The sequence below is a fragment of the Oryzicola mucosus genome (assembly GCF_014534685.1).
Classification (GTDB): domain Bacteria; phylum Pseudomonadota; class Alphaproteobacteria; order Rhizobiales; family Rhizobiaceae; genus Oryzicola; species Oryzicola mucosus.
Window position 1 is genome coordinate 1 of record NZ_JACVVX010000012.1, and the last position, 57,455, is coordinate 57,455.

Sequence of the window (57,455 nt, forward strand, 5' to 3'; positions counted from 1 at the left end):
CGAGCTTGAAAAGGCGCTGTAGGAGCTCCCTATGGATGATCCTGCCCGCCTGATTGCCGACCTCGACGCGCAGGCAAGCCACGCGACGACGAGGACGCTCAATGGAAGTCTCGTCTGGCGGGTCTGGGGCGATGGCGAACCCGTCGTGCTGCTGCATGGTGGCCATGGCTCGTGGAAACACTGGATCGGCAATATTCCGCAGCTTGCCAACAGATACCGGGTCTACGTGCCCAACCTGCCCGGCATGGGAGGATCGGCGCCTGCCGGCGACACGATGGAAGACCTCGCCGCCGCGATTGCCGCTGGCGTGGACGAGCTGGGCATTTCCGGCCGCTATTTTCTTGCGGGATTCTCTCTTGGATCGATGATCGCTGCCTATGTGCTCGACGCTCATCCGGATCGCGTGCGGCATCTATTCCTCATCGGAACGTCTGGTTTTGGACGGGTCAATATGCTGACCCACTCCCTGAAACGCTGGCAGGAAGTACCCGATCCACTCGCGCGCCGCGCCATACACGCCAACAATCTATCAGTTCTCATGCTTCACAACCCGGAAGCGATAGATCCTTTGTCCATCGCCATCCAAGCCGACAACGTCGAAAACACCATCGTCAACAATCGAAATGCAGCACTCGCAGCGGACATGAAATGCTGCCTCGATCGGCATGCCGGAGCGATCACGGCAATCTGGGGCCGTGAGGACGCGCTCGTGCGCAGGTATCTGGACGAAAGAATAGACTATCTTTCCCGCCGCCGGCCGCCGGGCCGCTCTGTTGTCATCCCGGACGCGGGACACTGGGTGCAGTACGAGGCAGCTGCCGCCGTCAACGCCGTGCTTCTGGAAACCCTCGACGCGAGCGTCGCGACATCGCCGTCTCCCCTCCCCGTTGCGGAAGGAGAGACAAATGCCTGAAAGCTGCTCATCCAGCGCGACGGCTCGATTGTGGTGCTGACCTTCAACGGTCCGGACGGCGGAACCTATTTCCATTGCGCTTATGCGGCTGGCCGACAAACTGGCCGCGCCCGCTTGGTCAGGTACTGGTGGAGGCACGCGAGATCGCAGCCCTTTTCTCGGAGTTTCCGTCGTTCGCCTTGGCGCTGCTCAAGTCGGCATAGTCATAAGGGCTCGATAACGTGCTGAGGCTGGAACTCGACGTAAAGCCCATTCTCATCGCCGCCGAAGACCATCCTGAAGCCAAGGCCGCATTTTTAGAAACGCAAGCCGGCCTTCACCGGCGTTCAGCCGCGTTCGGTTCAAGACATGGTAAAACCGCTGTCGACAGGGAGTGTGTGGCCGGTGATCCGCGCGGCCTCGTCCGAGGCGAGAAAAAGCGCGGCGTTAGCGATATCCTCAGGCCGGGCATCGCCTAGACGATTGCGGTCGCCGGCTCCGCCTGTCGGTCGGGCGGCGTCCACCTTCATGGCCCTTTCGGTAAGAGTGCGCGTCGGTGCAACCGCATTGACCCGGATTTTATCCTCGGCCAGTTGGAGGGCCAGCGCACGCGTCAGCGCGATGATCCCGCCTTTGGCGGAGCTGTAAGCATCGATATTGCTTAAGCCGACAAGACCCGCGATAGACGTCGTGTTAACGATCGCGCCACCGCCGGCCGCCCGGAGTTGAGGGATGGCAGCGCGGCACATCAGCCAGGTGCCGAAGAGATTGAGCTGTAGAGTCTTCCAGAAGACGTCTATGTCGCCGCGCTCGGTTGGGCTGTCGCCGGCAAGGGAAGCGCCAGCATTGTTGTAGAGGATATCGATCCGGCCGTAGGTCGAGACGGCAGCTCTAACGGCAGCCTCAACGCTGTCGGGATCCGTGATGTCCGTATGGACGAAGGTCGCATCCCGTCCGGCTTTCGCCTGCTGCTCAGTTGCGTCACGACCAAAATCGCCGTTCACTTCGGCGATTACGACCTGTGCGCCCTCGCGAGCAAAAATGTCGACGGCGGAACGGCCAATCCCTGCCCCGCCCCCCGTGATGATCGCGACTTTCCCCTCCAGTCTTGCCATGGCTTCCTCCCAATGCGTTGGCGTCAGCGCCCCTTGAACACAGGCCGCCGCTTTTCCTGGAAGGCATTAACGGCCTCCGTATGGTCTTCGCTGACTGCAAGGCGGATCTGGTGGAACGCCTCAAGGTCCAGAACGTCTTGTAGCGTGCCCGTCTCTGCCGCCCGGAAATTCCGCTTGATGTATCCGTGGGCAAGCACCGCGCCATCCGCAAAGGTCCTTGCGAATGCACGAGTCTCCGCAACCAGCGCATCGTCCTCAACAACCTTCGAGACAATTCCCAGCGAAAGCGCGCGCTCCGCATCCAGCTTCTCGGAGGTCAGGAAAAGCTCCTTCGCTTTGCTGGGACCGAGCAGGCGCGTCAGGAAATAGGTGCCGCCGAAATCGCCAGCAAAACCGACGGTAACGAAACTGGTGACGAATTTCGCGGAACGCGCCGCGAGGCGAAAATCGCAGGCGAGCGAAAGCGCGAAACCGGCCCCCGCCGCTACCCCGTTGACCATGGCGATCGTCACCTTCGGAAATTCGTAGAGAACGCGTGAAAGTTCGTGGCGCCGACGAAGCAAACCGACACGGTCTTCGTAAGACATCGGATTGGCGTTGCCCTTCATCGCCTTGACATCGCCGCCGGCACTGAAGGCGCGCCCCGCGCCGGTAAGGATAACGACGCGGATCGCAGGGTCCTGGGCGATTTTTTCGAGGTCTTCGATCAACGGAAAGATGATGCTGTCGTTGATGGCGTTAAGGACCTCCGGGCGGTTCAACGTCACGGTCGCGATGCCGTCCTCCACCGCAATATTGTAGCTCTGGGTCATGGTACCTCCCTATTCGAACCTTCATTTTGCGGAATCCGGAACTGGAACCGAAGGCTTTTTCGATAGCAAACATATATGCGTCGTTGCCGCAGAATGGATGGACAACAGATCATCGCTCCGGCCATGAACGAGGATAATTTTGGCCGCCCCACGCGGCCTTCATGATCTGTTGTTCGAGGAGACGCTGCTGATGACGATACGCTTTGACGGCCGGGTGGCCATCGTGACAGGTGCCGGCGCGGGTCTTGGCCGGGCCCATGCGCATCTTCTAGCCGCTCACGGGGCGAAGGTGGTGGTCAACGATCCCGGCGGCAGCGTCGATGGGAAGGGTGGCGACGGAGCCGCCGCCGACAAAGTTGTGGCCGAGATCACGGCTGCCGGTGGCGAAGCCGTCGCCAATTATGCAAGCGTATCGGATCGCGAGGGCGCTGCTTCCATCGTCCAGACCGCGATCGACGCCTTTGGAAAGATCGACATCGTCGTCAACAATGCCGGCATCCTGCGTGACAAGAGCTTCGTCAAGATGACGCTCGAGGAATTCGAGATCGTCCTGAACGTTCACCTTCTTGGAACCGTTTACGTCACCAAGGCGGCTTGGCCGCATCTCTTGGAGCAGAAATACGGCCGCGTTGTCTTCACGAGTTCCGGTTCCGGCCTCGTCGGCTCCTACGGACAATCAAACTATGGCGCCGCCAAAACCGGCATGATGGGGCTGATGAACAACTTGAAGTTCGAAGGGGCCAAGTCGAACATCAAGGTCAACATGATTTCGCCGGTCGCCGGCACCCGTATGACCGAAGGCATCATCGAGCAGAAGCTCTTTGATCTGTCCAAGCCTGAACAGGTGTCGCCGGCGGTCGCCTGGCTCTCCAGCGAGGAATGCGACGTCAACGGCGAGATCGTAGCAGCCGGCGCGGGCTATTTCACGGTGCTGAAATTGATGAAGGGAAAGGGGCACGTGGTCGATCCCTCGCATGTTGCGACGCTCGAAGACTTCGTCAACAACAAGGACAAGATCTTCGACCTTTCGGAGGCGAAGCCCTACAACAGCACGCTCGACGACGAGACCAAGAAGTTTCTCGGATTGATGTGAGGACAGGATGACCGAGGAAGGAAAAGGCCGAGCTATCATCACAGGCGGGGCGACGGGCATCGGACTGGGGATCGCCAAGCGTCTCAAGGCTGATGGCTTCGACATTACGATCGTCTCGCGGGACAAAGCGAAGCTGGAGGCCGCCTGCGCCGAAATCGGCGCCGGTGTAGATTACATCGTTGCCGACGTCAGCGAGCGGGCGGGCGTCAAGGTGCTGGCCGCTGACATTGGCCGCCGCTACGGACAGATCGTGGCTCTCATCAACAATGCCGGCATCATGAAAACGACATCGCTGGAAACACCGTCGGAGGACATGGACCGGATATGGGACGAGACCTTCGCCGTGAATCTGAAGGGGACAATGATGGTTTCCCAGGAGCTGGCGCCGATTATCCGCTCGCCTGGCGGCCGTATCATCAACCTGTCTTCGACCGTTTCCTACAATGGCGGCAGTGTTCCCGGACTGCTCGCTTACAGCGCATCCAAGGCAGGCCTTAACGGGCTGACCATGGCGCTCGCCCGCGAACTTGCCGCGCGCGATATCACCGTCAACGCGGTCGCGCCCGGCATGATCGAGGATACCGGTCTAACGGGCACCTTCGATGAGGCGCGGAAGGCTCGCATCAAGCAGATCCTGCCGCTCGGACGGCCCGGTCTCCCCTTCGAGGTTGCAGCGGCGGTGTCGTACCTCGCCTCCCCCGAGGCAGGCTACGTTACCGGGTCGGTCATGTCGGTCAATGGCGGCTGGATATTTCGGTAGGCCGTAGCCCCCTCACCGTCCAGGTTACAAGGATCCCTCGGTTCATCATTGCATGCGTCTTCCATCGTAGGCTTCCCGGATCACTCCTTAACGAGCCAGGAGATCAAGCTCGGCGGTAAGCGTAAGTTCCGTAAACACATTTCTGAGCGCCGTGTCTGCCGTTCACTCCCCGCTTCTTTCGGGGAAGATTCCGTTCAATCGGGCCAATGCATCTTCTGCCTCCGTAATAATGCGTCGGATGATTTCCGCCACTTCCAACGTGTCGTGGATGAGGCCGATACTCTGCCCAGCGTGGACGGTTCCTTGTCCGACATCTCCCTCGAAGCTCAGCTTGTTGTAGCGCTGCATAGACGCCATGCTGATCATCTCAAATACGCGTTTGGGACCTTGGCGGACAGCGTCGAGCGCAACTCGGGTAAGCGGAATGTCCATCTCCCTCGCGATTTGAAACGAATAGAGAAGAGCGTGAAATGGATTAACTTGTGATCTCAATATCTTTTCGGCCTGTTCGGTACGCATCAGCCGGTTGGGCGAGCCACCGAATTTTTCCGAAATCAGCGTGTCATGTACGTCTCTTTCGATCGCTGCCTTCTTGAAGTTCTCGTGCCATGTGCTCTCGGTGGCCGTTGCGAAGCGGGTACCGAGCGAAACGCCGCTAGCGCCGAGCGCAAGCGCTCCAAGAAGGCCCGCGCCGCTGGTGACCCCTCCAGCGGCGATGACCGGGATATCGAGCAGTTCGGCGAGGCGCGGCACGAGAACGAAAGTCCCGATCTCGCCTGCATGACCGGCGGCCTCATAGCCGGTGGCAATGATGGCATCCGCACCGCGTTCCTGTGCGCTGCGTGCGAGTTTGACCGAATTCACCGACGCAATCGTTTTTCCCCCATAGCGCGTTGCGCCCTCAGCGATCCAGTCGCCGCGACCCATTGAGTAGTTGATCACAGGCACCTGCTCCTTCAGGGCCAATTTCGCGTTGTCTACTGCGTTCGGCATGGCGAGCGGGCAATTTATGCCGAACGGCTTCTCCGTCAATTCCCGGATTTCGCGAATCTGGTCCGCCACCACCGATGGAGGCTGAACACCAGCGCCAAGTATGCCGAGGCCGCCTGCGTTCGAGACTGCGGCCACCATTTTTGGCAGCGACACCCATCCCATTCCTGCGTTGATGATAGGGAAGCGGATACCCATGAGATCGGTAAAATCCGTTCGAATTGTTTTAGCTGGGGCCTGCTGCATGGATTTTGCCTCAAGGAACGGAAGCACGCGCAATTCCGTCCACTGGACTTGCCGATAAATTGTCTCGCGTACCCGGTGAGCACCTAACACGAGGCTTTCGTTCCAAGAAGGAAGTGCCCGCGGTGGAACGGCCATTCCAGCTTTTTAGCACGTACATGACATTTCAGCGGCAGGCTGCCAAACATATTGAGCCCGTCAAACCGACCTTGTTACCATGCAGGCGGTATAAACACGGAAAAGAACACATGGCCATCGAGAGAGCCGGAACGCTCAGCGGCCTTCGCGTCATCGACTTCGGGCAGTATATCGCCGGTCCGCTTGCGGCTATGCAACTTGCCGATCATGGGGCAGACGTAATCCGCATCGAGCCCCCGGGTGGGCCGCGCTGGAAAACACCTGCCAATGCCATGTGGAATCGAGGCAAACGATCAATCGTCCTCGATCTGAAAAATACCGACGACATCGAAACCGCGCTCCGCCTGATTGCTAGGGCTGACGTCGTGATCGAGAATTTCCGCCCCGGCGTGATGACACGTCTCGGCCTCGCTCCGGAAACCTTGCTCGCCGAGCATCCGAGCCTCGTGTGGTGCAGTCTACCCGGATTTGGTAGCGACGATGCACGCGCTCAGATACCTGCCTGGGAAGGCCTGCTCGGTGCCGCGACCGGAAATTTCATGCTGAAGGCGCAAAGACTGCGCACGGATGCGGGCCGGCGGGAGCTAGCGCCAGATGATGGGCGGCCGATCTACACGATGACGCCGGTATCCTCTGTCTTCGCAGGCTGCATGGGTGCTCTTAGCGTCGCCATGGCGCTCGTGGCTCGGCAGAGGGACGGACGGGGGCAGCATATAGAAGTGCCGCTCTTCGACGCGACTTTCGCCGCTATCGGCAGTCCGCGCTGGAAGGGCTTGCCGGGTACGCCATGGGTGAGGAGCTATGAGTGCGCCGATGGCCGCTGGCTCGACATGCTCTGCTATCATGCAAAGCACGTCAGAGCCTTTGCCAACGGGGCGGGAGTTGAGGACTGGCTCGACCAGCCTTTCGTCAACAACATTAACAAGGTGTTTCGCACCGATGCTGCCAAGGTCCGAGTTTTGCTGGCGCGGATGGAGGCGCTGTTCAGGACGCGGCCGGCTGAGCAGTGGGAAAAGATTCTAACGTGCGCCGGCGTTCCGATCGCCATGGTTCGCACAAGTGCGGAGTGGATGGAACTGCCGCAGGCTCGTGAATCCGGTTGCATCGTCGCGCTTGAGGACAAGCAGCTTGGGCCAATGCTGCAGCCCGGGATCCAAGCCGGTCTCAGCCTGTCGCCGGGCCTCATTGCTGGGCCGGCACCTGCGCCGGACCAGCATCGCAGTGAGATTTTGAAAGAACTGGACACCCCACCCGCACGTGCGCTCCCCCTGACTGCGGAACCGGATACCAGGCCGCCGCTCGCCGGCTTGCGTCTGGTCGATCTCGGCTCAGTTCTCGTCGGTCCCGCTTGTGGCCGGACGCTCGCCGAGTTCGGCGCGGAAGTCATAAAAATCGACGATCCGAATGGCGTTGGCGCTGGACCGGATGTCAATCGCGGCAAGCGCAGCATGTTCCTGGATCTGACGAAGTCCGGTTCCAAGGAGGTGCTTGAGCGACTCAGCTTAGACTGCGATCTCTTTCTGCAGAATTTCCGCCCCGGCGTCGCTGAGAAGATGGGCATTGGTTACGACCAGATCCGCAAGCGAAATCCTGATGCGATCTATATTTCCTATACGCTCTACGGTGCCTCCGGCGATTGGGCGTGGCGACCGGGCTATGAAAATCAGGCGCAGGCCGCGACGGGAATGATGGATCGCTTTGGCGATGGCATTCCGGCAATGGAGCCCTTTCCGATCAACGACTATGGCACGGCCTTGACAGGCTCGTTCGGCGTCGCCCTCGCTGTCTATCACCGCAACCGGATGCGGAGCGAGCGCCGGCAGGGCTGCGGGCAGCATGTCTCGACGGGGCTGGTCTTCACGGCCTCGCTTCTTCAGTCCATTGTGATGAACACATATGCTGGCAAGCGGTGGGACGAGCCGCGCGGGCAAGAGAAACTCGGCAGTGGGCCACTCGACAGATCTTACCGGACTGCCGACGGATGGATGTTTCTTGCCGCGCGCGAAAACCAGATCGACGCCCTGGCCCGGGTCCCGGGGCTGGAGGAATTGGCGGAGATCGCTCCGGGAGAGCGGGAGCCGTTTTTGGAATCACGCCTCGCGCTCGATAACACGGCCAACTGGACGGCACGGCTTCTGGCTCTCGATATCGGTGCATATGCGCTGAGCACGGTTGCCGAGGTGATGGCCGACCCCCGCGCGGCCAGGAGGGGCATATACCTGGACCGTGCCCATCCCGATGGCGGACGAAGTGTAACCATCGGACCCATTCCGAAACTGTCCCATACACCGACGGTGGCCGGCCAACCGCTACGCCCTTCGATGGAAGGACCGTCTATCCTTGAGGAGATCGGATTCGATCCGGCGCCTCTTCTAGAGTCCGGGGGCGTGCTGGTGACGCCTCCGGCGCTCGCCGTTGGCGGCGATTGAACCCTGAACCATTAGATTTCGATCATTTGATCATACTGCAGAAGGAACGAGAATGAGCGGCGCACCGCATTCCAAGACCGACCTCGTCAGCCTCGACTGGCGCGGACCTGTGGCCGTCGTCACGCTGACAGGTTCGACCAGCCGCAACTCACTCGACAGGGTGACGAAAAACGCGCTGCTCGAAACGCTCAAGCAGGCGAGCGAAACCGTTGCATGTCGAGCGATCGTGCTCATGGGCGGGGGCGACACCTTCTCGGTCGGCGGTGACGAGGCAGACGTCCTCTCGCTTGAAATCTTTCAGATTTTGACCGTCGGAAGGCGGCCGGTTGTTGCGGTCGTCAGTGGCCTGGCAGCGGCGGCCGGCATGTCGCTTGCCGTCGCTTGCGACTATGTTGTCGCGACGGAAGCAACCGTGTTCGACTGCGCCTTGGGGCCTGGTGGTCAACTGCCGCAGGGCGCAGTCTATTGGACATTGGGGCGCCGCATCGGCGCCGGTCGGGCGCGGCACGCCCTGCTGACCGGGCGCCACTTTACCGGAGGAGAGGCGCTTGCCATTGGGCTGGCGAACGAGCTCGCCGATCCGAGCGAGTTGCTCGACAAGGCTGTCGCAGCTGCGATGCGTTACGCGCAAATGCCCCCCTTGGCACTGGCGTGGCTGAAGGCCGCGATGGCCACCGGCAGCGATACCCTTGACCAGGCGATTGAGACGGAAACCAATGTCCAGCCGCTGCTGCGCTTCAGCGAGGACCATAACGAAGCCGTGGCCGCATTCCTGCAGAAGCGCGCACCCAACTTCGTCGGACGATAGGAGGACATGATGACGGACACCACCTCTCCGGGAATCCGCGCTGAGAAGCGAGGCCGCACGGCAATTCTCACTATCGACAATCCAAGCCGCAGGAACGCAATCGCCCGCAAGCTGAGGCAGGAACTCAACGGGCTCGTCAAGGAGATGCTTGCGGACGAATCCGTTGCGGCGATCGTCCTTACCGGAGCTGGCGAACATTTCAGCGCTGGCGCCGACATTTCAGAAATGCGCGAGCGCAGCATCGCCGAGTATCGCGAACTGCATGTCGAATCCACAACCGTTGTGCGCCTGATGATGGCGGGCCGCAAACCCGTTATCGCAGCGGTGGAAGGGATCGCCTTCGGCGGCGGGCTCTCGTTGGCCTGCGCGGCGGATTTTGTGGTTGCCTCCAAGACAGCGCGTTTCTGCGCCGCCTTCATCAAGGTCGGGCTGCTGCCGGACATTGGCATACTCTGGACGCTGCCGCAAAAGATCGGGCGGGCGAAAGCGGCGGAATTTCTTGCACTAGCGACCGAGTTCGACGCCGATGAGGGACATCGCCTCGGGCTTGTGTCGCAGATTTCCAATCCGGGCCATGCACTTACCGACGCGCTCGCGCTGGCCGAAACGCTCTCGAAGAACCCGCCTGTTTCGATGGCTCTGATCAAATCGGCGCTGACCAACTCCAATCACTCGCTCAACGAGTCCTTAAATGTCGAGATCGATTATCAGTCGATCTTGCGCGCGACCGCAGACCACAAGGAGGCCGTAAAAGCCTTCCTGGAAAAGCGCCCGCCCGAATTTTCGGCCCAGTAGACCAGGAACCTGCCTATGTACAAGCATCCAACAGACCTGGTGACGATCGAAACCGACGGAGACGTCGCCATCCTCACCATGAACGAACCCAACCGGCGGAACCCCTTTTCGGTTCATATGCGCTACGCGCTGACCGAAGCGTTCCACCATTTGTTCGAGGAGGACAAGCGGAGCCGGGCGATCGTGCTCACCGGAGCGGGCGGACATTTCTGCGCCGGAGGCGATATTTCAGGCATGTCCGCAACGCCCACCTTCCTTCAACAGAGAACCCAGATCGCGGTGGCTAGCGATCTGGTGCGGCTAATGTGCTCCGGACCCAAGCCGATCGTCGCGGCCGTCGAGGGTTCCTGCATCGGGGCCGGCCTGTCGCTCGCTTGCGCCGCCGACGTTGCGGTCGTGGGGAGAAGTGCCAAGCTGGGCTGCACATTCGTTAAGATGGGGCTGATCCCCGATACTGGCGTCATGTGGACCCTGACCCAGCGGGCCGGGCACGGTAAGGCGCGCGCATTGATGCTCTCAGGCGCCATGTTCACGCCCAAGCAAGCCGTGAAGGACGGGATTCTGGATGAAGAAGTGCCCGATGGCGAAGCTCTGGCGGAGGCAGTCGCAAAGGCGCGCGAATTTGCCAAGATGCCACCCTCGACCCTCGCGCTGCTCCGCGGCGCCCTGGTCACCGGCATGAACAGCTATCAGGAAGCTATGCGCGTCGAAGCCAGCCTGGCGGCCTTTAAAGGCATCGCGGCCGGCGCATGAGCGGCAATAGCTAGGATGGCGAATTCGGAATCCGTGGCGCCCGGAACATCCGCGCTTTTTACCCCACTCCGCATTCGCGGCGTCGAAGCCCGCAACCGGGTAATGATTTCGCCGATGCAGCAATATGCCGGGGGAAGCGATGGCTTGGCGGGCGACTACCATCTCGCCCATGTCGGTCGTTTCGCCCTCGGCGGCGCCGGAATGGTGATCATGGAAGCGACCGCCATAGAGCCTATCGGTCGCAACAGCTGGGGTGATCTCGGTCTATGGTCTGACATGCATGTCGAGCCGCTTGCGCGATGCGCGGCGCTGATAAAGTCCTGCGGCTCCGTTTCAGGCATCCAAATGGTCCATGCAGGAAGAAAGGCGTCGATCAATCCTCCCTGGCTGGGCGGCATGCCGCTCGGAGCCGCTGATGCGGAACGGGGAAGCCCTCCTTGGGCTGTGATCGGGCCGAGCGCTGTTGCCGCCGGTCCTGAGTGGCCCTTGCCCATGGAAATGTCGGCTGCGGATATCCAGGCAAGCGTGGTGCTGTGGGCGAATGCAGCGCGGCGGGCGGCAGACGCGGGTTTCCAGATTATCGACCTCCATGGCGCCCACGGCTACCTGCTGCATTCCTTTTTGTCGCCGCTAGCCAACCATCGCACGGACCTCTATGGCGGTCCGATTGAGAATCGGATGCGCTATTGTTACGAGGTCGTTGACGCAATCCGTGCGGCAATCCCGGATGAGATTGCGATCTTCTACCGCCTTTCGGCGCTCGACGGCATCGAAGGTGGCTGGACGCTGGACGATTCTGTGGTCTTTTGTCGTGGCCTTCTCGCGCGAGGCGTCGATGTCATCGACTGTTCTTCCGGCGGCGCGACCGGGGATCGCAAAAGTGACACGCGCATCCGGCGTGGTTATGCCTTTCACGCCCCGTACTCCCGCGTCTTGCGCGCCGAAACGGGCGGGCTTGTCGCGACGGTTGGCCTGATCGTCGATCCTTTTCAGGCGGAGGCGATTCTTGAGGCCGGCGACGCGGATATTGTCGCGATTGGCCGCGAGGCACTCTTCAATCCGAACTGGCCGCACCATGCGCGCAATGCCCTGTCGGGAGAGAATTTTTCGGCATGGAACAAGGAAGCAGGGTGGTGGTTGAAACGGCGCGGCTTCCTCCTGCGTGAACTGGAGAACCAGGGCGAGACACCGATGAGCAGATATTCAGGTCAGGGAGACGGTCAATGAACAAGCTCGGCGGCGCGGCGCACGAGGACCGCACTGGCGTCCTTATCGGCGAGCGGTTCGTCTCGTCTACAGATCTCGGCGAGCGCGCTGCGCGCGTCGCGGCCGGGCTCCATAGCATGGGTGTCGGAACAGGCGACGTCATCGCGATTTATGTGCGCAACACTCCCGCCGTAGTCGAGATGTCGATGGGCGCGGCCCGTGTCGGGGCGACAGTGGTCCCGCTCAACACGGCCTGGCTGGGATCGGAGGTGCGGTATGTGCTGGAGGATAGCCGTGCCAAAGTGCTCTTCGCGCAGACAGATCTTCTGAGCGGCATTGTCAACGATCTTCCCGATAGGCTGAAAATCGTGGTGCAGAAGCCGCTTGCGGAGGTAGTCAACGCCTTCCAGATTCCGGACAAGGCACTTGTCGTCCCGGAAAATTACGACGTGTATGAGGATTGGCTATCGCGGTTCACACCCCTGCAGAGCGTCAAGCCATCGATTCAGGCGCCAACGATCTTCTACACTTCTGGAACGACGGGAAAGCCGAAGGGTGTTCTTCGACAGCTGCCCACACGGGAACAGTCTGTTGACAGGCTCAAGAACCTCCAGACAGTTTATGGCATCGAGGACGGTGCGCGAAGCCTCATCACCACCCCGCTCTACCACGTTTTCGCGTCAGCTTACGCTCAAACCACCCTTGCCAAGCATGGACTAGTCGTCCTTCTTCCGCGCTTCGATGCCGAGACGCTCCTGTCAATCGTCGAAGAACATCGAATCACGAATCTGCAACTCGTGCCCACCATGTTCGTCCGTCTGCTCCGGCTGCCGCAGGAGGTCCGGGAACGCTACGATGTGAGTTCGCTCCGCCATGTTCTCCACACGGGCGCACCCTGCGCCCCCGACGTAAAGCGCGCCATGATCGCCTGGTGGGGACCGGTGATCTGGGAAATGTTCGGAACAAGCGAGACCGGCGTGTGCGTGCTTTGCAACAGCGAGGAGTGGCTTTCTCATCCGGGAACCGTTGGCAGGCCATTCTTAGGCAGTCGGGTCGGAATCTACGGGCCGAACGGAGATGTGATGAAGCCTGGCGCAATCGGTGACGTCTATATGCGCATGCCGAGCATGCCGGATTTCACCTATATCGGCAGGCAGGCAGACCGGGACGCCGCCGAGCGCGACGGCCTGATTACAGCCGGCGATGTCGGCTATCTCGATGAAGACGGCTATCTCTACCTGTCCGATCGTCGCGCCGACATCGTCATTTCCGGGGGCACGAACATCTACCCCGCTGAGATCGAGCATGTGATCGCCGACAAGGCAGGCGTCGCAGATGTCGCCGTGGTGGGGCTGCCTGACCCAGAATACGGCGAACGCCTCGCAGCTTTCGTCAAGTGCGAAACCGGTGTCGTTCTGTCGAAGGAAGACGTGCGAGCCCACGTCCGAGGCCGTTTAGCGGGCTACAAGGTGCCCAAGGACGTGTTTTTCGTCAAAAATCTTCCGCGAGACGACGCTGGCAAGATAATCCGCAGAAAGGTACGGGATTTCTCTGGCCCTTCGCAAGAGATCATATCATGAGCGCCGAACATCACCTTTTCCACGTCACGAGAGAGAAGCTGAAACGCTTCATCGCGACGCAAGTCTATCCGGCAGAGAAGCAGCTCCCAGCTCCGGGAGACGATGAAGGCTATGGCAGGACGCAGGCAATGCGACACCTTCGAGCGGAAGCCGAGCGCGAAGGGCTGTTCAACCTTTTCTCGTCGCTTCGGGAAGACGAGTTCGGCTTCTCGACAGTTCAGATCGCCGAACTCGCAGAATTGACAGGACACAGCCCTTTGCTCGCACAGGACGCAATTGGCAGCCTCAATCCTGATGCGGAGGTCATAAATCTTATCCGGAGATTCGGTACCCCGGCGCAGCGCGATCGCTGGGTGGCGGCGCTTGCCGCTGGAGAGGCGGCTTCGGCGCTTTGCATCACCGAACCTGACGTCGCCTCGTCAGATCCAACCGAAATCCGAGCCGCCTGGCGGGCGCATGCCGGGAAATTTCTGCTCAGCGGCGAAAAACATTGGGCGCTGGGCGCGTTGAACCCGAATCTCCGCCTCCTCATCGTACTTGCCATCACCGAGCCGGAGGAGAAGAGGCGCAGAAGACTCTCGCTCATTCTTCTGCCGTCCGAGCGATCGGGCATCATTATCGGCGAAAGTGCGACGGTCTTCGGTTACGGGAACGACGCGCGGGGAGGAATGCCGCACATCCGTTTTTCTGATGTCGAAGTCGATGAGAACGACATTCTCGGCCCTCGAGGACAAGGTCTTGCCACCGTCCAATCGTCGCTCGGTCCGGCCCGTCTCTTCCACTGCATGCGGCTTGTCGGGAGTGGAGAGCGGGCGCTGCAACTGATGTGCCAACGGCTAATTAGCAGAACGATCCGGGGCAAACCGCTCTCCGAAGACGCGCTCTGGATGAGCCGCATTGCCGATTCCCGCATTGCCATCGACCAGTCCAGAGCCTTCGCCCTTTCAGTGGCCGCCAAGGTTGACGCGAGCGGGCTGGAAGCCGCCGCCGTCGACATTTCCGCGGTGAAAGCCATTTTACCGGAGGCGATGGCGAGGGTTATCGACATGGCGATCCAGTCCTTTGGAGCGGAAGGCATGTCCCATGCGCTGCCGCTCGCGGGCATGTGGGCACTGGCGCGGAGCCTGCGCTTTTCCGACGGGCCTGACGAGGTTCACAAGGCCGTGGTTGCGCGGGCGGAACTGAAGCGGGAGCTTTCATGACAACCGACCCGACGCTGGCCGAGATGCTGGAGGTCAGGCAAGTCGGGAACAACCGCTTCGAGGGCCTTTGCGGCCCCGGCAGTCCGGGCCGTGGCTTCGGTGGCCACACGATGGCGCTTGGACTTCGAGCGGGCCAACAGACTGTATCCGAGGACCGTTCCATCCACGCGCTTCACGCCCGGTTCGTGCGGCCTGTGGTGCCTGCCGAGCCAATGGAGTTCATCGTTTCGCCCGAGGGCGACTCCCGCAGCTTCTCGCGCCGAAGCGTTGTTGGATTGCAAGCCGGTAAGGAGCGAATTGCGCTTTTCCTCACCTTCATCGAGCCTGACAGCAAGGCACCGGATTTTTCCGCGTCGATGCCGCAGGTCCCGCCCCCCGAAAACCTCACCGGATGGTTCATAGGGCCGATTGAAATACGATCCGTGGAAGGTCAATCTGTAAAGACCGGCACGCTTCCAGACCCCTCGCGGCAACGCATCTGGCATCGCGCCGCGAACATGGCCGGCGAGAGCCAATCCTTGCACGATTGCGCGCTCGCTTATCTTTCCGACGTGACCCAACTCTGGCTCACCGTCAGCGTCAACCGCCTGAGTTTTGCCCACAAGAGTCAGATGCTCGCTTCGATCGAGCACTCGATGTGGTTCCATCGTCCGACACGCACCTGCGAGTGGCAGCTCTATGACCAGTTCTGCCCGTCAACATCGGCAGGGACAGGTCTGGTCCAAGGACAGATCTATGACGCTGCGGGCCGCGCTGTCGCGACGGTTGTCCAGAATGGAATGCTGCGAAATGTTGTGCCGCTTGCCCCCGGAGAATGAGACCAGCGCTTGACTGTTCTATAACCAGGCGAAGGGATGGAATGTGGTCTGGAAGATACTGTCTGATTTTAGACGTAGCGGAGCGATGCGGAAACATCCGCAACTCAAAACTATCCATTAGGGTCAGGTTTTTAAACCCGGTGTTCCCGGCAGAGTATCCGATCGTTGCACATCTGACCGCAGACAGTATCAGCCCTTGATATCGGCCAGCAGATCGTTTTTGAACAACACGCTCCTGGACAAAGGTTGGAAAGGCATGGCGTCTGCGGGACGCCATGCCTTCTGGATCAGTCGAGCTTGATTCCAGTCGCTGTAACTACAGGTTCCCATTTCGTGATTTCGCTCGCGGCGAACTCACGAAATTCCGTCGTCGGAAGGAAAGCAGGCTCGGCGCCCAGCCGACGATAGGTTTCCATCACAGCCGGATCGGCCATCACCTTTTTCAGTTCGTTCGCGAACTTGTCGGCAATCTCCTTCGGCATGTCCTTCGGCCCAGCAAGTCCGTACCATGTTGCAAAGGCGAATCCTGCGAGCCCGCTTTCAGCAACGGACGGAACATCCGGCAGGCGAGCGATCCGATCCTTAGTGGTTACAGCGAGAGCGCGGATTTCGCCGGAGCTAATCTGGCCGATCGAGCCGGCAAGCTGGTCGAAGCCGAAATCGATCTCGCCGCTGAGCATGCCGGTCAGCATCGGGGCGCCGCCCTTGTAACCGACATGCAGGACATCGATACCCGCAGTCTTGGCAAAGGCCACTCCAGTAAGGTGTGTCGTCGTTCCCGGTCCCAGCGAGCCGAAGCTGAGCTTGCCGGGATTGGCCTTAGCGTCCGCGAGCAGGTCGGCAATCGTCTTGTACTTGGAATTTTTCGCGACGATAACGACGTTGGGAATGCTCACGAAGCGCGCGACATAGGTGAAGTCGGCGATCGGGTCATACTGCATGTTCTTGTACAGCGAGGGCGCGATGCCATGCGTCGCGGCCGTGATCATGCCGATTGTGTAGCCGTCCGGCCTCGCGTTGACGACTTTGATATTGGCGATGTGGCCGCCTCCTCCCGGGACCGATTCCACGTTGAATTGCTGTTTCAGATCTCTCCCCATCGGCTCCGCGAAGGCGCGCACGGTCATGTCTGACGATCCGCCCGGAGGGGATGGGATCACGATTGTGACAGGCTTGCTGGGCCAATTGTCCGCGGCGTGCAGATTGGTGGCGATCAACATCGCCAAACCGATAGTGGCCAGAGATTTCCTCATTTCACTCCTCCTTGGAAAAGCCCATGAACGGGCGGTATTTCAGTCAAATTCGCCCTACTTCGAGACAACAATTGCGGCCGGTTCTGCCGTTCTGGAGTCATCCGTCAGTCGCAATCAATGCATCCAGCGCCATGACGCCTTGTCCGGCGGGGAAAACGAGGAGCGGGTTAATTTCGACGGTGGCGATATGGTCGGCATTGCGTGCCGCGAGTTGCGACACTGCTGCGATCGCAACGGCGAGCGCCTCCAGATCGGCGGCGGGGGCACCGCGATGACCCGCTAGAAGCGGATATCCGCGGATGTCGCGGATCATCTCCATTGCGCCTGCCCGGCTGACCGGCGCCAGCCGATAGGTCACATCCTTGAACACCTCCACCGCAACGCCGCCAAGCCCGAACATGATCATCGGACCGAACTTAGGATCGGCGGTAACGCCGACGATGCATTCGATGCCCTTCGGCACCATTTCAGACAGGAGATAACCGTCGATCCTGGCTTCCGGCAGGGCGCGTCTCACCGAGGCGGAAATGCGGTCGATCGCGTCCGCCGTAGCTTCGGCGGACGCAACACCGAGGACGACACCGCCGACATCTGTCTTGTGCTGGATATCTGGGGAAATCACCTTGACCACCAGCGGAAAAGCGATTGATTCAGTGGCGAAACGGGCGACGTCGGCGCTTTCGACGACCTTCTCTCGCGGCGTTTGGATGCCGATGCCGTTCAGCACCGCCTTAGCATCGACCTCATTAAGCTGAACGCCAACGGGAAGCTTTAAAAAGCCAAGGTCCGCCGCGTGATGCTCCAGGGTACGCGAGAAGCCCGCCGAAATGTCGGCGAGTGCAGCGAGGGCGTTGACGGCGCGCGCCATTTCCTCGAAGACGAGGCAGCCGGAATTCTCGTATTCCCGCACGATCTCCGGCGGCGCGACACCGCAGATCAAAAGTACGCTGCGAGGATTTCGCGTCCTAACGCGCCGCACGGCATCGAGAAGAGGCTGCGCCAACCCTTGCGCCTGGATCGCCACGGTGACAAAGGCCATCACCATCTCGCAGTCGCTGCTCATCAGTTCGAGGCAAGCCTCAAACATTTCTGGCCTGTTGACGACGTTGGCCGTCAGGTCGGTTGGGTTGTTTGTCGACGCAGAGGGGCTGATCTCGACAAGCTTGCGTTGAACTTCCTGAGGAAAGGCAGGCAGGTCAAGACCTTTTTCGACCGCGAGATCGGCGATCTGGACGGCCGCGCCCCCCGACAAAGACATCACAGCTGCACGCTTCGTCGACGGGAATACTCCGCGGCTGCACACATAGGCTACGTCCAGCATCTCATCGATGGTGCGGGCGCGATAGACACCGTATTTTTGGAAGATCGCCTCGTAGCCGGCGTCGAAACCGGCCAAAGAGGCTGTGTGCGATGAGGCGATCTTTGCGCCCTCCTCGCTTTGTCCAACTTTGAGCACGATAACGGGCTTTCGGTTGCTATGCGCCAGTTCAAGCGCCGCGACAAAGTTCTTTGCCGATCTGACGCCCTCGATATAGGCGACGATCACCTTGACGGAAGGATCGGCGGCGAACCTTCCAATGACTTCGCCGATCTCGACGTCGCACTCGTTTCCTGTCGTAACAAAATTTCCAAAGATCAGGCCGCGGTTCTGAGCGATTGTGGCGAGGTGGCTGCCGATGCCGCCGCTCTGGCTGACGAGGGCGACATTGCGGGTTTCGTCATAGCCCGAGATAAACGTGTTTGCGAATGTGACGTAGGCGCCGGTTCCTGCATTGTAGGCACCCATGCAATTGGGGCCAAGAATACGCATTCCCGACGTGCGGGCAATGTCGGAAAGCTCGTCCTGAGCTGCCTTGCCACTCGGCCCTAGTTCTGCGAAACCCGCGCTGAACAGCACCACGGAGCGCACGCCGCTCGCGGCGCATTCGCGAACAACTGCGACCGCATCCGTCGCAGGCACGGCCACGACGGCGCAATCCACCGGCCCGGTGACATCTCCGATATGAGGATAGGCCTTGAAGCCCTGCACCTCGCTTCGGGATGGATTGATCGCATAGACAGGGCCATCGAACCGCGACTGACGCAAATGACGCAGCGTCCGCCCGCCGACCCGATTTTCGTCCGACGAGGCGCCTATGATGGCTATCGACCGTGGGGACAGAATATAGTCGAGACCGCCTAACGTCCCGTCGGTGTGTCGTGTCAAAGGTAATGTCATGACCCGATCGATCCCGAACTAGCCTGCCATGCGCAAGACATGCTTCGTTTAGGGCCGATTTTGTCGGATACATGTTGCTTTTCCGGAGTTGCGAAAAACAGGCCCTCCAGCGGCGGGAGGAGCGTTAGTCTTGCCGCAGAAGTGCAGCAGATCACGGTGGGGACATATGTTTCAGAAGGACTTACTCAAGGGAAAGAGGTTTCTCATCACGGGTGGCGGCACCGGTCTGGGGCGTAGCTATGCCTTGCGCATGGCCGAACTCGGCGCCGACCTCGTGCTCTGCGGACGTCGAGGCGAAGTGGTGGTAAATACGGCGCAGGAAATCACCGAACTGCATGATGTCCACGCCACGGGTATCGCCTGCGACATACGCGATAGCGGGGCGGTCGAGGAGATGTTCGAGCAGGTATGGCAGGAAGGGCCATTGAACGGTCTCGTCAACAACGCGGCAGGAAATTTCATCGCGAGGACCGAGACGCTTTCCCCGCGCGCGATCGACTCCGTTCTCAACATTGTACTGCACGGTACTTTCTACTGCAGCGTCGCCGCCGGCAGACGCTGGATCGCCGAAGGCAAGCCAGGCGTCATTCTCAGCATCGGGTCGGCTGCAGGTGACCACGGGCGGGCGTTCACGGTCCCCTCGGCGGCCGCGAAGGCCGGCGTTGAGGCGATGATGAAAAGCCTCGCCGTGGAGTGGGGGCCGCACGGCATCCGCACCGTCACCCTTTCACCTGGCCTCTTCCCGACCAAGGGTGCTTGGGAAAACCTGTATCCCGAGGGCGCCAAGAGCTATGCGCAGGAAATGGAGATCCCCCTGCGTCGCACGGGAGATCATGCGGAGATCGCCAATCTTGTCTGCTATTTGCTCTCCGATCAGGCCGGCTATATCAACGGCGAAACCGTGGTGATGGATGGCGGGCGGCACCTGCAGAACGGAGGCGGCGCCGGGGTTATGGATCTGATGAATTGGTCCGAGGAGCGGTGGGCGCAATTCAAGAAGACGGGGCGGTAGCCTGGACTTTATCAGCACGTCCGTGCGGATTGGGTCCGTCACCCTTCGCTACCACCGGGTTTTGTGAAAACCATCTCGATGGCCGTGACGTGTTCTCTTGATTTGCGGTGAAACGCCGACGACCATGTGATGGGAGGAATCGCATGAGGTCTTTGGAAGACTTCGAATCTGCCGGCGACGGGGCCGATGTCGTCAAGTCGGTCGCGCGGACGCTTGAAGTTCTGGAACTATTCGACGAGGTCCGCCGTCCCATGAAAGTCATGACAGTGGCCGCTGCCCTCGGCTATCCGCGAACCAGCACACTTGCCATTCTTCAAAGCCTCGTTTCGCTGGGCTACGTGAAGGTCGACAGCCTGCGTCGAACCTATATTCCCACCGACCGCGTCTCTTTGCTCGGCTGCTGGATGAGCCCAACCCTGTTTGCAGAAGCACGCCTTCCACGGCTTCTGCAGGCGATCACCAAGCGCAGCGGCCAGATGGTGGTTCTCGGCGCGAGAAACGGGGATTATGCGCAATATATTCAGGTACTTGATCCCCGCAATTCGGCAGGTTGCCGCATCCGCCTGGGAGCCAAGCAGCCACTGGCAAGCTCGGGCGTAGGCACGGCGCTGCTCAGCGCGTATGACGACAATGACGTGCGGCGATTATTCCACCGCATCAACGCTTATCGAACGGTCGATGCCGAGCCGATACAGGTCGGCGATCTGCTCCTTTCTCTGGCCGATATCAGGCGCAAGCGCTACTTCGTCTCCATCGATCAAGTGGTGACAGGTGCAAGTCTCATTGCGATGTTGATGCCCACCGCTTGCACCGACAGGCCGCTCGTCGTCGGGATCGGCGTGCCAACGGGCACCATTCGGGAGCGGGAAGACGAACTGGTCCGCGTGATGAACGAGGAGATCGACCGCTTTTTCGGCAAAGGTGATGGCGAAAGCCGGATGGCCTGTTAGCAATCTCCTAAACAGCAGTGTTCAGATGCCTCGGCTCGTACGGAAGGAATTCTCTGATGCCGCCTGGCTGAACGTCGTCGTCGAAACCGCGCGCGTCTGGTTAAGGAGCTGCGGCGTCTCCCTCCCTCCGCAGGTTGCCGATCCAATCCGCATATATGAGTCTTCTTTGCTCTCTCGATGTACATCGTTCCCAAATGGCGGCCATGATTGTCGAATGCTGGCCGGCTCGACGCCGGCTGGGAATTCAGAGAGGACGAATTGCAATGAAGACGCGGATCACGGAACTGCTGGGGATCAGGTACCCTATCGTGCAGGGCGGCATGCACATGGTGGGCCGCGCGGAACTCGCTTCGGCCGTTTCCAACGCCGGCGGTCTAGGCATCTTGACTGCTCTGACGCAGCCTTCGCCCGAAGATCTGGCCAAGGAAATCGCCCGTTGCCGGGAAATGACGGACAAGCCGTTTGGCGTCAATATCACGATCATGCCCTCCCTGCGTCCAATCGCCCATGACGAATATGCGCGCGCTGCGGTCGAGAACGGTGTCCGAATCATCGAGACGGCAGGTCGGAGCCCCGAAGCTCTGATGCCTATCTTCAACGATGCCGGCGCCAAGGTTATCCACAAATGCACCTCGGTTCGTCATTCCTTGAAGGCTGAAAAGATCGGTTGTGCCGCGGTCAGCGTCGATGGCTTCGAATGCGCCGGTCATCCGGGCGAGGACGACATTCCCAACCTGATCCTGCTGCCGAGGGCGGCGGATGCGCTGAAAATTCCGTTCATCGCATCTGGCGGCATTGGCGATGGTCGTGGTCTCGCTGCTGCATTGATGCTCGGAGCCGACGGTATCAATATGGGGACGCGTTTCATGGCGACGAAGGAAGCACCGATCCACGAAAACGTAAAACAACGTCTTGTTGAGGCGAACGAGATGGATACGATCCATCTCTACCGCCCGCTGAAGAATACCTCACGATATTTCCGCAATTCCGTTGCCGAGGAAGCACATCGCATCGAGCAGGAAAAAGGCGCGGCGCTAACGATCGCTGACATTGCGCCGCTCGTGAACGGCCAGCGGGGTCGCTCCGTCTACCTTGATGGCGACATGGAAGGCGGGGTCTGGACCGCGGGGCTCGCCGCTGCTCTGATTCACGATATCCCAAGTTGCGGTGAACTCATCGACCGAATGATGGCCGAGGCTCGAGAAATTCTGAAGACAAGGTTGGCAGAGATGCTTGAGGACGCCGCATGACCCATATCGCCGATTCCCTCTTCGACCTGTCCGGTCTGAATGCCCTCGTCACCGGCTCGAGCAGGGGTATCGGCCGGGCGATTGCCGATCGTTTCGTCCAGCATGGCGCGCGGGTGATCATTTCCAGCCGCAAGGAGGATGCCTGCGCGGCAACCGCAGCGGAGATCAACGCCAGACGCCGTGTCGAGGCCGCAATCCCCATCGCCGCCAACGTCTCGCGGCGCGAGGATCTCGAGCATCTCTATGCCAAAAGCGTCGAGGGGCTGGGGCAGATCGACATCGTCGTCTGCAACGCCGCGATCCACCCTTATGTCGGCCCTGCGATGGGCACCAGCGACGAGGCGATGCGCAAGGTCATCGATGCCAATGTCATGGGCAACCACTGGCTGATCCAGCAGGCCCTGCCAGGCATGATCGAGCGCGGCTTTGGACGTATCGTGCTGATCGCGTCGATCGCCGGCCATTTCGGCTCCGACAAGTTCTATTCCTATTCGATTACCAAGGCAGCCGACATGCAGATGGGACGCGCGCTCGCCGCAGAGCACGGCCGAAACGGGATACGCGTCAACACGGTGGCGCCAGGAACGATTCTGACGGACATGGCTCGCGGCATGACCGAGAATAAGGAGTTCATGGATGCGGAGATGCGCCGCAATACGGTGCAGCGTCTCGGAGACCCCGACGAGATTGCCGGTGTAGTGGTGATGCTTGCGTCGCCGGCTGGCGCCTACATCAACGGACAGGTAATCAACGTGGACGGCGGCTACACGATCTCCTTCTGACGAGCCGCCAGGCGGTCGAGGAACCGCATGTAGATCAGCCCAGCTGCAACAACCGCGACTGCGCTCGGGCCGAGCCATTCAAGACCGAAAGTATCGACGATACCGCCAGATGCGAGCGAGCCGATCGCGCTACCGACATAAATGAACGACGCATTGATCGAGAAGATCATTCCCGACCCGGCCGGCATGAGTCTGATGAGCCGCATCTGCAATGGCGCGATGTGTGTGAAAAGCGAGCCACCGGCAATCACGGCTATCACGCAGGCGGCACTGAAGCTGTAGTGCAGCGAAGTCATCGGCACACAGATGATGGCAATCATCACCGCCTGCCCCGTCAACGTCTTGGATGCTCCGACAAGATCGATGGCTCGGCCAGCAACCCAGGTGCCGGCGAGCGTACCGACGCCAAGACAGAGAAGCACTACCCCCAGCGTCGACGCTGTAAGACCGGCATTGGCGATGAAAATTTCCGCCTGGAAGGCGTAGATCATGTTGCATGCACCGCTGAAAAGGGCCGTTAGGCTGGCATTGGCCATGAGCCGTCGGTTGAGCAGGGCCGCGCGGAAGACATTCAGCGAAAGCTTTGGGGGACGCGTATGACCAGGCGCGACCAAACGAAGAAGCAGCGCCACCATGACGAGGAAACCTCCGGCGATGGTGAAGGCCGAGCGCCAACCTAGGACGTTGTTGACCAAGGAAGCTGCCGGTAGCGCGATGACCTGCGACAGCGAAACGCCGAGCGCAACGGTAGAAAGTGCCTTGCCGCGATGTTCCGGCGAATTGATCGAAACCGCGAACGCTGCAGCGGTCGGCGTGAAAAGCGCGGCTCCGAACGCAGCGACCACGCGGCTCGCCATGAAGAAGCCAGGCCCATCCGCGTGCGCCGCCATCAGGCAGCCGGCGGCCGCTATAAGGGTCGCCGTGATAAGGACCAACCTGTAGGGAAGCCGAGTGCCAGCCCAGCCAAGAAGCGGCGAGGAAATCGCGTAGGTAATGGCGTAGATCGAAATCAGCAGACCGGCCTCGGTTGCTGACAGATGCAACTCCCGCCTGATGTCAGGAAGAAGCGCAACGATCAAGAAGCCGCCTCCCACGACTCCGAGATTACCGAGGATCATCGCACTCGAAGATGCGAAAAGCGAACGGTTCATCGAAGTTCCTCGCGGACGCTAGGCCCGCGCAATAAATACTCCTCGTCCCGCCGGCTCGCTGTAGAGCGACTGCAGGACACCGAGCCGGCGTTGGAGAACCGCCTTCTGGCTGATCGTGCGCTTGTCTGTCAATTCGCCGGTGTCGAGCGTCGCCGGCTCACTCGTCACCGAGAGGCGGAGGATGCGGCTGGCCGCCCCCGTTGCCGATCTTGCGAGGAGATCCAGGCCGTTTTGCAATTGCTCTACGACGGCCGGAGCGGTAAGCACTTCGTCGTCGGATGCTTCCTCGTGCAGCCCGGCCAGGTTTCGACAAGCGTCCATGTTCGGGAAGACAATGACACCGAGAAAATCCCTGTCCGGGGCGGTGATGACGGCGTCCAGAACCAGAGGTGCGAGGGCCGCGATGGCGCGCTCGCGCAGCTCAGCCACATGCACCCAGGTGCCGCTGGCGATCTTGAAATTTTCGGCGAGGCGACCGTCGAAGCGCAAGCCCTTTTCAGGGCGGCCCGGCTCGATGAACCGCACCGAATCGCCTGTTCTATAGAAGCCATCCTCGTCGAAAGCTGCCTTCGTGAGCTCCGGATTTTTCCAGTAGCCTGGCGTGACGCATGGGCCTTTCAGCCGGAACTCAAATTTTCCTTGAACCGGTGCGACCTTGATCTCCACGCCCGGAACCGGCAGTCCCACCAGTGGGACTCGCTCCGGATCCCAGTTGGCACTTGCCGGTACCGGGCCAGCTTCCGTGCAACCGAGCCCGGACGTAATCATGATGCGCGCGCCAATCGTCTCGATCGCCATGCGGTCAAGTTCGTCCCAGAGATGATATGGCAGGCTGGCACCACCATAATAGATCAGCTTGAGACGGCTGAAGAAATTGCGCCGCAGTTCCGGTTCGCGCCGGAAATAGGGAAGCAGCGTCGCGAAGCCCTGCGGTGTATTCAGGTAGAGGGTCGGCGCCACTTCGCGCAGGTTTTGGACCGTCGGCCCAACTAACTCTTGCGTTGGTCGCCCGGTATCTATTCGGAGGCTGCCGCCTGAATAGAGCGCGGTTCCGAAGTTTTGCGTTCCACCAAACGTATGATGCCAGGGTAACCAGTCAACCATCACGGCAGGTTCGTCGATCGTAAAGGCGAACGTCTGCGCCACTTGCTCACGCTGGCTCGACATCATGAGATGCGGATAGATGACGCCCTTCGGAGATCCGGTCGTACCGGAAGTGAAGAGAATTTTCGCAACCGTCTCCGGACGGATGGCCGCATGGGCGCGCTCCACCGCCTGCTTGTCAGTGCTATTCAGAAGCGTTTCGAATGGTGTTGAGGCGGGATCGGACAGATGATTGAAAACCGTCACGACCTCGACACCCGGACGGGCAACAGCCCGTATTGCACGTCCGTAACGGGCTCCGTCTGCGGCGAAAATCAACGGCGGATCGAGAAGGTCAAACACGCCCTTCAATTTAAGATAATCAGTCGAGAGGAGCGAGTACGCCGGCGAAACCGGCGCGTAGGGTACGCCGGCATGCAAAGCTCCGAGTACAAACAGTGCCGTCTCGATGTCATTTTCGGACAGCATGACGATCGGCCGGTCGGCGGGAAGATCGCGGGAGATCAGCGCGGTGGCGATAGCTTCGACACGCTTCAGCGTATCCGCATAGGTGAGCTCCGTCAGGCTCCCATCGTCCTGCCGCATCGACAGAAACACCTGATTGGGTTTTTCGATCGCCCATTTGACGAGCCTATCGGTCAGTGTCGCGGGATAGGAATTGAGTGGCTCGTCCAGCGTCAAGATCGTACTCCCGTCCCTGCCAGGACGGGCGGTCGCAGCCTTCGTGCCAAGCCGGACGGAACGCAAGGGTGTGGTCATGCATTTCTCTCTTAGTGGAATGTCCGTCCGCCATCGACGGCGAGACTGATACCGGTGACAAAGGAAGCTTGGTCGGAAATCAGGAACATCACAGCCTGCGCGATCTCCTCAGCCTTCCCCATCCTCTGCAGCGCATAGGTCTTTTTTATCCGATCGTAGAAGGCGTCGTCCCTGTCGAACAGCCCGTTCAGCATGTTGGTGTCAACTGTGCCAGGGCAGACGGCGTTGATTCGGATGTCCGGCCCCCACTCCGCAGCCATGCTCTTCGTCATCATCAGCACGCCGGCCTTCGACGTGGCGTAAGCCGTACCGGCTCCAGATGGCAAGATACCGCTGGCGGACGCGATGTTGACGATAGCCGCGGATTTCGACTGCTTCAAATAAGGATAAGCCGCCTGGCTAAGAAGAAACGGGCCAGTCAGATTGATGGCGAGCACTTGGTTCCAGCGTTCGAGCGTCACGTCTTCCATTGCTGACACATCGGCAATTCCCGCCGCATTGACGAGCCCGTCGAGCCCGCCCAAATCCGAGACGGCCAACGATATTGCCCTGCGAACGGCGGTCTGGTCGGTCTGATCCATGACGAAGCGGAGACCACGCCCGCCGTCGATTTCGAGTCCCTTCGCGTCACGATCAAAACGCGCAACCTGGGCGCCGTTCGCCTCAAACAATGAAGCGGTCGCCAATCCAATGCCCGACGCCGCCCCGGTGACGATAATGCGTCGTCCTGATAGCACTCCGGTTTCCATTCGTTTCCTCCTTGCCGTTGTTGTCGAGACTCGGCCCTCGTGACCCTTGAAACGCCCAAGGCCCTTACGCGCTTTGAGAAAACGCAAAATAGCGGGACTACCACCTCTCGTTCGCTGGCTGTTCGACATCCGCATGGTTGGGGAAGCAAGGAAAGAGAATGACCATCAACACTACGGATGTGATGTCTGGGCTCCAAGCCGCCTCGCCCCGTTGATCATCAGCGAAGCTTACGTTGTGTTCGCGGCACATTCTTGGTCAGCTTAAGGAGGAGAACATGGCTAGATCATATAATAGGGCTAATATATTCAATTGGAGCCGTCGCGCTTTGTTGGGTGCTGTCGCCATAGGCGCATTAGGCATCAGCGGCCCGCTGCTGGCCCAATCAAATGAGCCTATCAAGCTCGGTCTGCTTATTTCACACACCGGGGGTGATGCCATCAGCGGCCTTAACGGGAAGGCCGGGGTTACGCTAGCGGTCGACGAAATCAACAAGGCTGGCGGCATACTGGGCCGCCAGGTCGAAATAGTCGCTGCCGATGATCAGAGCGACCCGACCGCCGCCGTCAATGAGGCCCGGCGCCTGTCTTCACAAGAGAAAGTCGACTTAGTGTTCGGTCCGCAGTCCAGCCAACGTACACTGGCCGTCCTGCCGGTCTTCACCGATGCCAAGATACCGCAGATCTCGACCAGCGGCTCGCTTGAAATTACACCTCAGAAGGGCCCATACAACTTCAGCGTGCAGGCGAACGCCGACGCGCAAGGCTACCACATGGCCCATTACGTCACCGACGTGCTGAAGGCAAAAACGGCCGCCATTCTGACCGACAACGGCGCACAGGCCCTCTCCGGTGTGCCTTATATCAAGAAGTACTTAGAAGAAGGCGGCGCCACTGTCACTGGCGTCCAGGAATTCCCGTTCCGCTCAGAAGATAAGACCGCGCAACTGCTGTCCCTGAAATCCGGTAATCCCGATTCGCTTGTTATCTGGGCCAACACGCCCGAAGATCTCGGTGTCCTGATGAACAATCTGGCCGACATCGGGTGGGACGATGTTCCCCTTTCCGGACCGAACGCAACGGTTATGCAAGCGGCCAGCGCAGCTAAGATTGCCGATCCGAACCAGTTCGACAAAGTCGCAGGTGTCGCCTATGTCGGCTGGACCTATTGCCCCGGCGACGACATGACGAAAAACCCGTTCGTCGAGTTCAAGGAACGCCTCAAGGCTGCCAACCCCAGCAACTACGACAGCCTTTTGCCAACCATCTCCGGCTACGCCTATGACGGCATCATGGTCATGAAGGCGGCCATGGAAGCGACTGGCGGGACTGATCCCGAAGAAATCAAGACTTGGATCGAAAACAATGCCGATAAGGTAGCGACAGTTTCCGGGCCGATGAAGGCGTCTGCCGAAAGCCACTTCCTGGCAGGCCGCGAGGTTCTCACTCCCATCCTGAATCCTCTGGATGTCAACGAGCAGGGCCTGTTCAAACGCGCCGACTGCAAGTGACATGTAGGTAAAGTTCAACAAGGCGGGCCGGCGAGGAGCCGGTTCGCTCTTACCTTTTCGGAGATAACGATGTGGCAGGAATACGCTATCATCCTCATTCGCGGCATCGGCCTCGGATCGGTGTACGCGCTCATCGCGATGAGCTTTAATATCGTCAAGGTTTCCAGTGGTATCTTGAACTTCGCCCAGGGCAATATGTTCGTCTTGGGAGGAATGCTAGCCTACGCCGCCGTAGCCTTGTTCGGCCAGCCATCCTTTATCGTGTGGCTCCTACTTATTCCCGTCGCTGCGATAATCATTGCCGTTGTGCTATTGATCCAGGGTTATTTGACGCTTCTACCGCTCAGCTACTCTGACGATCAGCAGTCCTGGTTGATCACCACCATGGCCGTCTCGATCATCATCGGCGCAGTACTTCTCTTGGTGCAGGGCCCCAACGCCCTCATGGTCCGCTCGATTTTCCCCAACGTGCCGTTGTTTGGCATGCGCGTCCCGGCACCCTTCTTGCTTGCCATTGGCCTCGCGGTTTTCTGGTATGTGGTGTTGCAGTGGTTCCTGTCGAAGACCCTTACTGGACTGGCCATCAGTGCGCTTTGGCAGGATCCGGTAGCTGGACGCGCCGCTGGCCTGAAAGTGCGTAGGCTGCAGCTGCTTGCTTTCGGCCTCTCGGGCCTGATCATTGGATCCACAGGCTTCGTGGCAGCCCCGATCATCACCATCGCCTCCGATTCCGCAGTCGCCTATGTTCTGAACGGCTTTGTAGCGCTTGTCATTGGTGGCGTCGCCAGTAACACCGGTGCGCTCATCGCTGGGCCTCTGGTCGGTGTGGCAGCTATGCTCGCCACCTTCAAGATCGGCGGCGAATTCCAAGGCCTCGTTTCCATGCTGATCCTCGTCGGCATCCTGCTTATCCGCCCAGAAGGCATCTTCGGAAGCACTGCCGCGAGGCGCGTATGACGTCCAAGATATCAACAGGTGAACACATGATAGCGGCAAGGCCCTCTACGGCCCGAACCGGCCCTTCAATTCTCGATCGCTCGGCAAAAATCCAGGTCGTCATCGGAATCGCCATCCTCGTTGTCGCTACCGTCGTTCCCTCCGCGCTCGGACTGAGCTATTGGATCGGCGTGATCAACTTGGCGACCATTTACATCGTCGCCAGCGTCTTCATGGGACTTCTTCTCGTCGATGCGGGACAGGTCTCGTTCGGGCACGGCGCGGTCTTCGGCGCGGCAGCATATGCGGTCGGCGTCGCCTGCGGCATGCACGGATTCTCATTCCCCGTCGGCATCCTTTTCGGAGTCGCGGCCGCGTTAGTCATTGGAATCCTGTTTGCTTTGCCGGCTCTCCGGGTGCAGTGGTTCTATCTGGGCTTCGTGACGCTCAGCGCCGCTATGGTCTTCCCCCAGATGCTCTTCGCCTTCGATAGCCTTACCAACGGCCTCAACGGCATTTCTATTCCGTTCACGGCCCTGAATACACCGACGGCGATCGGCCTTTCGATCCTTTCGATCCTGTCCCTCGTTCTAGGATCCCTCGCGATCCTGACCTCGGCCATCTTTCCGAAAACGAAGCTCGGCAGGCGGATGCGGGTTGCCGCGGCAAGTCCAGAGGCCGCGCAGTCACTTGGCATCAGCCCTGGCAGGATGCGTTTTACCGCCTTCATGATCGCGTCCTTCGGCACGGGCCTTGCAGGAGTTCTGTATCCGCCGACCGTTGGCTTCGTCAGCCCCAACGCGTTTCACCTCGACATATCGATCCTGTTCTTCTTCGCAGTCATCGTCGGCGGCAAAGGGCAACCCCTTGGCACCATTGCGGGCATCACGCTGCTTTACATGCTGCCGAACGTCTTTCTTGCACAACTCGTGGAATACCGCCCGCTGGTCTATGGCCTTGTGGCATTTCTGGTCATGCTGCTGATGCCGAGCGGCATTATCGGAGGCATCGTGCGCTGGCTGACGCTTCGCCAGAAGCCGCAGGCCATGCCGGCGCTGCAGTTTTCCCAGATCGTCGACGCGACGCAATCGGCCAAACATCCGGTCGGTGACATTGCCATCGAGATCGAGGGGCTGCGCAAGGTCTTCGGCAACGTCGTCGCCATCAACAATGTATCGATGAACGTGAGACGCGGCGAGATACATGGCCTAGTTGGTGCTAACGGTTCCGGCAAGACCAGCCTGCTGAACGTCCTGAACGGCTTCACCAACAGCGACGCGGGCTCCGTCAAGGTCAACGGCAAGGAGATTACCTCCTTAAAGGCGCGGGACGTTGCGCACCTCGGCGTCGGCCGAACATTTCAGACACCGCGCATTCTCGAACAGCTAGGTGCTTGGGACAATGTGCAGATCGGGCTGGACGCCAAACTTTCACCCAATCCGACGCGCGTTTCACCAGCATTCGTCGACAGCCTGCGTGATACTCTCGGACGCCTGCGCACAGAATCTATCCCGCACGGGCAGCGTCGCCTGCTGGAGGTGATCCGGGTCATCCTGACCGATGCTGACATTCTGCTCCTCGACGAGCCGGCAGCTGGCCTTTCCCCAGAGGAGCGAGTCGCCTTCGCCGGACTACTGCGCGACCTGCGCGACAAGCTCGGCCTGACGATCGTCTTTGTCGAACACGATCTCGATTTGGTGGCGCGTGTCGCAGACAGGGTCACGGTGCTGGAGAGCGGCGCGGTGATCGCGTCCGGCGATGTCGCCAGCGTTTGGGAGAACCCTCGAGTGAAACCTCTTTTCGTCACGGTGCGCCATGCTTGAAGTTTCTGGCCTTTGTGCAGGTTATGGGCGGCTGCCGGTTCTGCGGGATGTCAGCTTTTCCGCAGCTGAGGGTGAGATCCTCCTCATTGCCGGCGAAAATGGCGCCGGCAAGACGACACTCCTCCAGACGATCGGCGGACTGATCAAGCCCACAGCCGGAAGCATCCGTTTCGAGGGCAGAGATGTGACCGGCGCCACCCCGGAGGACTTAGTGCCTCGCGGCCTCCGCCTAGTTCTAGACGGCCACCGTGTCTTTCCGGAACTGTCGGTCTTCGACAATATACGCCTCGGGGCCGTTGCGTCCAAGACCGGCAAAGTCGCCTTCGACACTGCGGTGGATCAGATTTTCGAGGTCTTTCCGATCCTGAAGCAGAAGGCGAACGATAAGGCGCGCAGCCTAAGCGGCGGCCAGCAACAGATGCTGACCCTTTCCCAGGCCTTTGTTTCGCAACCCAAGGTCCTCCTGTGCGACGAGCCTTCACTCGGCCTTGCGATGGCGCTGATGCCGCCGATCATGAATTTCCTTCGAAGCTGGGCAAAAAGCGGTACGGCGGTCGTCATCGTGGAACAGCATGTGCAACTGGCATTGGCCGTCGCCGCCCGTGGCCTGCTCATGCAGCGCGGCAGCGTCGTTTTCGACGGCACAGCGGATGAATTCGCAGCCGAAACCGGCATTATCGCAGCACCTCATTAAACGAGGCGATCCTGGGTAAGATGCTCTCGATCGCCCGTCCAGCTGAGGAGAACGCCAGCAATTTCGACCGCCTCGTCCTGCAGGGCAAGGTCCGCTATGTCGGCTTTGCCATCTGGCTAGTTTGGAGGGTCGGCAAGTCTTTGAGGCCGCGGCAGGGACGAAGGTCCGAAAGGCCTCCGCGATCAAGCCGGAATAAAGCGATCAACATTCGACGACATGAAAAAGGGCGCCTTCGAGGAGCCCTTTTCTATACCCTCAACGGTCCTAAGGGTCGCTCCCCTCGCGAGAAACCGTCCGCATTCGCAAGAACAAGAGCACAAAGCCTTTCGGTGGCGGATTGCGTGTTCGTGCCGCCGAGATGCGGCGAGATGATAAGATTCGGGACCCGCCAAAAAGGATGGCCATCCGGCAAAGGTTCCGGATCGGTGACGTCAAGCGCTGCGCCGCCGATGTCGCCCTGCTGTAGCCCTGCCGCCAGTGCCTCCGTATCGACAACCCCTCCCCGCGCCACGTTCACGAGCAGGGCGCCCCGCTTCATCGCGGCCAGTCGGCGAGCGGAAAATAGATGATGCGTCGCGGGAACGTAGGCAATTGCAATAGCAACGACGTCGGCTGCGGCCACCGCGTTGTCGAGATCGGCAAGTCCGTGAATCTGCGAAAGCCGTGGATCGTCGACCGGACTACGGTTCACGGCACTGACCCTCATGCCGAAGGCGAGCAGCCGCGTTGCGATCTCACGCCCGATTCCGCCATAGCCGACGATCAGCGCGGCGCCATCTTCCAGCGTTGAAAGTCCCCGCGCAATGTGCGGTTGCCACGTCTCCTGACGCTGGGCGGAAAGGATGACTGGCAGGCCTCGCACGAGACCGAGAAGCAGTGCCACCGCATGTTCCGCGACATTGGGGGACCGGGCGTCGCCGGCGTTCGTCACGACGATGCCAGGGGCCACTCCATGCGTCACAAGGTTTTCGTAACCGGCCGACAGAAGCTGGATCCAGCCGACGCTTCCGCCGACAAGCACGGCTGCTATCTGCGCATCGTATCGGCTGTTTTCCAGAACGAAACCGGCCGCGCCTTGCAGCGCGGCCGGCAGATCGATCTTGTCCTTAACGACAACGACATCGTGCCTCTCCGACAACCGCCGAGCGACGATTGCCCCTTCCGCAAGCAGGCTCCAGACTACGATCTTCAAGACTGTCTTTCCTGCTGTTTGGAGATTTACTCCGGCTTGACGCCCGATGCCTCCACCACAGGCTTCCAGCGACCGACTTCCTCGCGGATCATCTTGTCCATGTCTGTCGGGCCAAGATAGGCCGCTTCAGCCCCGATCATATGCATCTTCTGGGCATTGGCCGGATCCTTTAATGCAGCTTCCACAGCGGCGGAGAATTTGTCGACAATCGCATCCGGCGTGCCTTTCGGTGCCACGATACCGAACCAAGAGGAAACCTCGAAGCCAGGAAGACCGGCTTCGGCCACCGTCGGTACGTCCGGAAGTTCCGGCCAGCGCTTGGCGGAACTTACCGCAAGCGCCTTTACGGTCTTCGCCGAAATCTGAGACATCACCGCGCTCAGGTTCTCAAACGAGATATCCGCCTCGCCGCTCAGGATGCCTTGAACAGCAGGCGCACTGGCTTTGTAGGGTATGTGGTTCATCTCGATGCCTGCTTTTTGCGAAAAAAGGACCATCGACATGTGTGTCGAAGCCCCGAGGCTGGAGCTTGCATAGTTGATCTTGCCAGGATTTGCCTTCGCATAGGCGATCAGGTTCTGGACAGAATTAATCGGAAGGTTGCTGTTCGCGTAGAGTACGTTCGGCAGGGTGACCAGTCGCGCGACACCGCGCAGATCCTCGATCGGATTGTATTTCAGGCTCTTATAGATGTTTGGGGTAATGCCGTGCGTATGAATCGTCGTCAGCATGAAGCTATAGCCATCGGCAGGCTGGCGCGCAGTATATTCGCCTGCGATGTGCCCACCGCCGCCCGGCTTGTAATTGACGGCAATGGCCTGCCCAAGCGTTTTCGTGACGCTGTCGGCGATGACACGCCAAACATTGTCTGTGCTGCCGCCGGCCGCGCCGACCGAGACGAGCTCGATCGGCTTGCTCGGCCAATCCTGTGCCTGAACCTGCGACCCGACAGCGACGACGATACCCGCCGCAATCACTGCTTTCTGTAGAAGCTTCATCATAATTTTCCTCCTCACCCTATGGCTTTCACGAACAGCATGGGCAGCAGTTCGCTCTGTTGGCAATGATCCGCCGCTCCACATTCACATATGTGACCGACATCCCCGAAGCGCTCCAGACCTCTCGATTTTATTTCGCGACAGGGCCAGAGTGAGCAGGGTCGATCCGCCGCCGATAAAAATAAGTCATGGGAGGGGCACGCGTTGCGATTAAAGAGCTATAGAGATTTCTGGGCAGCAATGCTGTTTGCGGTGATATCGCTGGTCTTTCTGTGGCAAAGCGCAGGCTTGGCGATGGGAACCGCCGCGCGCATGGGGCCGGCCTACATGCCGCGCATGCTTTGCATCCTGATGCTGATCGTGGCCGCAGTGCTTTTTGTCCGCAGCCTCCGCACGCGCGACGACGAGGGCGTTGCGTTGAACCTGCGCCCTATGCTGATCATCCCCGCCGCCATGATGGCTTTCGCGCTCGCTCTCTATCCGTTGGGATTGGTTATAGCAGTGTGTCTCAGCGTGACGATCGCCTCGTTTTCCGACAAGGATTCGCGGCCGGTCGAAGTGTTTTTCACCGCCCTATTCCTTTCGATTTTCTCGGTTGCCGTGTTTGCCTACGGTTTGAAGCTGAACCTGCCGCTTTGGCCCGGAGCATAGACGATGGACCTGTTTCACAATCTGGGGATCGGCTTCGGTGTCGCGCTGCAGCCCTATAATCTTTTCGTATGTTTCCTAGGCACGCTGATTGGCACCCTGATAGGGGTCCTGCCCGGCATCGGACCCTTGGCGACGATGGCCATGCTGTTGCCGATCACGCTCTATCTGCCGCCGGAATCCGCCCTCATCATGCTGGCCGGCATCTATTACGGCGCACAATATGGGGGTTCCACGACGGCGATCCTCGTCAACCTGCCGGGCGAAAGCTCCTCGGCGGTGACCTGCATCGACGGCTACCAGATGGCGCGCAACGGCCGGGCTGGTGCTGCGCTGGCTGTGGCAGCGCTCGGATCGTTTTTTGCAGGCACGGTCGGCACGATCCTGATCGCTCTGTTTTCGCCCGCCTTGGCGCAAGTCGGCCTCGCCTTCCGCGCGCCCGACTACTTCTCTCTGATGGTGCTGGGGCTCGTGGGCGCCATCGTGCTCGCGCACGGATCGGTGGTGAAGGCGGTCGGCATGGTCTTTCTCGGCCTGCTGCTCGGCATCGTCGGAACGGACGTGACCTCCGGAGCCACCCGCTTCACCTTTGGCAATCTCGAACTGTCTGACGGCATCGACTTCGTCGTGATCGCGGTCGGCCTGTTCGGCCTCGGCGAGATCATCTCCAATCTGTCCAACCGCGGTGTCGAGCGCTCCGCCGGCATCGCCAAGGTCACCAGCCTGTGGCCGTCGAAAGAAGAATTCCGCCAGGCCTGGCCCGCCGTGCTGCGCGGAACCGGCATCGGATCGGTTCTCGGCCTGCTTCCGGGCGGCGGCGCCCTGCTGTCGTCCTTCGCGTCCTACACGGTCGAGAAGAAGCTGTCGAAGACGCCGGAACGCTTTGGGCGGGGTGCCATCGAGGGTGTGGCCGGCCCGGAATCGGCCAACAATGCCGGTGCGCAGACATCCTTCATTCCGATGCTGACGCTCGGCATTCCCTCCAATGTCATCATGGCGATGATGATCGGCGCGATGATGATGCAGGGCATCGTTCCCGGACCCCAGGTCATGACCGAGCGGCCGACGCTTGCCTGGGGTATGATCTGCAGCATGTGGATCGGCAACCTGATGCTGGTGATCATCAACCTGCCGCTCATCGGCGTCTGGATCAAGCTTCTGTCGATCCCCTACCGGCTGCTCTTTCCAGCCATTATCCTCTTCTGCTGCATCGGCGTATACAGCGTCAACAACAGCACGTTCGACGTCATGCTGGCGGCGGCCTTCGGCATCCTCGGCTACGCCTTCATCCGTCTCGGCTGCGAGCCTGCACCCCTGGCCCTGGGCTTCGTCCTTGGCCCCTTGATGGAGGAGAATCTTAGGCGCGCCATGCTGCTCTCGCGCGGCGATCCGATGATCTTCGTGCAAAGGCCGATTAGCGCCGTCCTGCTGGCGGTCACGGCCGTGCTTATCCTTCTGCTCGTGATGCCCGCTTTCCGATCGAACCGCAAGGAAGCGTTCCAGGAGTAAGTCTTGTCCGATGCTTGAGGAGTCCGTAATGCCCGAGGCATGCCCTGCACAGAGATCGAAGCTTTTTACACCGATGCCGATCCGGGGCTTTATCAGCCGCAACCGCATCATGGTCTCGCCGATGTGCCAGTATGCGGCGCGGGACGGCCTCGCCAACGACTATCATCTCGTCCATCTCGGACGCTATGCGCTCGGCGGTGCGGGCATGGTGATCGCCGAGGCGACGGCGGTGGAGGAGCGCGGGCGGATATCGAGCGGCGACCTCGGCCTGTGGAATGACGAGCAGATCGCCCCGCTTCGCAAGATTGCCGATTTTATCCGGCAATATGGGGCTGTACCGGGCATCCAGCTTGCCCATGCGGGGAGAAAGGCGAGCACCCAGCCTCCCTGGCATGGCAACGGGCCTTTGACCGATGCCGACCGGCTGCGTGACGATCCGCCCTGGCCTGTGGTCGGACCCAGCTCGGTAGCCGCCGGCGCCGGATGGCAGACGCCGCAGGCGCTCGACGAGAATGGGATCGCGGGCATCGTCCGCGCTTTTGCCGAGGCGGCACGCCGGGCAGACGACGCCGGATTCGACCTCATTGATTTTCACGGCGCTCACGGTTACCTGCTGCATTCCTTCCTGTCGCCGATCTCGAACCTGCGAGACGACCGCTATGGCGGCTCGCTGGAAAACCGCATGCGCTTTCCGCTCGAGGCGGTCGATGCGGTGCGCAGAGTCTGGCCGGAGAACAAGGCGATCTTCTACCGGCTATCGGCGCTGGACGGTCTGGACGGCGGATGGACGCTTGAGGATTCGGCGATCTTCTGCCGGGAGCTTTACAGTCGGGGCGTTGATGTCATCGACTGCTCCTCGGGCGGGGCGATCGCCGACCGGTCTCGCGATGTGCGCATCCGCCGAGGCTTCGGCTTCCACGCACCTTATTCCGCCTACTTACGCAGGGAAGCCGGTGGGCTGGTGGCGACGGTCGGGCTGATCGTCGAGGGCCGGCAGGCCGAGGCGATCCTGCAGGCGGGAGAAGCAGACATCATCGCCATCGGCCGGGAGTTCCAGGACGACCCGAACTGGGCGCATCATGCGCAGGCCGAGATCGAAGGGGCGGCTTTCGATGCCTGGCCGCAGGAATCCGGCTGGTGGCTCGACAAGCGGGCCGGCGTCCTGAGCAAATTACGGGAGGCAGGGGAAACCCCGATGGACCGCTATCTGTCGGCGGAGTAGGCACAAGCTGCGGATCCGCGCCCGAATGGTGTGCTTGACCTTCGACGCCTGTCTTCTGTGTTCCTGTCGAACACCAACCACGAGGAAGACCAGCTGATCCACTTCAAGGAAAGGACATGGAGCCGCAGAAGCGCTTCGAGGACACGACGGAACGGTAGGCCGTATGAACAACGTAGGAAAAACGGAAGGGAAATCTCACTGGGCGCTGCCTTATGCGCTGCATATGGGCATACGTTCCCCTGAGACGCCTTTGTTCCGGGCCACGCTCGGCACCGCCGATCCGCTCGCCCATATCGACCACGCAGCGACTCTAGGGCTGTCCGGCATCGCCGACAACATGCTGCGGCTCCGCTCACCCGCAATGCAGGCGGAGATGGGGCGGAAACTTCGTGACCATGGCCTTCGGTTCGGCAGCTTCGTCGTCAGCCCGGCCGACTGGCCGAGGCTGTGGTGGGGACGCGACGATACTTCAAATGCCGACCTGATCCGCCGTGAGATCGCCAGTTGCATCGCCGCCGCCGCACGTGTCGGCGCTGAGGTGCTGACCATCACAAGCATGATCGACGGTGGCATGCCGGCCGAGCGACAGCTCGATACCATGGCACGTCATCTTGCGGACGTTATCCCGATGGTTGCCAATGCCGGGCTGCGGCTTGGTCTGGAGACGGTCAGCGCGCACCGGGTGCCGGACCAAATGCTGCGACATCTTTGCCAGGCCCAGTCAATCATCGATCAGGTCGATCATCCCAACCTCGGCCTCGTTTTCGACACGCACCATGTTCGGGCCATGGATGGCGATGTGTTGGCTGCAGTGGAGCATCATACCAGTCGGATTTTCATCATTCAGATCGCTGACTATCCCGACCGTTTCGAGCCTGGAACCGGCGACGTCGATTTCCCCCGTGTGCTTGCCTCCTTGCGTAAACGCTGCCCTGGCATTCTCGTGGAATGGGAATTCTATCCATCGGGTGAAGGCGCATCGGCAGAACGCGCTTGTGTTGAAGTCATGGAAAAATTGGACGCGGCGATTTCAAAAGCTTCATAATTTGCATGTTGCATGCAAAATGTGGCGGTGTTACGCATTTTGACGCCGTTCCTGAAAGGAGATTGCCATGAACCGAGGATTGATCCTCGATCCGAGCGCGAAGCGCATCGACGATATTTCCGACCCGGGGCCTGATCTTGAAAGCCTTGCCGGTAAGGTGATCGGCTTTCGTGTCGACGAGCTCTGGCGGTCCTGGGACTGGGTCTCCGAAGTCTGGAGCGAGATGCTCGAGCGCGACGGCGCCATCGTCAGGTTCTGGCGTGCGCGCGGCAGAACCGGCGAAGTTGGCGCGGAAGTGCTCAGGGAGCTAGAGGCCTTCACAAAGACTCTCGACGCCGCCGTCGTCGGCCTCGCCAATTGCGGCTCCTGCACGTCCTGGACAATCCACGACGCGCTCTGGGCCGCCAAGAATGACATCCCGACCGTTGCGGTCGCAACGGATCATTTCGAGCAACTGGCGGGCAACCTTGCCCGGCGCGGCGGCCGCTCCGGCCTGCGCCTCCATGTCCTCCCCTACCCGCTCGATATCCGGCAGAAGGCTGAAGTCCATGACATTGCAAGAGACCACTATCGATCGTTCCTGCGGACCCTCGGGGTGCGAGATCGACTGGCTATCCAGTCCGCGGCATGAGGCGGATCTCGATGTCGAGAAGTTTACCGCCTTCGCAATGACGGAAGGCTGGGGCGACGGCTTGCCGCTGATCCCGCCAACAGAGGGCCGGGTGCGCATGCACCTTTCAAAGAGCGGTCGTTTCCCGGACGAGGTCATCGCCGTCCTCTTGCCGCTTCGAACCGAATGCACCGTCGAGAAAATCGCTATCAACGCTGTCATGGCCGGAGCACCGGCCGAATCCATGCCTTTGCTGATCGCAGCAGTGGAGGCCATGGCGGAATCAAAATTCGAGCTACAGTCCTTGAATGCGACCACGGGTTCGGTGGTGCCGGCGATCATCGTCAACGGACCGATCCGTCACACCCTAAAAATTCCGTTTGCGACCGGCTGCCTCGGCGGTGTCGCGGGGCCGGCGCCCGCCATCGGCCGCGCGCTTCGGCTTCTCATCCGCAATGTCGCGGGTCAGGTCATCGATATCACCTCGCAAAGCACATACGGGACGCCAGGCCGCGTCGCCGGCATCGTTTTCGGCGAGTGGGAGGAAAAATCGCCCTGGGCGCCGCTTGGCGAACGGCTTGGTGTCAAAGGCGATGCCGTGACCGCCTACGGGGCCATGGGGACGGCCAATATCTGCGACATGATCGGCAATACCGCCGACCACTTTCTGCAAATGATCGGCAAGTCGCTCGCCTATCCCGGTGCGAACGGCTTCCTGCCGTCTTCGCAATGGTCGGAGACGCTTGTCGCCATCAATCCGGTCTGGGCAGAGGTCATCGGCAAGGCATATCCGAACATCGAAGACGTCCAGCAGAAGATCTTCGACTATGCCGCAATCCCGATCGATTTTCTCGATCCGGCCTACCGCGAGCCGATCGACCGCTGCGGCCGGCTGCAGGCGGATGGCCGTGTGCATCTTATCCAGAAACCGGAGGAGGTCTTCGTGATGGTCGCCGGTGGCATGGGCGGACTGCATTGCGCCATGCTCCATTCCTGGGGCACCTGCTTGACGACTACGAAGCCGGTGCGGATGCCGGCATGATGCAAGCGCCTTTTGTCGCGATCGGTGCAAAACAGCGGAGCGCGGAGGAAATCCGCGCTCGTGCCGCCGGCCTCGCCGAGGCCTTGGCCGCCCTTGGCGTCGGGCGCGGCGACGCGGTTGCGCTGATCGCGCGCAATGGCTTTCACTTCTTCGAAGTCGAAACCGCCATGCGCTCGCTAGACGGGTTTCTCGTCCCGCTTAACTGGCATCTGACGGCAACGGAAGCCGGCTACATCCTGCGCGATTGCAGGGCGCGGGTCATCATAGGCGAAGACGACCTGTTGGCCGCGATCAACGCCGAGATCCCGGCGTCCGCAAAGCAGGTTTCCCTCGAAAAGGAGACCGCCGGCCGATTGTCCTACGAGGTGCTGGCCGCAACCCCGCCCAAGATCGCGCGCAGGGGAAGCGGGTTGGAAAGCTCGATCATCTATACGTCCGGCACCACTGGACATCCCAAGGGTGTGCGCCGCCTGCCGAAGTCCACCGACGAGATCGCCGCCCGCCGCCACGCGCTGAACCTTCTCTATCCCTCGCGTCCGGGCGCCCGCGCGCTGGTGACCGGCCCACAATATCACCTGTTCAGTCTCGCGGTCTCGATGACCTATTTCGGCGCGGGAGCCGACGTTGTCGTGATGGAGCGGTTTGACGCCGAATCCTTCCTGGCGACGATCGCCGAACATCGCGTCACTCACACGCATCTCGTCCCCACGATGATGGTGCGCCTGCTACGCCTGCCCGAGGATGTGCGCCGGCGCTACGACGTCTCTTCTCTGGAATTCGTCATTCACAGCGGCGCGCCTTGCGCCGAGGAGATCAAGCGGGGATTGATCGACTGGTTCGGTCCTGTGATCTCGGAAAGTTACGGATCCACGGAGACAGGCGCGGTGACGCTGATCGGTTCGCGAGACTGGCTGGCGCGGCCCGGCTCTGTCGGCCGCCCCTACGCGACGGGAGAGGTGCGCATCTATGACAAGGCCGGCGAGCGGTTAACGTCGGGCGGAATCGGCGAGATCCACACGATCATGCATGGCACACCCGATTTCACCTATCACGGCAATGACGACGCACGCCAACGGATCGGGCGGGACGGCATGATCGCATCGGGCGACATCGGCTGGCTCGACGCGGAAGGCTATCTGTTCGTCTGCGACCGGATTGCCGACATGGTAATCTCAGGCGGCGTCAATATCTATCCGGCCGAGATCGAGGCCGCGATTCTCTCCCATCCCGCCGTTGTCGACGCCGCCGTGTTTGGCATTCCAGATCCGGAATTCGGCGAATCCATCGCAGTTCACCTGACGGTCGCCGTCCCGCTCGTGGAAGAGGAGTTGCGCTGCTATTTGCGCGAACGCCTCGCCTCTTACAAGGTCCCGAAACGAATGGTCTTCGAGGCCGAGTTGCCGCGACTGGAAAACGGCAAGATTTTGAAGCGGGCGTTGCGGGAACCCTATTGGGCCGGACGACAGCGGCGCGTTTGAGGCAGAATTCAGAAATGACAAACATCAAACCCCTGCCGCTCGAAGGTGTCCGCGTCCTCGACATCGCCTCGCTCTACGCCGCCCCGTTCGCGGCCACGCTTCTCGGAGACTTCGGCGCCGAGGTCATCAAGGTCGAGCCGCCGGAGGGCGACGGTTTCCGCGGCACCGGCATGTGGGGGCTTGTCGGGCGGAATAAGAAATCCGTGACACTCGATCTCCGTTCGCCCGACGGTTGCGAAAATTTGCTTCGCCTCGTGGAGACTGCCGATGTCGTCGTCCAGAACTTCCCCCGCGAGGTTCTGGAGCGGCGCGGTCTCGGCTGGGATGCCATGTCGGCGCGCAACCCGCGCCTGATTATGGTCAGCGTGTCCTGTTTCGGACAGGATGGCCCCTATGCCGGCCGGCCCGGCTCCGGCACGATCGGTGAAGGATTTGGCGGCTTGACCGCGCTGACAGGACGGCCAAATGACGTCCCCATGCTTTCCTCGGTGGCGCTGGGCGACGCGATCGGCGCGATGAGTGCTGCCATGGGCACGATGGCAGCACTTTACTGGCGCGATGTGCGCGGCGGTACCGGTCAGGAAATCGACGTCTCGCTTTATGAGCCGATCCTGATGGCGATCTCCGGCGCATGCGCCCAATGGTCTCCGGGCAATTCACCAGGCCGGCTGGGCGGGCGGCTGGGCAGCGGCATCCGCAACAGCTACCGGACGGGGGATGGCGAGCACGTCGTCATCTCCGCCAGCACCCAGCGCCACGCGGCGGACATGGCGGCCCTTGTCGGTGCTGAGCCTGACACGGACCCTGACGCAGCCGTGGCACGCTGGATTGCACGCCACACGCTGGCGGAGGTCCTCGACATTCTGACGGCGCGCCGACTGCCGGTCGCGACGGTGAATCACATCGACGATCTTCTGTCCGATCCGCAGGTCATCGCACGCGGCAGCCTGATACGCACCGAGGTGGAAGGGAGACCGGCCGTTATTCCTTCGCCGCAACCGAAGCTATCTAAAAGTCCGGGCACGATCCGCACCCTCGGTGCCGCGCTTGGAGCACACAATGCGGAAGTCCTCGGAGGCCTTGAGCAGGCTATAGCCCGCGCGGCTTCGTGATCGGGACGGCTTCGGGGATGTGGGAAGGACGGTCGCTATTCTCAAGGGCTCGTCGAAGTCGGGCTTCGCGTAGAGCCCAACCACGGCATTGCAGTTCCGTCGATTGCGACTTCACAGCGCCGTAAGACGGGATCACCCTTCAAGGGTGGATTGCGACGTGAAATAGACGCCGCGGCCGCTGGCTACGAGACGTCCCATCTTGTCGTAGATGAAAGCATCGGCAGTGCTGACGGTTTTGCCAAGCTTGATCACCTTACCGACGACCTTCAGGTCGCCATAGGCAGCGATGCGATGATAGTCGGTGCGCAGATCAATCGTCGGCGAGGCATGGCCAAGCATGGTCGCGACTGCATAGTCACCACCTGCATCGATGAGGGAGGCCAGCACGCCGCCGTGGATGAGTTTGCGCTCTGGTGCACCCATCATCTCGTCGCGCCATACAGCGGTGAGTTCCAGTTCGCCGTGGCCGACCGAGACGATGTGAAGGCCAAGCCAAGCGTTGAACGGGCAGCGATCCGCCATTTTCTGCAGTTGTTCGACGCTTAGAAGCGAATCCGACACCCGTGTTCTCCTAAATTTCCGCGGTGGCCACGATCAGCCGTCGTCATTCAGCCTGACGACAGCTTGGCCCGTCGTCGTGCGTTCTCCCGAACCGTTTTCGAGAAAAAGCGAAATCGTCAGCACTCGATCCTCGCGACCGGTGATCTCTCCTCCGAGCCGCAGGCTTGCGCCTTCGAAATCCGGCTTCCTGTAGCTTGCCGATATGCGTAGCAGGCGTCCCCGGCCCTTAAGCCAGGCCCGAACCATTTCCCCGAAAAGTGCAAACTTGTAGGTGCCCTGGACGGGCGTGCTGGCAAGGCCCATTTCAAGGGCCGCGCGGTCATCGTAGTGAATATTGTAATAATCGTTCTCCGCTGCGCACCATTCAACCAGATGATGCCGAAGGATGGGACCTGTCTCCTTTGGAGAAAGGATTTTCTCAGCCTCAGTTGCCATGGAGCCGCCCCTCAAGCTGCGACAGCATCCAGTCGGTATAGCGTTCGAGCTGGAACTCCTGCCGTCCGAACAGGGCGTCGATGACTAGGAGCCGCTTGTAGAACTGGCCGACCCTGTATTCTTCGGTCACTCCATAGCCGCCATGCAGCTGGATGCCCTGAGACGTTGCCCATTTGCCGATGCGCGTCACGAAGGCCTTGCAGCCGGCGACCTTGGCGCTTCGCTCGATCGGCTCGGCATTTGCCAGCGCCTGAAGCGCCACCATCACGGCCGAACGCGCAAGCACCAGTTCCATCGCCATGTCGGCCATGCGGTGCTGGAGCGCCTGGAAACTCGACAGCGTCACGCCGTACTGCTTGCGCTCCTTGATATAGGGCGCGGTTGCCTCGATCGCGCCCTCGATCGCACCGACGGCTTCGGCGCAGAGCACGACGCTCGCCGCATCGAGCGCCGCCTGCAGCAGCGCAAGGGCATCCTCTCCAGATGTAAGCAGCGCATCCGCTGGAAGCTTGCAGCCTTCGAACACGAGATCCACGCCGGACGTCCAGTCGACAAGCCTGTCGCCATCTGTCGTCAACCCGGCCGTTTTCGCATCGACGAGGAACAGACACAGGCCCTCGGGTGCCGCGGCTCCCGCCGCCTTGGCAGTCACAAGCACCATGTCCGCGACGTCGCCGCCGACAACCAGCGTCTTGCGGCCCGAAAGGGTCCACCCCTCCGTAGTCCGGGATGCGGTCGTCTTGATGGCAGTCATGTCGCCACGCGAGATTGGTTCGGAAAAAGCGGCGGCAAACAATTTTTCGCCGGAGATGAGGTCTGCGATGGCCTGCTGCGCCGCTTCATTGTCCAGGACTGCCGCCAGGATGCGCGCTGGAAGGACGGCGCACATTGTATAAGGTTCGAGCGCCTGCGCCTTGCCGAGGCATTCCGCGATCAGCGTGTTCTCGATCGTGGATCCGTTAAAGCCGCCGACTTCCTCCGGCACGCCGATGCCGAACCAGCCAAGTTCGGCAAGCTTGTTCCAGTTGCTTCGATTGACCGTCACGCCCTGCGCGACGCTCTGGCGCCGCTTCTCGAACGTGTATTCCTCGGCCGTAAAGCGCTGGGCGCTTTCGAGGATCAGTTTCTGTTCGCCACTGAGTTGCAGTTCCATAAGGTGATCCTGTCAGAAGCCAAAGAGCATCTTGGCGACGATGTTGCGCTGGACTTCGTTGGCACCGCCGTAGATAGACGCCGCCCGGCGATAGACCAATTCCGCCATCAGCCCGGGCGCATATTCGGGTCCTGCGAAAGACTGGTTGCGCAGCGACGCCTCGTCGTTGGTGTCAGGGTAATAATAGGCGCCGTAGTCGCCTGCCACCTCGACCAGCATGTCTGTGAGCCTCTGCGCAAGCTCGGTGCCGCGTGCCTTCAGGATCGAACCCACGGCCGCGCCGCCGTTCCTGTCGTCGAGGCCGTGGGCGATGACCCGCGAGACGGTCATATCGATCGCCGCCACCTCGATCTCCATTTCCGCCAACCGGGTGGCGAAGGTCGGCCGCCGTATAAGAGGTTCTGAGCCAGCCCGCTCAAGCGAGCTCAAATGCTTGATCTTCTGCAGATAACGCTTGAGCGCTGGTGCTTCGGCGCCATAGAAGGCGCGCTCGTTGAACAGCAGGAACTTGGTGTAGTCCCAGCCCTTGTTCTCCTCGCCGATTCGGTTAGCCACCGGAACGCGGACATTGTCGTAGAAGACTTCTGCCAGATGGTGCGAACCTTCAAGGCTCTGGATTGGCCGAACGGTAACGCCCGGCGTTTTGATGTCGAGCAGCAGAAAGGAGATGCCAGCCTGCTTCTTGACCGTGGTATCGGTTCGGACCAGCAAGAAGTTCCAGTCGCCGAATTTACCGTGGGACGTCCAGATCTTCTGACCGTTGACAATGTAATCGTCGCCGTCACGCACCGCGCTGGTGCGCAGCGCGGCCAGGTCGGAACCGGCGCTCGGTTCCGAGAAGCCCTGGACCCAGAAGGTGTTCCCATCACGGATTCCCGGCAGGAAACGTTCCTTTTGCTCCGGGGAGCCGAACGTGTAAATCACCGGGCCGACAAGCCCGATGCCACCGATATTGGTGACCGGAGCGCCAGCCAAGTAACATTCCTCGTCGAAAATGTAGCGCTGGCGTGCGGTCCAGCGCGGGCCGCCATATTCGACCGGCCAATGCGCGACCGACCAGCCTTTCTTGGCAAGGATTTTCTGCCAGGCAAGCGCGTCGTCGCGCTCCGACAGGAATCCGCTCCTGCCGCGCGCCGCCATGTCGGATGGCAGTTCCGCTTTCAAAAAGGCGCGTACTTCCTCCCGAAACCGTTGATCCGCAGAATCCGGTTCAAAGTTCATGCCGCACCTCCCTTGTCCCACGGAGACGCGCAAGCGGCACCCCCGGCATCTCCGTCGATGTGGTACCTATCAGGCCCGACTGCCATGCTGCCAAGCCCAAAGTGCCCTCGCCGACGCTGTGCCGAGCCATCAGCAAGCATGTGTTTTCCGTCACGCGGCAGGCAAGCGGGTTTGATTGTCGCAAGCCTTTCGATCAGATGCCGGACAAGCTTCGGAGGCGTCATGGAAACTCTGGGTAAACTTCTCGACCGCAACGCACAGCTTTACGGCAGCGAGGAAGCGTTAGTCTTCAGTGGCCGGACGTTGACCTATGATGACCTCAGGCAACGGGCCGGGCGGCTCTCGGCAGCGCTTTACCGGCTTGGCCTGCGCCGGCAGGACAGGCTGGCAATCCTGGCGATGAACTGCCCAGAATATCTGGAAGTCTACGGTGCTGGACACCTGGCCGGTTATATTATCAGCACCGTGAATTTCAGGCTCACGCTCCCTGAAATGGAGTTCGTCACGCAGGACTCTGCCCCGACGATCTTCATCTTCGAGGCGCAATATGCCGGCATCGTCGGCGCCCTGCGGGCCAGCGCTCCTTCCATCCGTCATTTTATCTGCATTGGCGACGCGCCGGACTGGGCACTCTCCTACGAAGGCCTGATGGCATCGGAGTTTGAAAACAAGGCCCCAATCGTCTCGCTTACAGATGACTACGCGCACCTGATGTATTCCAGCGGGACGACGGGCCGGCCGAAAGGGGTCATCAAAACCCACAGAGCCGAACTTGCTCGCGGCGAGATTTTCTCTGGAATGCTGCGGTTGATGTCCGACGAGCGCTCGCTGGTCGTCATGCCGCTCTTTCATACCGGCGCGACGTCGATCATGCTGGCCGCACACTGGATCGGCGGCTCCGTCGTTCTCCATCGCAAGTTCGACCCTAACGCCGTGCTGCGTGACATCGAGGCATATCGGGTCGCGATGACGCACATGGCGCCCACGCTCGTTCGCGCAATCCTCGATTCTCCCGATATCGACACGCGCGACCTGTCCAGCCTGAAAACCCTTTTCTATGCTGCCGCACCGATGCCGGTCGCCTTGCTCAAAAGAGCAATCGATCGCTTCGGGACGATCCTGGCCAATGGATACGGCATGACAGAGGGCGGGGGGACGTTCCTGCAGAAGCACTATCACCGCCCCGATGGAAACGAGATGGACCGCCGCCGACTGTTCTCGGTCGGCCACCCGACGGCACATGCCGAAATCCGCGTGGTCGACGGTGACGGCGAACCTCTTCCGCCCGAAACAGCCGGCGAGATCGTCCTGAAATCGCCGACCGTCATGGCATGCTATTGGAACAATTCGGTCGCGACCCGTCAGACGCTGAGGGACGGCTGGCTCAGCACCGGCGATGTTGGCGTCATCGACAAAGACGGGTTCGTCTATCTTGTGGACCGGAAGAAGGACATGATCATCTCCGGCGGCGAAAACATTTACTGCCAGGAAGTGGAGCAGGTTTTGATGAATTGCGACGGCGTCCGCGAGGCGGTCGTCCTCGGCGTGCCGGACGACTACTGGGGCGAGAACGTCGCCGCCTTTGTTATCCGCGAGCCCCATTCTACTGTGACATCCGACGAGATCACCGCCTACTGCAATGCGCAGCTCGCGCGCTACAAGGTTCCCAAGTCCATCGTTTTCGTCGAGGACGTGCCGCGGGTCACCAGCGGCAAAGTGGACAAACGGACCCTGAAGTCGGTCTATCTGGAGCAGGCCGCATCGGCGGCAGCCCTTTGAGCCGTCTTATTCCCCGGTGAACCGCGCCGGCCGATTCTCCCGGAAGGCGGAGGTTCCCTCTGCGAAGTCCGCTGTAAAGCGCATCTGCGGACTGATCAGCGCCTCGTCTCGAAGAAAAGCATCGATCCGGGGCGAGATGCTGCGATCGACGAGATGTTTCATCATGGCAAAGGCGAGCGTCGGACCGGAGGCCAGATCGACGGCCATCGCCAGTGCCTCTTCCTCAAGGATCTCGCTGTCGAAGAGCCGGCTGACCAACCCCATCGACAGAGCTTCCTCGACCGTCAACGTCCTTGCCGTGAAAAGCAATTCCTTGGCGCGCAACGGCCCGAGCAGTCGAGTCAGGTGATAAGCAGAGCCAGAATCGGCCACTAGGCCAAGCTTGGCAAAAGGCATGGAGAAACGCGCACCCCGTCCGGCGAGCACGATATCGCAGCCGAGCGCAATGGCCCAGCCGAGCCCGTAGGCAACCCCGTCGACGGCCGCTATCGTCGGCTTGTCGGTGCTAGCGAGCAGTGTGGCGATGCGCAGGCCACCCTGTTTCATCCGCCGCCGCGACGAAGCGATGGTCTCTGCCCCGAACTGGCCGACATCGGCCCCGGAACAGAAATGGCCACCTGCTCCCGAAATGAGGATGGCACGCACGGCCGGGTCCGCGTCGAATGACTCGAGCGTCGCGGCAAAGGCAGAGCGCATGTCCTTGTCCATGGCGTTGCGCCGGGCCGGCCGGTCGATGATGATCCGGCCCACGCCGTTCTCGATGCTCGACCCGACGAGGTTTTCCAACGATTCATTCCCCCTTGAACGTCGGCTTGCGCTTCTCGAGGAAGCCGTTCACCGCCTCGGCGTAGTCCTGGCTGAGCATGGTGATCGTTTCAAAGGCGATTGATGCATCGAAGGCAAGTTCGAGCTGCTGGCGGATCTGCTTGTTGATCGACTGTTTCGTCCAGCGGACCGCCAGCGGTGGAAGCGCTGCCATTTCGGAGGCGATCGCCACGGCCATGTCCATTACACCGGTCGCAGGTGCGGTGTGGCCAACCAAACCCATGCGAAACGCCTCATTGCAATCCGCCAGCCGACCGCGCATCAGAAAGTCCTTGGCCCTGCTGGGCCCGACCAGCAGCGGCCAGATCACGGCGCCGCCATCGCCGGCTACAAGGCCGACACGCACATGGGTGTCGCCGATCCGTGCGGTCTCGGCCATCACGACGACATCGCAAGCCAATGCCAGAGTTGCTCCGAGGCCGATCGCGTCGCCATTGACGGCTGCAATGACAGGTTGCGGCAGGTCCAGAAGGCCACGAAACAGGGTCAGCGCCGAAGACGGCACGGCGACCGAGGTGCGGAAGTTTTCCTGCGGATCGCCGAGTCGGCGGGCAATGGCCTTGAGGTCGCCGCCCGCCGAAAAGGCTTTGCCCGCACCGGTGAAAACGATCGCCCGAACGCTACGATCGTCCGCAAGGCGCGGCCAGAGAAGCTCGGCTTCCCGGTGCATGTCGGCGTTGAATGCGTTCATCTGCTCCAGACGGTTGAGCGTCACGATCGCGATATCGTCGCGACGCTCGACGAGAATGCTTTCACCGGTAACGGTCACCATCGTCCCTTTCCAATTCCCATGAGACAAGACGAGGCTTTACTCGAGCTTCATGCCGGTCTTCTCAACGAGAGTTTGGAGTTTTTCCTGCTCCTTCTGCATGTCCAGCTTCGTCTGCTCCGGCGAGGTACCCCCGGGTTCGCCGACCGCGAGGATCTTTTCCCTCACATCGGGCATCGCCAGAGCCTCGTTGACCGCTCCATTCAGTGCGTCGACGATTTCCTTCGGTGTATCCTTTGGAGCGAAGAACGTGAACGCATAAGTTGTCTGGAAGCCAGGTACGGTATTTGACAAAGGCGGAATTTCCGGAAATTGGCTGATGCTTTTCGGCGAAGAAACGCCAAGCGCAGTCAGTTTTCCGGTTTTCCCGTATTGCTGGTGCAACACCGGCGAACCGAAGATCATGGACACTTCGTTCGCCACGACCGCCTGAGTCGCCGGGCCTGTTCCCTTGTAAGGAACATGCAGGATGTCGGTGCCAGTCATGTTCTTGAACAGTTCGCTGGTGAAATAGGTATGTGCGCCGACCCCTGTGGAACTGTAGCTGTACTCGCCGGGCTTGGCCTTTGCCGCGTCTATGAATTCCTTGACGGTCTTGAAGCCGAGCGACGGGTTCACGTAGAGAATATACGCTCCGGTATGCGTCGTCGCGACGGGGACAAGATCCTTACTGATGTCGAAGTTGAGTTGGTCCTTCTTGGTCAGTTGCAGAGTGATCAGGGCGGTAACGGCCGTGTAGAGGATCGTATAGCCGTCATTCTTGGCGCGCGTCACATATTCGGTGCCGATCGCCGTCGAGGCGCCCGGCTTGGTCTCGATGACAAACTGCTGGCCGAATTTCTTCGACAGCTTGTCGAGAACGATGCGCCCCATGATCTCGACCGGGCCGCCGGGATCGAATGGAACGATGACGGTGACCGGCTTGGTCGGATAATCCGCCGCGACGGCCGGTACCGTCATGGTCATTGCAATTGTCGTGGACAGCGCCGCGAGCGCCTGTCGTCTAGTCAGTTTCATTGCTTCTCTCCTCCCCTCACTTCAAATCCTTGTTTCGCGCCGAGGCAGCCGGTCCGAGTTCGGCGCGGGCGATGAAAATGCGAAGCATTTCGCTGGACCCCTCCAAAATCTTCGCGGTACGCAGGTCGCGAAACCAGGCTTCGAGCGGCAGTTCCCGCGACAGTCCCATGGCGCCCATAATCTGCATCATGCGGTCGACAGTCCGGCTTGCCGCGTCCACGGCGCCGGCCTTGGCGACGGCGGCTTCTAGGCGGATGTCGCGGCCCTGGTCGTGCTTCCAGGCGGCCTCCCAGACCAGCCAGCGTGCGGCGTTGATATCGATCCGACTTTCGGCGACGGCGAATTGCACTGCCTGCCGGGTGGCGAGCACCGCGCCGAAGGTTTCGCGCACTCGTGCCCAATCGGAGGCGATGCGTAACGATTCCTCCGCTATCCCAACGGCCCGCGCAGCGTAGAGCAGCCGCGCGCGCTGCAACCATTTTCCTGCAAGCTCGAGCCCCTTGCCCTCGGCGCCGATGAGATTTTCGGCCGGGATTCGGCAATTGTCGAAACGCAATTCGGTCGGCCAGTGGTCGCGCAGTACCGGTAAGCTGCGAACCACCTCCATTCCCGGCGTGCCGGCTTCAACCACGAACGCGCTAATGCCGCTTCCGGTCCTGGCATACACGACGCCATAGTGCGCATATTCGGCATGCGTGATCCACATCTTGGTGCCGTTGATCACGTAATGGTCCCCATCGCGCACGGCCGTCGTGCGGATCGCGCGGGCTGGATCGCTGCCACCGGTCGCCTCGGCGATCGCTGTAAAGCCGTACCAACCATTGCGGATCGAGGGCACCACGTAACGATCGATTTGCTCCGGCGTGCCGGCGTAAAGGACGATCGGCGGCGGATGGCCGAAGGCGCCGCCGCCCGGCTGCGGAAAGCTGAACCGATGCTTGCTACCAGCCTCAGCGGCGACTGCGAATTCCAGCGACGACAGTCCGCCGCCACCATATTGCTCCGGCGCATCGAGGCACCACAGGCCGTGCGCCCGCGCCTTTTCCTGAAGCCCTGCGGTCACGTCCGCCGGAAGCCCGCGCGCCTCGGGCGACAGCGCCTGCTCTGCCGGAACGATCTCGTTTCGAACGAACGCTTCCATTGTGTCGCGCAATGTCACAAGATGCGGCGGCAGGTCGAATCCAAAGCCTGCGTCGCTCATTTTCCGCCCTTCAGAACATGCTCGACCCGGGCCTTGACGAGTGGACTTGCCAGGAGCTTGATCTGCTCGCCGACGGCCGCGGCAAGATGCGCCTCAAGTCCCGCCCGCAGGTCCATCCGCGACAGGCGTACATAAGCCTCAATGGTGTCCCGAGACAGCAGCGCCAGTTTCTCGATCCGCTGCACGGCTCGTTCACGGGCCGTTGCTTCGGCCGAAGATTCGCCGAGATTCATGGCTTCCGCTAAATCCTGCCCGATGCGCGGCTGTTCTTCTAGAAGCTTCCACAGGATATGCGGCGCCTTTAGCCGCAGCAGCCATTCGCCCCCGGTGCCCGGCGCAAAGCCGACGCGGGCCCAGCCCTGCATGAGCGATCCCTGGGGTCCGACGAAACGGCAATCACAAGCAAGCGCGATATCGAGACCGAGTCCGATGGCCGGCCCGTCGATGGCCGCGATGGTGACCACAGGCATGTCCACGAGCGCACGGATCACGTCCTGATAGGCAGTGTAAACGATCTGCCGCCGCTCTTCCTCGGACATGCCGGTCCGGCTTACAGCGCCCTTGAGGTTGCCCCCGGCACAGAACGCAGGACCTTCGCCGGTGACCACCACGCCGGAAATCTCTCCGTCGCGGGCAAGCTTCCGCAGGCCGGCCGCGATTTCGCGGCATTCGTCCGGCCCCAGCGCATTGCGCTGTTCCGGCCAGTCGAAAATCAGCAAGGCGGCAGCGCCGTTCCGCTCAAGTTTCACAGACACTGCATTTCCTCCAGAGATCAAAAGAGATCCTCGCCATGCGACATTCTCCTTACGGATAGAGGTATTGTCTCGAAGGCCGGCTCAAACCGCACGTATGTGTCAGGCGCCGCGGGCGGCCCGGCCCGCCTTTCGGGACCGTGGCGTCTGGCGTCAGATGGGTTCACTCTGGAATTTGCCTTGCCGCATGCGGCGGAGGACCACCGGCGCATCGGCCTCCAGCGGTCCGGCCACCAGCTTCGGCTCTAGTTCGTCCAGCACCACGCGGGTGACCATAGGCAGCTTCTTGAAGGCGCGCGCCTCATCGAACGTCACCCATGCGGGGTTTTCGAGTTCCTCGTCCGGCACCTCGACTTGCTTGACGATCGCGTCCGCCTCAACCACGAAAAACCGCGCATCGAAGCGGCGCGGCTGGGTCGGCGGGGTGATGGCGCGGGTCAGGAGACGGAGACGGGAGAGAGCCGGCAGCACACCATGGCTGACAAAAGACGACCATGATGCGCCGGGCGGCTTGCGCCAGGCAGCCTGTTCGATCCCGATAAGATAGCCGGTTTCCTCATAGGTCTCTCGGATCGCCGCGAGTGCCAGTGCCCGTGCCCGAGCCGGTGAGGCGGAGGAACGCCGGCAGAGAAGCTCGACGACCGCCGGGTCGAGTTCATCCGCCACCGGCACGAACCGGTCCTGGTTCTCAATCCGGCCGCCGGGGAAAACCAGCGCCCCCGGCATGAAGACATGACCCATGGCCCTGCGGCCCATCAGCAGCCGCACGGCATCGACGTCGCGCCGGTAGACGATCAGCGTCGCCGCATCGCGCGGCCGCAGCGCCTTTTTCTTCTTTTCCTGCGTTTCCGTCGTCTCACCCAATGGCCGTCCTCCTGCATGTTCCGCCACAGAATGGAAATTCGGTCGCCGATTGCAAACGTCCGGCCAGCGTGGTGGCGACAACAACATGTAGCTGTTGAATGATGGTTCAGGCCTGCCGTAGGACTTATGGTTGTGCCCCTCGCCGCCAAAGCGCACATCCATGTGGTTGATGAACGGGGTTTTGACGGAACGCCGTTTCTGCCGCTAGTAAAAAACATGGGAGGGAGCTGAGATCAGACGTTCGCAGATTGGAAATCGCGTTACCACCAAATGCGGTGCCGCCGTCAGCGCCATGGAATTGCCCGGTGCCCGTAGAGTTCGCCTGCCTTTTCCGCGGTGGCGGACGGGCTTCAGTTTACCGTAGGACCCACGGCGGCTCCTATTTCACTCATCTCGGCAAGCGGTGTGACCTCGATGCGGATATCGGCTCGGTCTACTAGGCACATACCGACGGCTGTAAGATCCGTGAGGTTGTCTTCCCGTTTTATAGGCCGAACGGCATCGGATTGTCCGCCCGACGAGCAAACGCAGCAGGTGTCCGAGACGTTGACCGCACGCCTAAGGGGCTTCAAGATCGAGACGCCCGACGCGTCGTGCAGCCGTTCCACGCCCACTATCCCAGCCTTCGCCTGACCTATTGAGGGATCCATGCTACCGCTTTCCGGAATGACCGTCCTCGACTTCTCCACCCTGCTTCCTGGCCCGCTAGCCAGTCTGTTCCTGGCGGAGGCGGGTGCCCGGGTGGTAAAGGTCGAACGGCCCGGAGAAGGCGACGTCATGCGGACGTTCGGTCCAGCGGAGTTCGACATGTTGAACGCCGGCAAGGATAGCGTCGCTATCGATCTCAAGGAGACCGGTGCTATCGAACGGCTGCGCCCGCTGATTGAGGGGGCCGACGTCCTGTTGGAGCAGTTCCGGCCCGGCACGATGGACCGGCTCGGGCTTGGTTACGAAGCAGTTCGCGCCATTCGGTCGGACATCATTTATTGCTCGCTGAATGGCTATGGGTCAAAAGGCGAATATGCTTCTGTGCCCGGCCACGACCTCACCTACGCCGCTGAATCGGGCCTACTCGGACTGACGACGGGCAGCGATGGCGCACCGGTCGTGCCGTGGGCACTGGTCGCCGATGTTGGCGGTGGCACATACCCGCTCCTGGTGAACCTTTTGATGGCACTGCTGCGTCGCAGCCGAACCGGCGAGGGCTGCCAGATCGAGGTTGCCATGTTCGACGGGCTTTATGCCTTCGCAGGATGGACGCTCGCCGCGAAGGCGGAGACTGGCAACTGGCCCGTGCCAAATGGCAATCCGGCCTCTGGCAGCTCGCCGCGCTACCACATCTATGAAACGTCCGACCGGCGTCATCTGGCCGTCGCCTGCGTAGAGCAGAAGTTTTGGCACAATTTCTGCTTGTTGATCAGTCTGCCCGACGATCTCGCTGCCAGCGACGACCACGATGCCGTTGTCGCTGCGGTCGCCGAGCAAATCGCGCAACGGTCCTCCGCGGAGTGGACCGCCATCTTCAAGGGGCGGGAGGTCTGCTGCGCGGTGGTTCGTACTCCGGCCGAAGCTATGGAGGGCGCCTTGGTGCGCGACCGTGGCCTTGTGTCCCCGGAAGGAATACTGCCGTTGCCACTGTCGCCGGCGTTGCGGCGGGCGGATCGCCGGCCCGCCCCTGCGCTCGGCCAGTCCAACCCGCTGCTCGCCGCAGTCAAGCCCCGGATCTGAGCAGCGTGTCGAGCGTCTCGACGAGGCGATCTGTCAGCCCGCTTCCTTCCGTCTTCCAGACGAGCGCCAGCGACATGGAAAGAGATAGGCCTTGGACGGGCCGAATGACGACGCCACGTGTCCAGCTGACCTCGTCGGCGGAAATCGCCAGCGCCAAACCCAGCCCGACGCCCACGAGGTTCATCGTCGTCGCCTCGCTTTGCGTCTCCTGCACCATGCGTGGTTCCAGGCCGGCCTTGCGGCAGGCCGTCGTCACCGCTTCGTAGTAGACCGGATTGACCGAGCGCGATATCCCGACGAAATCCTCATCCCTCAGATCGACCACCGAAATTTGCCGACGGCCGGTCAAGGGATGGCCCTCGCCGAGCGCCAGCCAGATGCGATGCACGCTCACCGCTCGACTGGACAGCCCGGCCGGTAGCTTCGCCGGCAAGTAGACGAAGCCGGCATCGAGTTCACCCCGAGCGATCGCCTCGATCTGCATCTGAGACGTCATCTGCAGCAGACGCAGCTCGATCTCCGGCCAGGCGCGGCGAAAATCGCGGAACGTATCCGCGACTATGCTGGAGCGTCCCGCCGTCTCATGGAAACCGAGCCGGATAATGCCCGCCTTGCCGCTGGCGATCCGGGCTGCCCGCTCTCCGGCGAGCTGCACCTCACGAAGGATCCATCGGGCATCCGCCAGATAGGCTTCGCCGGCCGGCGTCAACCGGACGCGCTGCTTCGTCCGCGCGAACAGCAGCACGCCAAGTTCCCCCTCCAGCGCCGCGATCTGCCGCGATAGCGCCGGCTGCACGATGTTCAGCCTCTCCGAGGCCTTGCGGATGCTCTCGGATTCGGCGGCGGCCACAAAATATCGGAGGTGACGGAGTTCCATCCTGACTTGATACCATTAAGGTATCAATTTGACAATAAATGAACATTTGAGTTTTCACGCCAGTCGGCGACACTCGGCTTCTCTCAGGGAGGAGACACCGATGAACGTGACTGTGAAAGAACCGGGCAACGCAACCGGCGCCGCCATTCTGGAAATCGTCAATCCGATCGCCCGCCAGAAAGTCGAGACTGCCCAGGCGGAACGCTTCCCGGCAGCGCCACGACTGGAAGACCTCGCCGGCAAAACCATCGGCCTCTTCTGGAACGGCAAGCAGCAGGGCAACCAGGCACTGGAGCGCACCAAAGCCAACCTGAAACGGCTCTATCCGGAGATTCGGTTCCGCGACTATCTGGGTGCCATGGGCGGCGTGCTCCGACGCGCTTCCGATGCGCAGCTCGATGCCATGGCCGGCGAATGCGACGCAGTGGTTGGCACGTCGGCTGACTGCGGCAGTTGCACCTCCTGGCTGATACACGACATGTGCGGCGTAGAGCAACGCGGCACGCCGGCAATCGCCTGGACTGCCAGCCAGTTCCACGAGGATGCCCACTGGAGCGCCAATGTATGGGGGGTGCCGGATCTGGTCATCGCGGAAGTTCCGGAATGCTTCACGAACAACAGTCCGGATCGCATCCACGCCATGGTCGATACCGCCATGGATGCCATCATTCGTGGTTTCACCCAGACGCCTCCGACTGCCACACTGGACTTCAAGCGCATCAGTCGCGAGAGCGTCGAACTGCCGTCGCTAATCTATGCCGGACGCGACCTGATGGACGCCTTCGACACGATGAATGCCGCTTTCGTCAAGGCCGGCTGGAGCGACGGCTTCCCGCTGGTGCCGCCGGTGCGCTCGAAGGTGGATGCAATGATTGCGGCATCCGGCCTACCGGGCGACCATGCCCTTGGCTTCCTGGAACCCGGGTTCGGCGTGGCGACCATCGAGAAGATCGCTGCCAACGCGGTAATGGCCGGCTGCACGCCGAAGATGATGCCGTTGCTAGTCACGATGGTCGAATGCTTCCTCGATTTCCGCGCAGGATGGCGTGGTGTCAACATGTCGACCGGCCCGCAGGCTCCCGTCATTCTCGTGTCCGGCCCGGTTGTGGAGGAACTCGGCTTGAACTACGGCATCGCGCCGATCGGCCCCGGCTCCCAGAACGCCGTCAATGTCGCTATCGGCCGGGCAGCTCGGCTCATCATGATGAATGTCGGCCTGTCCTATCCAGGCGTCAGCGATATGGATACCCACGGAACGACCATGAAGTTTTCGTATTGCGTCGCGGAAAACGAAGCACGCAATCCCTGGGAACCCTATCGTGTCACTAAAGGCTACGGACGCGAGGCTTCGACGGTCACGATCAACTCGCCCTTCTCGCAGACCTGCCTCTACGACTTCCAGAACCATGACGCCGAGATGCTTGCCGACGTCTTCTGCTCGGCCATGTCGTCGGCGGCTAATGCCATGGGAGCGGCGTGGCTCACCACCCACAAGGGAGTCGATGGCGTGCCGGCAGTCTGGCGCGGCGACCCGGATAACTTGCTACTGCTCTGCCCGGACCACGCCACAGTCTTCGCGCGGGCAGGCTGGTCG

The 57,455-nt window shown here is 60.9% G+C and carries 51 protein-coding genes (1 of these 51 running past the window's edge); 30 read left to right on the forward strand and 21 right to left on the reverse strand.

The genetic code is table 11. From position 1 onward, the window contains the following. Nucleotides 1–31: 31 nt before the first annotated feature. Nucleotides 32–913: an alpha/beta fold hydrolase gene (locus ICI42_RS22030; protein WP_188166766.1), complete on the forward strand. Its 882-nt coding sequence runs from the start codon at nt 32–34 to the stop codon at nt 911–913. Between the two features lie 341 nt (nt 914–1,254). On the opposite strand, the gene ICI42_RS22035 is transcribed toward ICI42_RS22030, so the two are convergent. Together ICI42_RS22035 and ICI42_RS22040 are read right to left on the reverse strand one after the other, a co-directional pair. Next, the gene (locus ICI42_RS22035; protein WP_188166767.1) at nt 1,255–2,007 is read right to left on the reverse strand and encodes an SDR family NAD(P)-dependent oxidoreductase; all 753 of its coding nucleotides are present in this window, start codon (nt 2,005–2,007) and stop codon (nt 1,255–1,257) included. A 23-nt stretch (nt 2,008–2,030) separates the two neighbouring features. Beyond that, the gene (locus tag ICI42_RS22040; protein ID WP_188166768.1) at nt 2,031–2,819 is read right to left on the reverse strand and encodes an enoyl-CoA hydratase/isomerase family protein; all 789 of its coding nucleotides are present in this window, start codon (nt 2,817–2,819) and stop codon (nt 2,031–2,033) included. A 190-nt stretch (nt 2,820–3,009) separates the two neighbouring features. Between ICI42_RS22040 and ICI42_RS22045 the strand changes: the two genes are divergently transcribed. Both ICI42_RS22045 and ICI42_RS22050 read left to right on the forward strand, forming a co-directional pair. Beyond that, nucleotides 3,010–3,912 carry an SDR family oxidoreductase gene (locus ICI42_RS22045; protein WP_210317461.1) on the forward strand — a complete coding sequence of 301 codons (903 nt, stop codon included), beginning with the start codon at nt 3,010–3,012 and terminating at the stop codon, nt 3,910–3,912. 7 nt (nt 3,913–3,919) lie between these two features. Further along, a complete protein-coding gene (locus tag ICI42_RS22050; RefSeq protein WP_188166769.1) occupies nt 3,920–4,672 on the forward strand; it encodes an SDR family NAD(P)-dependent oxidoreductase in 753 nt (250 codons plus the stop codon). 162 nt (nt 4,673–4,834) lie between these two features. On the opposite strand, the gene ICI42_RS22055 is transcribed toward ICI42_RS22050, so the two are convergent. Then, the gene (locus ICI42_RS22055; protein ID WP_210317463.1) at nt 4,835–6,043 is read right to left on the reverse strand and encodes an NAD(P)H-dependent flavin oxidoreductase; all 1,209 of its coding nucleotides are present in this window, start codon (nt 6,041–6,043) and stop codon (nt 4,835–4,837) included. Between ICI42_RS22055 and ICI42_RS22060 the strand changes: the two genes are divergently transcribed. The 8 genes from ICI42_RS22060 to ICI42_RS22095 are packed head-to-tail and all read left to right on the forward strand — an operon-like array spanning nt 6,022 to nt 15,634. After that, nucleotides 6,022–8,472: a CaiB/BaiF CoA transferase family protein gene (locus tag ICI42_RS22060; RefSeq protein WP_188166771.1), complete on the forward strand. Its 2,451-nt coding sequence runs from the start codon at nt 6,022–6,024 to the stop codon at nt 8,470–8,472. The genes ICI42_RS22055 and ICI42_RS22060 overlap by 22 nt on opposite strands. Before the next feature lie 52 nt (nt 8,473–8,524). Next, nucleotides 8,525–9,280, forward strand: coding sequence for an enoyl-CoA hydratase/isomerase family protein (locus ICI42_RS22065; protein ID WP_188166772.1), 756 nt, complete (start codon nt 8,525–8,527; stop codon nt 9,278–9,280). Nucleotides 9,281–9,289: 9 nt separating this feature from the next. Then, nucleotides 9,290–10,075: an enoyl-CoA hydratase/isomerase family protein gene (locus tag ICI42_RS22070; protein ID WP_188166773.1), complete on the forward strand. Its 786-nt coding sequence runs from the start codon at nt 9,290–9,292 to the stop codon at nt 10,073–10,075. A gap of 15 nt (nt 10,076–10,090) precedes the next feature. After that, on the forward strand, nt 10,091–10,828 hold the full coding sequence (locus tag ICI42_RS22075; protein ID WP_188166774.1) for an enoyl-CoA hydratase/isomerase family protein: 738 nt from the start codon (nt 10,091–10,093) through the stop codon (nt 10,826–10,828). A 15-nt stretch (nt 10,829–10,843) separates the two neighbouring features. Beyond that, a complete protein-coding gene (locus ICI42_RS22080) occupies nt 10,844–12,055 on the forward strand; it encodes an NADH:flavin oxidoreductase/NADH oxidase (RefSeq protein WP_188166775.1) in 1,212 nt (403 codons plus the stop codon). After that, a complete protein-coding gene (locus ICI42_RS22085; protein ID WP_188166776.1) occupies nt 12,052–13,614 on the forward strand; it encodes an AMP-binding protein in 1,563 nt (520 codons plus the stop codon). Before ICI42_RS22080 ends, ICI42_RS22085 begins: the two co-directional genes overlap by 4 nt. Further along, a complete protein-coding gene (locus ICI42_RS22090) occupies nt 13,611–14,816 on the forward strand; it encodes an acyl-CoA dehydrogenase family protein (protein ID WP_188166777.1) in 1,206 nt (401 codons plus the stop codon). The genes ICI42_RS22085 and ICI42_RS22090 overlap by 4 nt, the downstream gene beginning before the upstream one ends. Nucleotides 14,817–14,839: 23 nt before the next feature. Continuing rightward, nucleotides 14,840–15,634: an acyl-CoA thioesterase gene (locus tag ICI42_RS22095; RefSeq protein ID WP_269140808.1), complete on the forward strand. Its 795-nt coding sequence runs from the start codon at nt 14,840–14,842 to the stop codon at nt 15,632–15,634. Between the two features lie 287 nt (nt 15,635–15,921). Here ICI42_RS22095 and ICI42_RS22100 read toward each other — a convergent pair whose 3' ends face one another. Together ICI42_RS22100 and ICI42_RS22105 are read right to left on the reverse strand one after the other, a co-directional pair. Continuing rightward, entirely contained in the window at nt 15,922–16,887 is a 966-nt protein-coding gene (locus ICI42_RS22100) for a Bug family tripartite tricarboxylate transporter substrate binding protein (protein WP_188166779.1), read from the reverse strand. Nucleotides 16,888–16,984: 97 nt separating this feature from the next. After that, nucleotides 16,985–19,105 (reverse strand): acetate--CoA ligase family protein, encoded by a 2,121-nt coding sequence (locus ICI42_RS22105; protein WP_188166780.1) that lies wholly within the window; start codon nt 19,103–19,105, stop codon nt 16,985–16,987. A 166-nt stretch (nt 19,106–19,271) separates the two neighbouring features. Between ICI42_RS22105 and ICI42_RS22110 the strand changes: the two genes are divergently transcribed. The 4 genes from ICI42_RS22110 (at nt 19,272) to ICI42_RS22125 (ending at nt 23,099) form a co-directional block, all read left to right on the forward strand. After that, nucleotides 19,272–20,117 (forward strand): SDR family oxidoreductase, encoded by an 846-nt coding sequence (locus tag ICI42_RS22110; RefSeq protein ID WP_188166781.1) that lies wholly within the window; start codon nt 19,272–19,274, stop codon nt 20,115–20,117. Nucleotides 20,118–20,269: 152 nt separating this feature from the next. Then, nucleotides 20,270–21,067: an IclR family transcriptional regulator gene (locus ICI42_RS22115; RefSeq protein WP_188166782.1), complete on the forward strand. Its 798-nt coding sequence runs from the start codon at nt 20,270–20,272 to the stop codon at nt 21,065–21,067. 263 nt (nt 21,068–21,330) lie between these two features. Next, nucleotides 21,331–22,317 (forward strand): NAD(P)H-dependent flavin oxidoreductase, encoded by a 987-nt coding sequence (locus ICI42_RS22120; RefSeq protein WP_188166821.1) that lies wholly within the window; start codon nt 21,331–21,333, stop codon nt 22,315–22,317. After that, on the forward strand, nt 22,314–23,099 hold the full coding sequence (locus ICI42_RS22125) for an SDR family NAD(P)-dependent oxidoreductase (protein WP_188166783.1): 786 nt from the start codon (nt 22,314–22,316) through the stop codon (nt 23,097–23,099). The genes ICI42_RS22120 and ICI42_RS22125 overlap by 4 nt, the downstream gene beginning before the upstream one ends. Here the strand turns inward: ICI42_RS22125 and ICI42_RS22130 are convergent. The 3 genes from ICI42_RS22130 to ICI42_RS22140 all read right to left on the reverse strand — a co-directional run bounded on the left by ICI42_RS22130 (nt 23,081) and on the right by ICI42_RS22140 (nt 26,862). Beyond that, complete coding sequence (locus ICI42_RS22130) at nt 23,081–24,250, reverse strand: MFS transporter (protein ID WP_188166784.1); 1,170 nt, start codon at nt 24,248–24,250, stop codon at nt 23,081–23,083. The two genes, ICI42_RS22125 and ICI42_RS22130, sit on opposite strands and share 19 nt — an antisense overlap. Before the next feature lie 18 nt (nt 24,251–24,268). Next, a complete protein-coding gene (locus tag ICI42_RS22135; RefSeq protein ID WP_188166785.1) occupies nt 24,269–26,035 on the reverse strand; it encodes a feruloyl-CoA synthase in 1,767 nt (588 codons plus the stop codon). A gap of 89 nt (nt 26,036–26,124) precedes the next feature. Further along, nucleotides 26,125–26,862 (reverse strand): SDR family NAD(P)-dependent oxidoreductase, encoded by a 738-nt coding sequence (locus tag ICI42_RS22140; RefSeq protein ID WP_188166786.1) that lies wholly within the window; start codon nt 26,860–26,862, stop codon nt 26,125–26,127. Between the two features lie 329 nt (nt 26,863–27,191). On the opposite strand from ICI42_RS22140, the gene ICI42_RS22145 reads away from it, so the two are divergent. From ICI42_RS22145 to ICI42_RS22160, 4 genes are all read left to right on the forward strand, one after another. Further along, nucleotides 27,192–28,370 carry an ABC transporter substrate-binding protein gene (locus ICI42_RS22145; protein WP_188166787.1) on the forward strand — a complete coding sequence of 393 codons (1,179 nt, stop codon included), beginning with the start codon at nt 27,192–27,194 and terminating at the stop codon, nt 28,368–28,370. 69 nt (nt 28,371–28,439) lie between these two features. Beyond that, entirely contained in the window at nt 28,440–29,327 is an 888-nt protein-coding gene (locus ICI42_RS22150) for a branched-chain amino acid ABC transporter permease (RefSeq protein ID WP_188166788.1), read from the forward strand. After that, a complete protein-coding gene (locus ICI42_RS22155) occupies nt 29,324–31,129 on the forward strand; it encodes a branched-chain amino acid ABC transporter ATP-binding protein/permease (protein WP_188166789.1) in 1,806 nt (601 codons plus the stop codon). Before ICI42_RS22150 ends, ICI42_RS22155 begins: the two co-directional genes overlap by 4 nt. Then, on the forward strand, nt 31,122–31,823 hold the full coding sequence (locus tag ICI42_RS22160; RefSeq protein ID WP_188166790.1) for an ABC transporter ATP-binding protein: 702 nt from the start codon (nt 31,122–31,124) through the stop codon (nt 31,821–31,823). The genes ICI42_RS22155 and ICI42_RS22160 overlap by 8 nt, the downstream gene beginning before the upstream one ends. 247 nt (nt 31,824–32,070) lie before the next feature. Here ICI42_RS22160 and ICI42_RS22165 read toward each other — a convergent pair whose 3' ends face one another. Then, nucleotides 32,071–33,015 carry an NAD(P)-dependent oxidoreductase gene (locus tag ICI42_RS22165; RefSeq protein WP_188166791.1) on the reverse strand — a complete coding sequence of 315 codons (945 nt, stop codon included), beginning with the start codon at nt 33,013–33,015 and terminating at the stop codon, nt 32,071–32,073. 26 nt (nt 33,016–33,041) lie between these two features. Then, nucleotides 33,042–34,016 (reverse strand): Bug family tripartite tricarboxylate transporter substrate binding protein, encoded by a 975-nt coding sequence (locus tag ICI42_RS22170; RefSeq protein ID WP_188166792.1) that lies wholly within the window; start codon nt 34,014–34,016, stop codon nt 33,042–33,044. Nucleotides 34,017–34,217: 201 nt separating this feature from the next. On the opposite strand from ICI42_RS22170, the gene ICI42_RS22175 reads away from it, so the two are divergent. The 8 genes from ICI42_RS22175 (at nt 34,218) to ICI42_RS22215 (ending at nt 42,679) form a co-directional block, all read left to right on the forward strand. Continuing rightward, nucleotides 34,218–34,664 (forward strand): tripartite tricarboxylate transporter TctB family protein, encoded by a 447-nt coding sequence (locus tag ICI42_RS22175; RefSeq protein ID WP_188166793.1) that lies wholly within the window; start codon nt 34,218–34,220, stop codon nt 34,662–34,664. Between the two features lie 3 nt (nt 34,665–34,667). Then, nucleotides 34,668–36,170 (forward strand): tripartite tricarboxylate transporter permease, encoded by a 1,503-nt coding sequence (locus ICI42_RS22180; RefSeq protein ID WP_188166794.1) that lies wholly within the window; start codon nt 34,668–34,670, stop codon nt 36,168–36,170. Nucleotides 36,171–36,198: 28 nt separating this feature from the next. Then, on the forward strand, nt 36,199–37,392 hold the full coding sequence (locus ICI42_RS22185) for an NADH:flavin oxidoreductase/NADH oxidase (protein ID WP_188166795.1): 1,194 nt from the start codon (nt 36,199–36,201) through the stop codon (nt 37,390–37,392). Between the two features lie 163 nt (nt 37,393–37,555). Continuing rightward, on the forward strand, nt 37,556–38,437 hold the full coding sequence (locus ICI42_RS22195; protein WP_188166797.1) for a sugar phosphate isomerase/epimerase family protein: 882 nt from the start codon (nt 37,556–37,558) through the stop codon (nt 38,435–38,437). 67 nt (nt 38,438–38,504) lie between these two features. Continuing rightward, nucleotides 38,505–39,068, forward strand: a complete 564-nt coding sequence (locus ICI42_RS22200) for a UGSC family (seleno)protein (protein WP_188166798.1) — start codon at nt 38,505–38,507, stop codon at nt 39,066–39,068. Further along, nucleotides 38,986–40,089 carry a hypothetical protein gene (locus tag ICI42_RS22205; protein WP_210317465.1) on the forward strand — a complete coding sequence of 368 codons (1,104 nt, stop codon included), beginning with the start codon at nt 38,986–38,988 and terminating at the stop codon, nt 40,087–40,089. Before ICI42_RS22200 ends, ICI42_RS22205 begins: the two co-directional genes overlap by 83 nt. Further along, nucleotides 40,023–41,567 (forward strand): AMP-binding protein, encoded by a 1,545-nt coding sequence (locus ICI42_RS22210; RefSeq protein ID WP_210317467.1) that lies wholly within the window; start codon nt 40,023–40,025, stop codon nt 41,565–41,567. The genes ICI42_RS22205 and ICI42_RS22210 overlap by 67 nt, the downstream gene beginning before the upstream one ends. Before the next feature lie 14 nt (nt 41,568–41,581). Then, nucleotides 41,582–42,679, forward strand: a complete 1,098-nt coding sequence (locus ICI42_RS22215; RefSeq protein ID WP_188166799.1) for a CaiB/BaiF CoA transferase family protein — start codon at nt 41,582–41,584, stop codon at nt 42,677–42,679. A gap of 132 nt (nt 42,680–42,811) precedes the next feature. Here the strand turns inward: ICI42_RS22215 and ICI42_RS22220 are convergent, their stop codons facing one another. From ICI42_RS22220 to ICI42_RS22235, 4 genes are read right to left on the reverse strand one after another with little or no spacing between them, the layout of a single operon-like run. Next, nucleotides 42,812–43,240 (reverse strand): PaaI family thioesterase, encoded by a 429-nt coding sequence (locus tag ICI42_RS22220; RefSeq protein ID WP_330999223.1) that lies wholly within the window; start codon nt 43,238–43,240, stop codon nt 42,812–42,814. A gap of 33 nt (nt 43,241–43,273) precedes the next feature. Then, the gene (locus ICI42_RS22225) at nt 43,274–43,675 is read right to left on the reverse strand and encodes a hotdog family protein (protein ID WP_188166800.1); all 402 of its coding nucleotides are present in this window, start codon (nt 43,673–43,675) and stop codon (nt 43,274–43,276) included. Then, complete coding sequence (locus ICI42_RS22230; protein ID WP_188166801.1) at nt 43,665–44,828, reverse strand: acyl-CoA dehydrogenase family protein; 1,164 nt, start codon at nt 44,826–44,828, stop codon at nt 43,665–43,667. Before ICI42_RS22230 ends, ICI42_RS22225 begins: the two co-directional genes overlap by 11 nt. Before the next feature lie 12 nt (nt 44,829–44,840). Further along, entirely contained in the window at nt 44,841–46,049 is a 1,209-nt protein-coding gene (locus ICI42_RS22235) for an acyl-CoA dehydrogenase family protein (RefSeq protein WP_188166802.1), read from the reverse strand. A gap of 222 nt (nt 46,050–46,271) precedes the next feature. On the opposite strand from ICI42_RS22235, the gene ICI42_RS22240 reads away from it, so the two are divergent. Next, nucleotides 46,272–47,828: a class I adenylate-forming enzyme family protein gene (locus ICI42_RS22240; protein ID WP_188166803.1), complete on the forward strand. Its 1,557-nt coding sequence runs from the start codon at nt 46,272–46,274 to the stop codon at nt 47,826–47,828. A gap of 6 nt (nt 47,829–47,834) precedes the next feature. Here the strand turns inward: ICI42_RS22240 and ICI42_RS22245 are convergent, their stop codons facing one another. The 6 genes from ICI42_RS22245 to ICI42_RS22270 all read right to left on the reverse strand — a co-directional run bounded on the left by ICI42_RS22245 (nt 47,835) and on the right by ICI42_RS22270 (nt 53,256). Beyond that, nucleotides 47,835–48,614, reverse strand: a complete 780-nt coding sequence (locus ICI42_RS22245; protein ID WP_188166804.1) for an enoyl-CoA hydratase/isomerase family protein — start codon at nt 48,612–48,614, stop codon at nt 47,835–47,837. A 4-nt stretch (nt 48,615–48,618) separates the two neighbouring features. Next, on the reverse strand, nt 48,619–49,425 hold the full coding sequence (locus ICI42_RS22250) for an enoyl-CoA hydratase/isomerase family protein (protein WP_188166805.1): 807 nt from the start codon (nt 49,423–49,425) through the stop codon (nt 48,619–48,621). 36 nt (nt 49,426–49,461) lie between these two features. After that, nucleotides 49,462–50,439, reverse strand: coding sequence for a Bug family tripartite tricarboxylate transporter substrate binding protein (locus ICI42_RS22255; protein ID WP_188166806.1), 978 nt, complete (start codon nt 50,437–50,439; stop codon nt 49,462–49,464). 16 nt (nt 50,440–50,455) lie between these two features. Then, nucleotides 50,456–51,640: an acyl-CoA dehydrogenase family protein gene (locus tag ICI42_RS22260; RefSeq protein WP_188166807.1), complete on the reverse strand. Its 1,185-nt coding sequence runs from the start codon at nt 51,638–51,640 to the stop codon at nt 50,456–50,458. Continuing rightward, a complete protein-coding gene (locus tag ICI42_RS22265) occupies nt 51,637–52,395 on the reverse strand; it encodes an enoyl-CoA hydratase/isomerase family protein (RefSeq protein WP_188166808.1) in 759 nt (252 codons plus the stop codon). The genes ICI42_RS22260 and ICI42_RS22265 overlap by 4 nt, the downstream gene beginning before the upstream one ends. A gap of 150 nt (nt 52,396–52,545) precedes the next feature. Further along, nucleotides 52,546–53,256 carry an NUDIX hydrolase gene (locus ICI42_RS22270; protein WP_188166809.1) on the reverse strand — a complete coding sequence of 237 codons (711 nt, stop codon included), beginning with the start codon at nt 53,254–53,256 and terminating at the stop codon, nt 52,546–52,548. A 648-nt stretch (nt 53,257–53,904) separates the two neighbouring features. On the opposite strand from ICI42_RS22270, the gene ICI42_RS22275 reads away from it, so the two are divergent. Further along, complete coding sequence (locus tag ICI42_RS22275; RefSeq protein WP_188166810.1) at nt 53,905–54,984, forward strand: CaiB/BaiF CoA transferase family protein; 1,080 nt, start codon at nt 53,905–53,907, stop codon at nt 54,982–54,984. Here the strand turns inward: ICI42_RS22275 and ICI42_RS22280 are convergent. Continuing rightward, nucleotides 54,968–55,861 carry a LysR family transcriptional regulator gene (locus tag ICI42_RS22280; RefSeq protein WP_230980506.1) on the reverse strand — a complete coding sequence of 298 codons (894 nt, stop codon included), beginning with the start codon at nt 55,859–55,861 and terminating at the stop codon, nt 54,968–54,970. The genes ICI42_RS22275 and ICI42_RS22280 overlap by 17 nt on opposite strands. 100 nt (nt 55,862–55,961) lie before the next feature. Here ICI42_RS22280 and ICI42_RS22285 point away from each other — a divergent pair, with 100 nt between their 5' ends. Continuing rightward, nucleotides 55,962–57,455 carry the 5' portion of a UGSC family (seleno)protein gene (locus ICI42_RS22285; RefSeq protein ID WP_188166812.1) on the forward strand. 255 nt of this gene lie beyond the right edge of the window, so 1,494 of the gene's 1,749 nt are visible here — the first part of the coding sequence; the start codon lies at nt 55,962–55,964; the stop codon falls past the right edge of the window.

What these genes read in the sequence shown, in the direction of transcription:
- ICI42_RS22030 (WP_188166766.1), top strand. Translation starts at nt 32, where the DNA reads ATGGATGATCCTGCCCGCCTGATTGCCGACCTCGACGCGCAGGCAAGC.
- ICI42_RS22035 (WP_188166767.1), bottom strand. Translation starts at nt 2,007, where the DNA reads ATGGCAAGACTGGAGGGGAAAGTCGCGATCATCACGGGGGGCGGGGCA.
- ICI42_RS22040 (WP_188166768.1), bottom strand. Translation starts at nt 2,819, where the DNA reads ATGACCCAGAGCTACAATATTGCGGTGGAGGACGGCATCGCGACCGTG.
- ICI42_RS22045 (WP_210317461.1), top strand. Translation starts at nt 3,010, where the DNA reads ATGACGATACGCTTTGACGGCCGGGTGGCCATCGTGACAGGTGCCGGC.
- ICI42_RS22050 (WP_188166769.1), top strand. Translation starts at nt 3,920, where the DNA reads ATGACCGAGGAAGGAAAAGGCCGAGCTATCATCACAGGCGGGGCGACG.
- ICI42_RS22055 (WP_210317463.1), bottom strand. Translation starts at nt 6,043, where the DNA reads ATGGCCGTTCCACCGCGGGCACTTCCTTCTTGGAACGAAAGCCTCGTG.
- ICI42_RS22065 (WP_188166772.1), top strand. Translation starts at nt 8,525, where the DNA reads ATGAGCGGCGCACCGCATTCCAAGACCGACCTCGTCAGCCTCGACTGG.
- ICI42_RS22070 (WP_188166773.1), top strand. Translation starts at nt 9,290, where the DNA reads ATGACGGACACCACCTCTCCGGGAATCCGCGCTGAGAAGCGAGGCCGC.
- ICI42_RS22075 (WP_188166774.1), top strand. Translation starts at nt 10,091, where the DNA reads ATGTACAAGCATCCAACAGACCTGGTGACGATCGAAACCGACGGAGAC.
- ICI42_RS22080 (WP_188166775.1), top strand. Translation starts at nt 10,844, where the DNA reads ATGGCGAATTCGGAATCCGTGGCGCCCGGAACATCCGCGCTTTTTACC.
- ICI42_RS22085 (WP_188166776.1), top strand. Translation starts at nt 12,052, where the DNA reads ATGAACAAGCTCGGCGGCGCGGCGCACGAGGACCGCACTGGCGTCCTT.
- ICI42_RS22090 (WP_188166777.1), top strand. Translation starts at nt 13,611, where the DNA reads ATGAGCGCCGAACATCACCTTTTCCACGTCACGAGAGAGAAGCTGAAA.
- ICI42_RS22095 (WP_269140808.1), top strand. Translation starts at nt 14,840, where the DNA reads ATGCTGGAGGTCAGGCAAGTCGGGAACAACCGCTTCGAGGGCCTTTGC.
- ICI42_RS22100 (WP_188166779.1), bottom strand. Translation starts at nt 16,887, where the DNA reads ATGAGGAAATCTCTGGCCACTATCGGTTTGGCGATGTTGATCGCCACC.
- ICI42_RS22105 (WP_188166780.1), bottom strand. Translation starts at nt 19,105, where the DNA reads ATGACATTACCTTTGACACGACACACCGACGGGACGTTAGGCGGTCTC.
- ICI42_RS22110 (WP_188166781.1), top strand. Translation starts at nt 19,272, where the DNA reads ATGTTTCAGAAGGACTTACTCAAGGGAAAGAGGTTTCTCATCACGGGT.
- ICI42_RS22120 (WP_188166821.1), top strand. Translation starts at nt 21,331, where the DNA reads ATGAAGACGCGGATCACGGAACTGCTGGGGATCAGGTACCCTATCGTG.
- ICI42_RS22125 (WP_188166783.1), top strand. Translation starts at nt 22,314, where the DNA reads ATGACCCATATCGCCGATTCCCTCTTCGACCTGTCCGGTCTGAATGCC.
- ICI42_RS22130 (WP_188166784.1), bottom strand. Translation starts at nt 24,250, where the DNA reads ATGAACCGTTCGCTTTTCGCATCTTCGAGTGCGATGATCCTCGGTAAT.
- ICI42_RS22140 (WP_188166786.1), bottom strand. Translation starts at nt 26,862, where the DNA reads ATGGAAACCGGAGTGCTATCAGGACGACGCATTATCGTCACCGGGGCG.
- ICI42_RS22150 (WP_188166788.1), top strand. Translation starts at nt 28,440, where the DNA reads ATGTGGCAGGAATACGCTATCATCCTCATTCGCGGCATCGGCCTCGGA.
- ICI42_RS22155 (WP_188166789.1), top strand. Translation starts at nt 29,324, where the DNA reads ATGACGTCCAAGATATCAACAGGTGAACACATGATAGCGGCAAGGCCC.
- ICI42_RS22160 (WP_188166790.1), top strand. Translation starts at nt 31,122, where the DNA reads ATGCTTGAAGTTTCTGGCCTTTGTGCAGGTTATGGGCGGCTGCCGGTT.
- ICI42_RS22170 (WP_188166792.1), bottom strand. Translation starts at nt 34,016, where the DNA reads ATGATGAAGCTTCTACAGAAAGCAGTGATTGCGGCGGGTATCGTCGTC.
- ICI42_RS22180 (WP_188166794.1), top strand. Translation starts at nt 34,668, where the DNA reads ATGGACCTGTTTCACAATCTGGGGATCGGCTTCGGTGTCGCGCTGCAG.
- ICI42_RS22185 (WP_188166795.1), top strand. Translation starts at nt 36,199, where the DNA reads ATGCCCGAGGCATGCCCTGCACAGAGATCGAAGCTTTTTACACCGATG.
- ICI42_RS22195 (WP_188166797.1), top strand. Translation starts at nt 37,556, where the DNA reads ATGAACAACGTAGGAAAAACGGAAGGGAAATCTCACTGGGCGCTGCCT.
- ICI42_RS22200 (WP_188166798.1), top strand. Translation starts at nt 38,505, where the DNA reads ATGAACCGAGGATTGATCCTCGATCCGAGCGCGAAGCGCATCGACGAT.
- ICI42_RS22205 (WP_210317465.1), top strand. Translation starts at nt 38,986, where the DNA reads ATGACATTGCAAGAGACCACTATCGATCGTTCCTGCGGACCCTCGGGG.
- ICI42_RS22215 (WP_188166799.1), top strand. Translation starts at nt 41,582, where the DNA reads ATGACAAACATCAAACCCCTGCCGCTCGAAGGTGTCCGCGTCCTCGAC.
- ICI42_RS22225 (WP_188166800.1), bottom strand. Translation starts at nt 43,675, where the DNA reads ATGGCAACTGAGGCTGAGAAAATCCTTTCTCCAAAGGAGACAGGTCCC.
- ICI42_RS22230 (WP_188166801.1), bottom strand. Translation starts at nt 44,828, where the DNA reads ATGGAACTGCAACTCAGTGGCGAACAGAAACTGATCCTCGAAAGCGCC.
- ICI42_RS22235 (WP_188166802.1), bottom strand. Translation starts at nt 46,049, where the DNA reads ATGAACTTTGAACCGGATTCTGCGGATCAACGGTTTCGGGAGGAAGTA.
- ICI42_RS22240 (WP_188166803.1), top strand. Translation starts at nt 46,272, where the DNA reads ATGGAAACTCTGGGTAAACTTCTCGACCGCAACGCACAGCTTTACGGC.
- ICI42_RS22250 (WP_188166805.1), bottom strand. Translation starts at nt 49,425, where the DNA reads ATGGTGACCGTTACCGGTGAAAGCATTCTCGTCGAGCGTCGCGACGAT.
- ICI42_RS22255 (WP_188166806.1), bottom strand. Translation starts at nt 50,439, where the DNA reads ATGAAACTGACTAGACGACAGGCGCTCGCGGCGCTGTCCACGACAATT.
- ICI42_RS22260 (WP_188166807.1), bottom strand. Translation starts at nt 51,640, where the DNA reads ATGAGCGACGCAGGCTTTGGATTCGACCTGCCGCCGCATCTTGTGACA.
- ICI42_RS22275 (WP_188166810.1), top strand. Translation starts at nt 53,905, where the DNA reads ATGCTACCGCTTTCCGGAATGACCGTCCTCGACTTCTCCACCCTGCTT.
- ICI42_RS22280 (WP_230980506.1), bottom strand. Translation starts at nt 55,861, where the DNA reads ATGGAACTCCGTCACCTCCGATATTTTGTGGCCGCCGCCGAATCCGAG.